We start from the raw sequence: 56253 nt of genomic DNA, 5'->3' as shown, positions 1-56253 counted from the left end.
TTCTCCGTCGCCGCCTCCGTCACGCGGCCGGCCGGGCCGGAGATCGAGATGGCCGCGGCGGTGGGGGAGTCGGGTACGGAGACGGCGAGGCAGCGGACGCCGATCTCCTGTTCGTTGTCGTCGACCGCGTAGCCGGTCCGGCGTACGTCCTCCAGGGCCGCGAGGAAGCCGTCCGGCGTGGTGATCGTCTTCTCGGTCGCGGCCGGCATGCCGGTCCGGGACAGCAGGGCGCGCACCTCCTGAGGCGGGAACCCGGCGAGCAGGGCCTTGCCGACGCCCGTGGAGTGCGGGAGGACGCGCCGGCCCACCTCGGTGAACATGCGCATCGAGTGCTTGGACGGCACCTGGGCGACGTAGACGATCTCGTCGCCGTCGAGCAGCGCCATGTTCGCGGTCTCGCCGGTCTCCTCGACCAGCCGGGCCAGGTAGGGCCGGGCCCAGGTGCCGAGCAGCCGGGACGCGGACTCGCCGAGGCGGATCAGGCGCGGGCCGAGGGCGTAGCGACGGTTGGGCTGCTGGCGGACGTATCCGCACGCCACGAGCGTCCGCATGAGGCGGTGGATGGTCGGCAGCGGCAGCCCGCTGCTCGCGGACAGCTCGCTCAGGCCGACCTCGCCGCCGGCGTCCGCCATCCGCTCGAGCAGGTCGAAGGCGCGCTCGAGGGACTGGACACCGCCACCGTTGTTGGCTTTGGCGGCGTCGGTGGTGCTGGCGTTGGACGTCGGCACGGCGCGTTCCTTTCGGGACCGGTGGGAAGGGCAGAAGCCTACCCGTCAGTCGGTTGACTCTCCGCTTGTGGATAGCTACGTTCTGCTTGCCGAAATTCTAATTCCACTTTGTGGAAACGTACAGAGAGTATGAGCTGGGTGCACTGTGGAGAAGTGTGCCCTTGACGGCGCGCGAACGGGAGTGAAGACTCCTTCAACAGAAAGTTGAATTCCGCTACACGGAAGTCAATGGCGGCAGAGAGGGGCCCGGGTGTCCGACGCTGAACTGATGCTGCGCTCGACGCGAGTCATCACCCCGGAGGGGACACGGGCCGCGTCGGTCCTGGTCGCCGCCGGCAAGATCACGGCCGTACTCGCGCACGACGCCGAGGTGCCGGCCGGAGCCCGGCTGGAGGACCTCGGCGACGACGTCCTGCTGCCCGGTCTGGTCGACACGCATGTGCACGTCAACGACCCCGGCCGCACCGAGTGGGAGGGCTTCTGGACCGCCACGCGCGCGGCGGCCGCCGGCGGCATCACCACCCTCGTCGACATGCCGCTCAACTCCCTGCCGCCCACCACGACGGTCGACAACCTCCGCACCAAGCAGGACGTGGCCGCCGACAAGGCGCACATCGACGTCGGCTTCTGGGGCGGCGCCCTGCCCGACAACGTCAAGGACCTGCGCCCGCTGCACGAGTCCGGCGTCTTCGGTTTCAAGGCCTTCCTCTCCCCGTCCGGCGTGGACGAGTTCCCGCACCTCGACCAGGACCGGCTCGCCCAGTCCCTGGCGGAGATCGCCTCCTTCGGCGGCCTGCTGATCGTGCACGCCGAGGACCCGCACCACCTCGACGCCGCCCCGCAGCAGGGCGGCCCCAGGTACGCCGACTTCCTCGCCTCCCGCCCGCGCGACGCCGAGGACACGGCCATCGCCCAGCTGATCGCCCAGGCGAAGCGCCTCCACGCGCGCGTGCACGTCCTCCACCTCTCCTCCAGCGACGCGCTGCCGCTGATCGCCGAGGCCAAGCGGGACGGCGTACGGATCACCGTCGAGACCTGCCCGCACTACCTCACCCTCACCGCCGAGGAAGTCCCGGACGGCGCCAGCGAGTTCAAGTGCTGCCCGCCGATCCGCGAGTCCGCCAACCAGGACCTGCTCTGGCAGGCGCTGGCCGACGGCACCATCGACTGCGTGGTGACCGACCACTCGCCCTCCACGGCCGACCTGAAGACCGACGACTTCGCCACCGCCTGGGGCGGTATCTCCGGACTCCAGCTGAGCCTGGCGGCCGTATGGACCGAGGCGCGCAAGCGCGGGCACGGCCTGGAGGACGTGGTCCGCTGGATGTCCGCGCGGACCGCGCAACTCGTCGGACTCGGTCAGAAGGGCGCCATCGAGGCCGGCCGCGACGCCGACTTCGCCGTCCTCGCGCCCGACGAGACCTTCACCGTGGACCCGGCCGCCCTCCAGCACCGCAACCGCGTGACGGCGTACGCCGGCAAGACCCTCCACGGCGTCGTGAAGTCCACCTGGCTGCGCGGCGAACGGATCGTCGCGGACGGCGAGTTCACCGAGCCGAAGGGGCGACTGCTCACCCGCGCCGCCCACTGACCCTCCCGCACCCGCACCGGCCGACTCCAGAAAGGCAGAACCACCACCGTGACGGCGATACCCAGCTTCACCGGCGACGCGAACCCCTACGGAGGCGGCGACCCGTACGCGGACTACCGCACCGCCGACTTCCCCTTCACCCAGTACGCCAACCTCGCCGACCGCAACCTCGGCGCCGGGGTCATCGCCGCGAACGACGAGTTCTTCGCCCAGCGCGAGAACCTGCTGGTGCCCGAGCGGGCCGAGTTCGACCCCGAGCACTTCGGGCACAAGGGCAAGATCATGGACGGCTGGGAGACCCGCCGCCGGCGCGGCGCGTCCGCCGGGCACCCGTGGCCGACGGCCGAGGACCACGACTGGGCGCTGGTGCGCCTGGGCGCGCCCGGCGTGATCCGCGGGATCGTCGTCGACACGGCCCACTTCCGCGGCAACTACCCGCAGGCCGTCTCCGTCGAGGGCACCTCCGTGCCGGGCTCGCCGTCGCCCGAGGAACTGCTGGCCGACGACGTGAAGTGGACCACCCTGGTGCCGCGCACGGCGGTGGGCGGACACGCGGCGAATGGTTTCTCCATCGACGTCGAGCAGCGCTTCACCCACCTGCGGGTCAACCAGCACCCCGACGGCGGCATCGCGCGACTGCGCGTGTACGGCGAGGTGGCGCCCGACCCGAAGTGGCTGGCGGTGCTCGGCACGTTCGACGTGGTCGCCCTGGAGAACGGCGGCCAGGTCGAGGACGCCTCCAACCTCTTCTACTCGCCCGCCACCAACACCATCCAGCCGGGCCGCTCCCGCAAGATGGACGACGGCTGGGAGACGCGCCGCCGCCGCGACCAGGGCAACGACTGGATCCGCTACCAGCTGGTGGCCCAGTCCCAGATCCGCGCGATCGAGATCGACACCGCGTATCTGAAGGGCAACAGCGCGGGCTGGGCGTCGGTCTCGGTGAGGGACGGCGAGGACGGCGAGTGGACCGAGATCCTCCCGCGCACCCGCCTCCAGCCCGACACCAACCACCGCTTCGTCCTGGCCGCCCCCGCGGTGGGCACGCACGCGCGCGTGGACATCTTCCCGGACGGCGGCATCTCCCGACTGCGGCTGCACGGCTCGCTGACCGAGCAGGGCGTGGCGGGGCTGGCGGCACGCCACCAGGAGCTGGGCGGCTGACCGCCGGGTCCGGTGGAGTCGTAGGTCCGCCGACGCGGCGGATCGGCTGAACCCGTGGGGCGCACCGGCCGGACAGCACCGGTGCGCCCCACGTCGTGTCACGCCGCGTGGCCGCCGTCCACCGCGAACTCCGCGCCCGTGACGTAGTCCGCCCCGGCCAGGTACGCCACCGTCGCCGCCACCTCGTCGGCCGTGCCGAAACGGCCCAGCGCGGTCATCGCCGCCTGGTCGGCCGCGTACGGGCCGTCCGCCGGGTTCATGTCGGTGTCGACGGGGCCGGGGTGGACGATGTTCGCCGTGATGCCGCGCGGTCCCAGCTCGCGCGCCAGGGCCTTCGTCAGGCCGATCAGGGCCGCCTTGCTGGTCGCGTACAGCGTCCCGCCGGGACCCGGCATCCGCTGGGCCATACAGCTGCCGATCGTGACGATCCGGCCCCCGTCGGCCATGCGGGCGGCCGCCGCCTGGGACGTCAGGAACACGCCCCGGACATTCACCGCGAGCACCCGGTCCACATCGGCGAGCGCGAGCCCGTCGAGCGGCCCCAGCACGCCGACGCCGGCGTTGTTCACCAGCACGTCGAGGCCGCCCAGCGCCTCCACGGTGCGCTCCACCGCGCCCGCCGCCTCGTCGGCGTCCCCGCAGTCCGCCCGCAGGGCCACGGCACGCCGTCCCAGCGCCTCCACCGCCCGGACGACATCCTCGGCCGCCTCCTTGCCGTTCACATAGGTCACGGCGACGTCCGCGCCCTCGCGCGCTAGCTGTTCTGTCCACGGAGGTTGGTGACAGCGATCACTGACGTGTGATCTTGAAATGGGTGAGGGCCTTCTGGCTCGGTGTGGATTGCCACATCTGCACCGGCGACCAGAAAGGCCCTCATGCCGCACCGTAATGCACCGCTGACCGAGACCGGACGCCTGCGCCTGGCCCGCTGCGTCGTGGACGACAACTGGCCTTTGCGGAGGGCCGCGGAACGCTTCCAGGTCTCCGTGAGCACCGCCAAGCGGTGGGCCGACCGCTACCGGCAGCACGGCGAGGCGGGCATGGCCGACCGCTCCAGCCGCCCGCATGCCAGTCCGCGGCGGACGCCGACGCGTGCCGAGCGGCGGATCATCAAGGTCCGCGTGCTACGCCACTGGGGACCGGCCCGCATCGCCGGCCTGCTGCGGCTCGTTCCCTCGACCGTGCACCGGGTGCTGACCCGCTACGGCCTGGCCCGCCTCACGCACCTGGACCGGGCCACCGGCCGCGTCATACGCCGCTACGAACGCGCCCGTCCCGGCGAGCTGGTGCACGTCGACGTCAAGAAGCTCGGCAACATCCCTGACGGCGGCGGCCACAAGGTCCTGGGCCGCAAGGCCGGCCGCAAGACGCGTTCCGGCGCCGGCTACAGCTACATCCACACCGCCGTCGACGACCACTCCCGCCTGGCCTACAGCGAGATCCACGCAGACGAGAAGAAGGAGACCGCCGTCTCCTACTGGGGCCGGGCGCAGGCGTTCTTCGCCTCCAGCGGGGTCACCGTCGAGCGGGTGCTGACCGACAACGGTTCCTGCTACAAGTCCCGTCTGTGGCGCGATGCCCTGGCCGCGGCCGGGATCACGCACAAGCGCACGCGCGCCTACCGGCCGCAGACGAACGGCAAGGTCGAACGGTTCAACCGCACCCTGCTCGACGAGTGGGCCTACACCCGCCCCTACCGGTCAGAGCAGGAACGACGCGAGGCCTTCCCCGACTGGTTGCACACCTACAATCACCACCGCGGACACACCGCGCTGAAAGGCCAGCCACCCGCCAGCCGCGTTCCTAACCTCACTGGGCAATACAGCTAGCCGCAGTGCCGTCGCCGCGCCGATGCCGCGGCTGCCGCCGGTGACCAGCGCCACTTTGCCGTGCAGGGTCGTCCGCGTGCTTGTCCTGGCTGCGTGAGTCGTTGTCATACGTCCATCCCAGCGCCGCGCCGGCCGAAGTGCTGGCGGCGAACGGACACCGAGATCCGGGACGGACCCGGTGGGCCCCGCGGCGATGAGTTGCGGGTGCCGGTGGGGTCTGAGGTGATGACAGCAGACCCCACCCCCGGAAAGAGGCACCCCCCATGGGCAAGCTCGTCTCCACCCTCTTCGTCACGCTCGACGGCGTCTACCAGGCCCCCGGCGGCCCGGAGGAGGACACCCGCGGCGGCTTCGAGCACGGCGGCTGGAGCTTTCCGTACGCCGACGACGACTTCGGCCGGTTCATCAACGACGTCTTCGGACGCCCGGGAGCCTTCCTCCTCGGACGCCGTACGTACGACATCTTCGCGGCGTACTGGCCCAAGGTGACCGATCCCGCCGACCCGGTCGCCGGCAAGCTGAACGCGCTGCCGAAGTACGTCCCCTCCGCCACGCTCACGGACCCCGGGTGGGCCGGCACCACCGTGCTCGGCGGCGACCTCGCCAAGGAGGTCACCGCGCTCAAGGAGCGCACCGACGGCGAGCTCCAGGTCCACGGCAGCGGCGCCCTCGTCAGGTCGCTGCTGGCCCTCGACCTCGTCGACACCCTCCATCTGCTGACGTTCCCGGTCGTGCTCGGCACGGGGCACCGCCTGTTCACGGAGGGAGCCGTACCCACCGCGTTCAAGCACTCCGGCGGCAGCGTCACGAGCACTGGAGTCGCCATCAACTCCTACGACCTGGCGGGCCGCCCCGAGTACGGCTCGTTCGCTCTCCCGGAAGATGCCTGACCAGCGACTTCGGCGTTCTCGCCCGGTCTCGTGGAGATCGCGTGAGGACGCCGGGAGGTACGTTAACTTCCCGAAAACTCATCGGACTTGCCGGGAAAATCTGCCTCGTTGTCATTGACATGCCACTGTCTACGCGCGTCATCATGAGCCATGAGATTCCCCCCACGGATCACTCGCATCGGCGCCGCGGCCGCCGTCCTCTCCGCCCTCCTCGTCGGCGGCACGGTCACGGCCACGCCGGCGGCCGCCGCGGTCGGCAGCATCTGCTACAGCGCCCTGCCCTCCCAGGCGCACGACACGCTCGACCTGATCGAGCAGGGCGGCCCCTTCCCCTACGACCAGGACGGCACCGTCTTCCAGAACCGGGAAGGCATCCTGCCGAGCCAGTCGTCCGGGTACTACCACGAGTACACGGTCATCACGCCTGGTTCCGACACGCGCGGAGCCCGCCGGATCGTCACCGGTCAGCGGAGCCAGGAGGACTACTACACGGCCGACCACTACGAGTCCTTCGACCTGGTCAACTACAGCTGCTGACCGCGTAGGTCCGCAGGTCCGTAGGCCCGCGGGCCGCGGTCGGCACCGAGGAACGGTGCGACAGCCGGAGGTCCGGTCCGCGTTCAGCCGGACTTCCGGCTCTCGGCGGCCGCGAACAGCGCGACCGCCAGCACGAGCAGGGCGACGCTCACATAGATCTCGTAGCCGTCGAGAAGGCCGACCCCCTGCACGAGACCCCAGTCCCAGCCGGTGAACTCGTTCAGCAGGCCCACGACACCCTGCGCCAGGACGATGACTCCGAGGAACTCCAGCAACTGCTTCATGCCATGACTCTCGCCCCGCGGACCCCCCACGCCCATCGGCCGCGGGGCGAGCCATGGCCGACGGAAGTTCTGGTTCCGGGTGACCCGCCGCGTCCAAAGTCTGCGAAGGCGCGACTTTGGTCGGTGGTCGTGCCGACGGAGACGCGCCCGGGGTCGGCACTGCGTAGATTTGTCGATCGTGAGTGGTGACAAACCGGAGCCCGTACCCCAGGCGTTCGAGGGGCGGCGCTGGTTGCTGCCCTCCGCCCTGATCAAGGAGTTCGACTCCGACGTCGAGCGCTCGGGGCGACCGAGGCGCACGGCACGCGACTGGGTGGTCGACTTCTCCGCCTTCCTGCTGGCCGTGTTCGTCGGACTGCTCGCCGCGGACACGATCCGGAAAGAGGACCTCCCGGCCGGCTACGCGGCCGCCGACCAACTCATCGGCGCGCTCTGCTGCGCCGCGGTGTGGCTGCGGCGTCGCTGGCCGTTCGGGCTCGCCGCCGCGATGGTGCCGGTCACCCTGGTGTCGAGCGCGGCGGGTGGCGCCAGCCTGGTCGCCCTGTTCACGCTCGCCGTGCACCGGCCCTTCCGGTACGTGGCCTGGGTGGCAGGGGCGTACGCGGCCATGACCGCGGTGTTCTACTGGTTTCGCCCCGACCCCGACCTGCCGTACGGCTGGACCCTCGTCCTGGCCGCGTTGCTGACCGTCGCGGTCGTCGGCTGGGGCATGCTCGCCCGCTCCAAACGGCAGCTCATGCTCAGCCTGCGCGACCGTGCCCGGCGCGCCGAGACGGAGGCGCGGCTGCGGGCCGAGCAGGCGCAGCGGCTCGCCCGTGAGGCCATCGCCCGGGAGATGCACGACGTCCTCGCCCACCGGCTGACGCTGCTCAGCGTGCACGCGGGCGCACTGGAGTTCCGGCCCGACGCGCCCCGCGAGGAGATCGTCCGGGCGGCGGGCGTCATCCGGGAGAGCGCCCACGAGGCCCTCCAGGACCTGCGGGAGATCATCGGTGTGCTGCGGGCGGGGGAGCCCGACGACACCGGCCGGCCGCAGCCGACCCTCGCGGCGCTCGAGACGCTGGTCACCGAGTCCCGCGAGGCCGGCATGAAGGTCACCCTCGACCAGCACGTCACCGACCCCGCCGCCGTCCCCGCCTCCGTGGGCCGCACCGCCTACCGCATCGCCCAGGAGGGCCTGACCAACGCCCGCAAGCACGCGCCCGGCACGGAGGTCACGGTCACGGTGACCGGCGCACCGGGCGAGGGCCTGGCCGTGGCGGTGCGCAATCCCGCGCCCGAGGGCGAGGTCCCCCACGTCCCCGGCTCCGGACAGGGACTGATCGGGCTGACGGAACGGGCGACGCTGACGGGCGGCCGACTGGAGCACGGGCCGGGCGCGGACGGGGGGTTCGAGGTGCGGGCGTGGTTGCCGTGGGGGTGACCTCCGCCGGCTCGGGAGCGGGGAGCTCAACGGGCGCCCCGGCGCACGCTGTTGCCGCTCGTGCCACGTTCCGCGTGCGAACTCCACGGCGTCCGGCCCCGGCGCCCCGTACAACCGTGATTACGTGAGCGACATGACTGCGATCAGACTCCTCCTCGTCGACGACGACCCGTTGGTCAGGGCCGGGCTGTCCTTCATGCTGGGTGGCGCCGACGACATCGAGATCGTCGGCGAGGCCGCCGACGGCGGGGAGGTCGAGACGCTGGTCGACCGCACCCGGCCCGACGTGGTCCTGATGGACATCCGGATGCCGTCGGTCGACGGACTGACCGCCACGGAGCGGCTGCGCGGCAGGAAGGACGCCCCGCAGGTCGTGCTGCTGACCACCTTCCACGCCGACGAACTGGTGCTGCGCGCCCTGCGGGCAGGCGCCGCCGGGTTCGTGCTCAAGGACACCCCGCCCGCCGAGATCGTCGACGCTGTGCGCCGGGTCGCGGCCGGGGACCCGGTCCTGTCGCCCACCGTGACCCGCCAGTTGATGGAGCACGCGGCCGGCACCGCCGCCGACACCCGCCGGGCACGCGCGCGTGAGCGGCTCGTCGCCCTCAACGACCGCGAGCGCGAGGTCGCCGTCGCGGTGGGGCGGGGGCTGGCCAACGCCGAGATCGCCGCGGCGCTCTTCATGAGCGTCGCCACCGTCAAGACCCATGTCTCGCGCGTCCTGGCCAAGCTCGACCTCAACAACCGTGTGCAGATCGCCCTGTTGGCGTACGACGCGGGGCTTCTGGAGGAGCTGGACGAGGACGGGCACTAGAGGGGTTCCGTACCGACCCGCATCCCGTGTACGCGCGGTTGCGCGAGAGCGGGCCGGTGCACCGGGTGCGGCTGCCGGTGCCGGACGAGCACCATCAGACATGGCTCATCGTGAGGTACGAGGAGGCGCGTGCGGCGCTCGCCGACCCACGGCTGGTCAAGGGCGGCAGGCCTGCGGGCGGCTTGCGTGGAGCCTGCGGCCTTCGGGAAGGCCGCGGTCTTCAGGGAGCCTGCGGCCTTCGCAGAGCCCGTGGCTCCGGGCAGCCCCCGGCCTTCACGGAGCCCCCGGCCTTCACGGAGCCCCCGGCCTTTAGCGCGCCCGATGCCTTCACAGCGCCGCCGCTGAAGCCCCGCCCGGGAGTTCCGCCAGCGCGACCGGTCTTCGTTCTCGCCGGGACAGCTCGCATGCCTCCGCGACCCGCAGGGCCTGGAGGGCCTCCCGACCGTCGCAGGGGTTGGCCCGTTCGCCGCGCACGACCTCCACGAAGGCGTTCAGCTCCGCCTCGTACGCCGGCCCGAACCGCTCCAGGAACCCGGACCACGGCTTGTCCGCCGCGGGCGGCCCGGTCGGTTCGGTGGACGCGATCGGCGTGCGGTCGTCCAGGCCCACCACGATCTGGTCCGACTCCCCGGCCAGCTCCATGCGCACGTCGTACCCGGCGCCGTTCAGCCGCGTCGCCGTGGCCGTGGCGAGCGTGCCGTCGTCCAGCGTGAGCACCGCCGCCGCCGTGTCGACGTCGCCCGCCTCACGGAACATCGCGGGCCCGGCGTCCGACCCGGCCGCGTACACGTCGACGATCTCGCGCCCGGTCACCCAGCGCAGCACGTCGAAGTCGTGGATCAGCGTGTCCCGGTACAGCCCGCCGGACAGCGGCAGCCACGCGGCCGACGGCGGCGACTGGTCGCTGGTCAGCGCCCGGACGGTGTGCAGCCGCCCGAGCCGCCCGGACCGTACCGCCTCACGCGCGCCGAGGTACCCCGCGTCGAAGCGGCGCTGGAAGCCCATCTGGAGGATCGTGCCGGCCGTCTCGACCTCCCCGATCGCGTGCAAGGTGCCCGGCAGATCGAGTGCGATCGGCTTCTCGCAGAAGACGGGGAGGCCCGACCTTGCTGCCCGACCGATCAGTTCGGCGTGGGCCGACGTCGCCGTCGTGATCACCACCGCGTCCACGCCCCACCGGAAGATCTCGTCCACCCCCGGCGCGGCCGTCTCCCCCAGCCGGTGTGCCAGCTCCTGGGCCCGCGCGACGTCCGCGTCCGTGAGGATCAGCGAACCCACGTCGCGGTGCCGGCTGAGCGTGTTGGCGTGAATCGTGCCGATGCGACCCGTACCGATGACCCCGATGCGCATGGAAACAAAGTGCGGGTTCAGTGCGCACGCTGTCAATGCAAATGTCCGGACAATCGAACTACACGACTTCCCGTCAACAACGCGTAGAGCTACAGTCAGGCCGTGCCGAAACCAGAAGTGGACCCGACCGTGGAACTCGAGCTCAGTGTGGACCGGAGCAGTCCGGTGCCTTTGTACTTCCAGCTGTCCCAGCAGCTCGAGGCCGCGATCGAGCACGGAGCGCTCACCCCCGGCAGCCTGCTGGGCAACGAGATCGAACTCGCCGCACGCCTCGGCCTGTCCCGTCCGACCGTCCGCCAGGCCATCCAGTCACTGGTCGACAAGGGCCTGCTGGTGCGCCGTCGAGGGGTCGGTACGCAGGTCGTGCACAGCCAGGTCAAGCGCCCGCTGGAGCTCAGCAGCCTCTACGACGACCTGGAGTCGGCCGGTCAGCGCCCGGCCACCAAGGTGATCGTCAACACCGTCGTCCCGGCGTCCGCCGAGGTCGCGGCCGCGCTCGGGGTCGCCGAGGACAGCGACGTACACCGCATCGAGCGGCTGCGCCTCGCGCACGGTGAGCCGATGGCGTACCTGTGCAACTTCCTGCCGCCCGCCCTGATCGACCTGGACACCGCGCAGCTGGAGGCCACCGGCCTCTACCGGCTGATGCGGTCCGCCGGGATCACCCTGCACAGCGCCCGGCAGACCATCGGCGCCCGCGCCGCCACCGCCGCCGAGGCCGAGCGGCTCGCCGAGGACGAGGGCGCCCCGCTCCTCACCATGCAGCGCGTGACCTTCGACGACACCGGCCGAGCGGTCGAGTACGGCACCCACACCTATCGCCCGACCCGGTACTCCTTCGAGTTCCAGCTCCTCGTGCGGTCATGAGCGTCGCCGCCGTGCGGACCTGAGCGGGAGAGGGGCCGGACGCGCGCTGGTCGTAATGTCCGGACAAATTGCTGTGACCCGTGCCGCCCTTTGCCGCCCGCGTTCGGCACCCGGTGTGAGCGTGCGGCAGAATCGGGCCTGATGAGCACCTACCGCGACTTCACCGCCCCCATCGGCTCCCGGCGAGCCCCCGTGCTCCGCACCGTGGGACCCCGGGAGCGCCGCTCACACCTGACCGCACCGCGGGTGCCGACCGTCGGGATCGACATCGGCGGCACCAAGGTCATGGCGGGCGTCGTAGACGCCGACGGCAACATCCTGGAGAGGCTCCGCACGGAGACCCCGGACAAGTCCAAGAGCCCGAAGGTCGTCGAGGACACGATCGTCGAGCTGGTGCTGGACCTGTCCGACCGGCACGACGTGCACGCCGTCGGCATCGGCGCGGCCGGCTGGGTCGACGCCGACCGCAACCGCGTCCTGTTCGCGCCCCACCTGTCCTGGCGCAACGAGCCCCTCAGGGACCGCCTCGCCGGACGGCTCGCCGTCCCCGTGCTGGTCGACAACGACGCCAACTCCGCCGCCTGGGCCGAGTGGCGCTTCGGCGCCGGCCGCGGCGAGGACCACCTCGTCATGATCACGCTGGGCACCGGCATCGGCGGCGCGATCCTGGAGGACGGGCAGGTCAAGCGCGGCAAGTACGGCGTCGCCGGCGAGTTCGGCCATATGCAGGTCGTGCCCGGCGGCCACCGCTGCCCGTGCGGCAACCGCGGCTGCTGGGAGCAGTACAGCTCCGGCAACGCACTCGTCAGAGAGGCCCGCGAACTGGCCGCCGCCGACTCGCCGGTGGCCTACGGGATCATCGAGCACGTCAAGGGCAACATCGGCGACATCACCGGCCCGATGATCACCGAGCTGGCCCGCGAGGGCGACGCCATGTGCATCGAGCTGCTCCAGGACATCGGCCAGTGGCTCGGCGTCGGCATCGCCAACCTCGCGGCCGCCCTCGACCCGTCCTGCTTCGTGATCGGCGGCGGTGTGTCGGCCGCCGACGACCTGCTGATCGGCCCCGCGCGGGACGCCTTCAAGCGCCACCTCACCGGCCGCGGCTACCGCCCGGAGGCCCGCATCACCCGCGCCCAGCTCGGCCCCGAGGCCGGCATGGTCGGCGCCGCCGACCTGGCCCGCCTGGTCGCCCGCCGCTTCCGGCGCGCCAACCGCCGCCGGGTCGAGCGCTACGAACGCTACGCGCGGTTCGCCGAGGCCCGCCGGTCGTCGTCGCAGGGATCGGCGTGACCGTGTCCGTACCCCGCCAGGCCGACTCCCCGGACGAGCCGCAGCAGCCGCCCGAGGACCGCCGCCACATGATCCGCCGCCGGGCGCTCACCCTGCTCATCATCGTGCTGCTCATCGGCGTCCCCGCCGGCTACCTGGTGATCTCCGCCAACCAGAGCCGCGACAGCGGCAAGGACAAGGAGGAGAAGTACTCGGCGACCGGGCTCGTTCCGCACTGGCCGTCGCGGATCCAGCGCCGCCTGTACCAGGTCCCGGTACCCGACTATTCGTACAACCTCGCCTACTACGAGACGAACAACTGGAAGACCAGCCGTCTCTACGTCCAGTTCCAGACGGCCGACAAGAACCTCGACTGGTTCTTCGACACCATGGGCGTCAGCCGGGACGACCTGAAGCGGGATGCCATCACCATCAGCGCCCGCGACCAGAAGATCACCGGCTGGGACTTCAGCGGCCCCGGCCCCTGGTACGGCTTCACCCACAAGCAGAAGAACCCCGCGCCCACCCAGGACGTCGTGATGAACATGTCCGACCCGGACAACCCGTTCGTGTACGTCGTCTCGCGCACGGTCCCCTGACCACCCCGTGAGATCTCCGGCCCGAGCCGGTCACCGGGGCCGATTGTCAGACCCCGCCCGTAGAGTCGAAGACGGTTGATCCGACTCATGGGCGGGAGGTGACAGGACGTATGAGCGACGGCATCGCGACGGCCGAGAGCGCGGGGGAGGCCGTCCCCGTGCGGCTCGCCGCCGTCTTCCTCCCCGCGTCCCTCCCGCGCGAGGGACGGATCGCCTTCTGGGACCCGGAGGGCGGCCCACTGCCCGCCGAGGACACCGAGCTCACCGTCGTACGACGCCATGGGGCCGGAGTCCGCCGCCGCACCGCCCCCGCGCTGTCGCTGCCGCTCGCCGAGGCACTGCCGCTGCTCGTGCGGGCCCGGCGCGATCCGGCCGCCCACCCCGCCACCGCCTGCTGGGGCGCGGCCGCCCTGCACGCGCTGCGGCTCACCGCGCGGGGCCGGCTGCTTCCCGGCCTGACACCGGGCGGGTACGACGCCTGGCGGGCCGGCCCGCTCGACCCGGACGACATCGCCCACCTGCGCGCGGTCGCCGCCGCCCTGCCCCACGAAGGACACGCGGTCCCCCTGCCCGGCCCCGGCCCCCTGCGGCTGCCCGAGCCCGAGGCCCTGATGCGGTCCTTCCTGGACGCGGTCGCGGACACCCTGCCCCGCACGCCCGCCGCCCCGCACGCCTCGGGAAAGCCCTTCGCCGCGCGCGAGGCCCAGCGGCTGCCCGACGCCCACGACTGGGCGGCCGAGGTCGCCGCCGGCATGGACGCGGGCGTACGGATCTCACTCCGCCTCGACCTGTCGGCCTACGACCTCTTCGACGACGCCGGTGCCGGCGCGCGCAGCGCCGGCGCGGCGATCGTCCAGGTGCACAGCCTCGCCGACCCCACCCTGGTGGCCGACGCGGCCGCCCTCTGGTCCGGCGAGGCCGACGCGGCCTTCGGGCCGCGCGCGCGGGTGGACGCGGCCCTCGCGGTGCGGCGCGCGGCCCGGGTGTGGGCGCCGCTCGACCGGCTCTCCGAGCAGGACGTGCCCGACGTACTGGCCCTGTCCGACGAGGAGTTGGGCGACCTGCTGGGCGTGGCCACGACCCGGCTCGCGGCGGCCGGGGTGGCGGTGCACTGGCCCCGGGACCTGGCGCAGGACCTCAGCGCGGCCGCGATCGTACGACCCGCGCCGGGCTCGGCGACCGACGGGACAGGGTTCTTCGAGAGCGAGGAACTGCTCCAGTTCCGCTGGCAGTTGGCGATCGGCGGCGACCCGCTCACCGAGTCCGAATTGGACGCGCTCGCCGAGGCGCATCGCCCGGTCGTCCGGCTTCGGGACAGCTGGGTGCTGGTCGACCCCGCCCTCGTCCGCAAGGCCCGCAAGCGCGAACTGGGCCTGCTCGACCCGGTCGACGCGCTCTCCGTCGCCCTCACCGGCAGCGCGGAGGTCGACGGCGAGACGGTCGAGGCGGTGCCGGTGGGCGCGCTGGCCGCCCTGCGCGACCGACTGACGGCGGGCGTGCGCCCCGCCGACCCACCGCCGGGACTGAAGGCCACGCTGCGCGACTACCAACTCCGGGGCCTGGCCTGGCTGGATCTCATGACGTCCCTCGGGCTCGGCGGCTGCCTCGCCGACGACATGGGCCTCGGCAAGACGATCACGCTCATCGCCCTGCACCTGAAGCGCGCCAGGACCGCCCCGACCCTGGTGGTCTGCCCGGCCTCGCTCCTCGGTAACTGGCAGCGGGAGATCACCCGTTTCGCACCCGGCGTCCCCGTCCGCCGTTTCCACGGCCCGGACCGCACCCTGGAGGACATGGACGGCGGCTTCGTCCTGACGACGTACGGCACGATGCGCTCGGCGGCCCCGACGCTGGCCCAGCACACCTGGGGCATGGTCGTCGCCGACGAGGCCCAGCACGTCAAGAACCCGTACTCGGCCACCGCGAAGGCCCTGCGCACCATCTCGACGCCCGCGCGCGTGGCCCTGACCGGCACACCGGTCGAGAACAACCTCTCCGAGCTCTGGGCCCTGCTCGACTGGACGACCCCGGGGCTGCTCGGCCCGCTCAAGTCCTTCCGCGCCCGGCACGCGCGCGCCGTGGAGAACGGCGAGGACGAGGAGGCGGTGGACCGGCTGGCCCGCCTGGTCCGGCCCTTCCTGCTGCGCCGCAAGAAGTCCGACCCCGGCATCGTCCCCGAACTGCCGCCCAAGACGGAGACGGACCACCCGGTCCCGCTCTCCCGTGAACAGGCCGCGCTCTACGAGGCGGTGGTGCGTGAGTCGATGTACGCCATCGAGACGGCGGAGGGCATCGCGCGCCGCGGCCTGGTCCTGAAGCTCCTCACCTCCCTGAAGCAGATCTGCGACCACCCCGCCCTGTACCTGAAGGAGGAGACCGCGGAGACGACCGAGCGACTGGCCGCCCGCTCCGGCAAGCTGACGCTGCTCGACGAACTGCTGGACACCCTGCTGGCGGAGGACGGCTCGGCGCTGGTCTTCACGCAGTACGTGGGGATGGCCCGCCTGATCACGGCCCACCTCGCGGGACGGGCGGTCCCGGTGGACCTGCTCCACGGCGGCACGCCGGTCCCGGAACGCGAGCGCATGGTGGACCGTTTCCAGAGCGGCGCGACCCCGGTCCTGGTCCTCTCCGTGAAGGCGGCGGGCACCGGGCTGAACCTGACCCGCGCGGGCCATGTCGTCCACTTCGACCGCTGGTGGAACCCGGCCGTCGAGGAACAGGCCACCGACCGCGCCTACCGCATCGGCCAGACCCAGCCCGTCCAGGTCCACCGGCTCATCACCGAGGGCACGGTCGAGGACCGCATCGCGGAAATGCTGGAAGCCAAGCGGGCCCTGGCCGACGCGATCCTGGGCTCCGGCGAATCGGCCCTCACGGAACTGACGAACCGTGAGCTGTCCGACCTCGTGTCGCTGCGGAGGGAGTCATGACGGGGGGCGTCGGGCGGGGTCGCGACGGCGGGTCGAGTGGGTCGAGTGGGTCGGAGGAGCCGGTGCCGCGGCCGGCCGACCTGGCGCGCCGGGCGTTGCGGGCCGCGCGGGAACAGCGGGACGCGGAGCAGGGGGCGTCTGCCGACGAGGAGTTGGCGGTGGACGAGCAGGGCCGCTCCGGCGTCCGGCCGGGTGACGCGGCTCGTGCGGCGCTGCGGCGTGCCATCGGTGCGCGGCGGAGCGGGGAAAGCGGTGAGGGCGAGGCCGGTGACTCGGTCCTGGGGCGGCCGGTGGCGGGCGGTACCTCCCGCGTGGACGCCAGCGCTGCCGACCAGGAGGTGTCCGACGCCTCCGCTCCAGACCAGGACGCGTTGGGCGCCCCTGCCGAGGATCGGGATGGGTCGGGTGCCTCTGTCGAGGGCCGGGATGGGTTGGGTGCCCCTGCCGAGGACTGGGATGTGTCGGGTGCCTCTGCCGAGGACCGGGACGTGTCCGGTGCCCCCGCCGAGGATCGGGACGTGCCGAGTGTCCCCGCCGACGGTCAGGACGAGTCGGCCGGAGACCGAGGCGAGGCGCAGCCAGCGGCGGCCCCGTCCTCCACACGTCCCGCGGACGCAGCCCGGGAGGCGCTGCGTGCTGCCCTGGGGGAGAAGCGGCGGGCCGAGGCGGAACAAGCAGCAGCCCGCGGAGGCGGGCGGCGGTCGCGGCGGGCGGCACGGTCTGGTCCCGCGACTGGCGGCGGCTCCGACAGCCCGCGGGCCCGGGACGTACGGGCGTTGCTCGCCGGGGCCTTCCAGATGCCGACCTCGGACTCGCCCCTCGGGGACGACCCGGCCCCGTTCCCCACGCCGGGCACCTCCGCCGGACCCACCGCCCCCACCGCCCCCGCCACGCCCCAGGTCCCCCGCTCCATGGCCGCCCCCGGCCGCGACAGCGAACTGCGCCGTACCTTCCCCGCCTTCCCGCCCCGCCCTTCGGACGACGACCGGTTCGCCGAGACCTGGTGGGGCAACGCCTGGGTGGCCGCCCTGGAGCAGGGCGCGCTCGATGCCAAGCGGCTTGCGCGGGGGCGGGGTTACGCGCAGGAAGGGCACGTCGACGCGATCACCGTGACGCCGGGGCTGGCGCTGGCGTATGTGCGGGGCAGCCGACCGCGGCCGTATCGGGTGCAGGTGCGGCTGCGGACGCTGGACGACGCCGACTGGACGCGGTTCCTGGACGCCGTGGCCGAGCGGCCCGGGCACATCGCGGCGCTGCTGGACAAGGAGATGCCGCGGACCCTCGCCGAGTGCGGGGTACCCCTGCTGCCCGGCCCCGGCGACCTCGAGCCCCACTGCAGCTGCCCCGACCGCGGCCACCCCTGCAAACACGCCGCCGCCCTCTGCTACCAGACCGCACGCCTGCTGGACGCCGACCCCTTCGTACTGCTCCTGCTGCGCGGGCGCGGCGAACGAGGGCTGCTCGACGCCCTGTCCCGGCTGAGCGCCGCCCGCGCTGCCCGCGCCGCACAGGAACAGGGACCGGCGCCCCTGGCCGGCGTCAGGGCCACCGAGGCCCTGGCACCAGGGCGTCGACTGCCCGCCCTCCCCGCCCCGTTGCCCATGCCGCCGCACCCCGAGCAGCCGCCCGTCTACCCGGCGGCACCGGGCGGCCCGGACCCCTTCGCGCTGGACCAGCTGGCGACCGACGCCGCCGCCCGCGCGCACGCGCTGCTCAGCGCCGGCCGCGACCCGGTGGGCGAACTGACGCTGTGGCAGGACGCGGTCCGGCTCGCCGCCGCCCGTCCCGGTTCCGGCCTCACCGCCGGCACCCGCGCCCTGTACTCCTCGCTCTCCGCCGCCGCCGACCGCACCCCGGCCGAACTGGCCCGCGCCGTCGCCGCATGGCGGCAGGGCGGACTCGAAGGGCTCGCCGTCCTCGAGGAGCCCTGGGATCCGCCGGCCGGCCGCTTCGACCGGGCCCGCCCGCTCCTGCTCGCCGCCGACCTGCCCGCCTTCCGCCCCTGGCGCAACCGGCTCACCCACCCCCGCGGCCATCTCCAACTCCGCCTCGGCCGCGACGGCTTGTGGTACCCGTACGAATCGGAACCGGGCCACGACGACTGGTGGCCCCGCGGCACCCCGGACCTCGACCCGATCGGCGCCCTCACCGGTCTCGGGGCCGCGCCGGAGGACTGACTGAGGGAGACAGCCGCGCGTTCCCCATGAGCCACTACACTGCCGCGATGTCGCCGTGCGACACGGCAACCGGCGCAGAACGAACGGGGAGAGACATGGCTACGGGGGGATGGGGGCCGGCACCCGGCCCCGGTCAGCCTGGCGGCAACGGACCGGGAAACCAGGGCTGGGGCGCACCGTACGGACCGCCGCCACCGAACCCAGGCCCGTACCCGAACCAGCCTCCTTACCCGACCCCGCCCCCGAGCCCGTATCCCTACGGCCCGCAGCCCACGCCGCGTCCCGCCGCCCGGCGTCCCCGGGGCTGCCTGTCGTTCGGCTCCCGCTTCGGGCTCGTCGGCGCGATCCTGCGCTCCGCGCACCGCGTCGCCACCAGGCTGTTCGTGCAGGAGGGCGACGGCCGGATCGAGGACCGCACCGTGGACCGCGTCCAGACGGCCCGCACGGTGCTCGGTGCCGTCGCCACCATCGCCCTGATCCTCGCCTACAACGTGGACCCGAACCGCTGGGAGGAAGCGGCGGCGGGCGGCGCCGCCCAACTCATCCTCGCCCCGTTCGTGCTGATGCTCGCCGCGCCTGTGGTCATCATCGGATTCATCTACTACGCGCCTCCGCACCTGCGGCCGCATCTGCGCTCCCGCCTGCGCGCACCTCTCAAGGCGGTGGGCTGGTACGTGCTGACGTTGGTCGTCATGGGCGGAGTCCTCCTTCCGACGGCCCTGACCGTCAACGCCGATGACGGGAAGAACTGGTGGGAATACGTACTGGCCGTCGCCTCGCTGATCGTGATCGTGTGGGGTTTTCCCTTCTTCTTCATGGCGTCGCTGTACTCGGCCCGTAGTGCCTTCAACAGCGCCCAGGTCCACCCGATGCTGCCGCCCGTCCTCACCATGGCGCTGGTGTGGGTGTTCGCGGCCTTCAGCCTGATCGGCGAAGGCATGCCGGCGGGTCCGCCCAGCGTCCAGCTCTGCTCGACGCTGGGCGGACCGCTGTCGGTGACCGCCGTCTCGCTGTGGGAACTGCGGCGGATGAAGACCCGGTTCGGGGTCACCCTCCGGCCCTGAGCCGTTTCCGGCCGACCTCTGGGGTGAAGCGGTGTGAGGGTTCACCGGAGGTCCGCGGGAGTGAGGTGTAAGGAGGTGGGGCCTGGCGTCTGGAAGGTAAGAAAAGGACGGTTGGCGTGGAGCGGTGAGTGAGACGAAGGCCCCTGCCCTCCAGTACCGCTTCGACAGCCCGGAAGACACCCCGATCCTCATCCTCGGCCCCTCCCTCGGCACGACGTGGCACATGTCGTAGAAACCGTCTTTAGGTGTCCACGTGGTCCGAAACGACATCGTTTGCGTAGGCGGAATCCCTGAGTTCCGGGAGACGTCTACGGGGTTGGTGACACGGGCGTGACACGTGAGGCGATGTTGGTCTGGGTGGGGGCAGTGTGCCGTGCGGCTCGTGGGAGTATCTGTGGCGTCGTTGAGCTTCCTCGGCCTCGGCGTTCCACCACCCGACGCGGAATGGGGGGCGATGCTCGTCGAGGCACGGCCTTTCCTGGACTCCGCGTGGTGGCTGGCCTATCCGCCCGGGATACCTCGCCGTCGCGCCCGGAACTCCCTTCGTGACCTTGCCCGGCGCGCCCGGCGCCGGACCGGACGACGTCGCGGGGTGCTCCTTCGGGCCGCGTTGCCGTCTCGTCCAACCTCGCTGTGCCGCCGAGGTGCCCGAACTGGACCCGGTGGGCGGGACCCATTGGTCTCGCTGTGTGCGCCACCCTTCGGCCGAGGTGGCCGTCCAACCCCGGCCCCGCGGAGGCGCCCGTGCTTGAGATCGACGCATTGACGGTCGGCTACCCCGGCCGGGGCGGACAGGGCGGACAGGGCGGACAGGGCGGGCCGGTGCTGACCGACGTGTCGCTGCGGGTCGACCGGGGCGAGATCCTCGCCCTGGTGGGGGAGTCCGGCTGCGGCAAGTCGACGCTGGCCCGGACCGCGGTCGGCCTGCTCACACCGGATCGCGGTGTCGTGCGGGTCGCCGGGGCGGACGTGCACAGGGCGCGGGGCCGGGCGGCGCGCGACGTGCGGCGCCGGTGTCAGATGGTCTTCCAGGACGCCGGGCTCTCGCTGAGCCCGCGCCTGAGCGTCCAGGAGGCGATCCGCGAACCGCTGCGGATCCACAAGGCCGGCAGCCGCGCCGAGCAGAAGGCCCGTGTCGAACACCTCCTGCACACCGTCGGGCTGGAGCGAGAACTCGCAGACCGACGCCCAGGGGAACTGTCCGGTGGACAACGCCAGCGCGTCGCCATCGCGCGCGCCCTCGCTCTGGAACCGGACGTGCTGATCTGCGACGAGCCGGTCACCGCGCTCGACGTCTCCATCCAGGCCGGGGTGCTCAACCTGCTGTCCGAACTGCGGGACCGGCTCGGCCTGGCGTGCCTGTTCATCGCCCACGACCTGGCCGTCGTGCAGCGGCTGGCCGACCGTATCGCGGTCATGTACGGCGGGCGGGTCGTGGAGCAGGCCGCCAGCGCGACGTTCGCCGTGGCACCGCTGCACCCGTACACCAGAACTCTGCTCGCAGCGGCACCAGCGCTGAACTCCCCTCATCGCCGGCGACCGATCGAGGAGTCGGGGACCCGACCCTCGCCCCCGCCGGCCGCCCAGGACGGGTGCGGCTTCCGCGCCCGGTGCCCGGACCGTGTCGCGGCCTGCGAGACCAGACCGCTCCTGATCCCGCTGGCAGCCCCGCAGCCCCGCCCGGCCGCCCACGCTGCCCACTACGTGGCCTGTCACCTGCCCGGCTCAGGCCGCCCCTCGTCCGATCACCAGCGGAAACCCGGAGAAATCCATGACCGACACCGCCGAACACAGCGGCACCTGGACCGATCTGCTCACCCGCTGGGACCGGCAGCAGGACCTCTACATCGAACAACGCGAGCGCCGCTTCGATGTCATGTTCGACTTCCTCGGCGAACTCGCCCCAGGGCCCGCCCCCACCGTGCTCGACCTCGCCTGTGGCCCCGGCGCGATCAGCGACCGGCTGCTGCGCCGGTATCCCGAGGGCCGCGCCGTCGCCGTCGACGTCGACCCGGTGCTCCTCACGATCGGGCAGGGCGCGTGCGGGGACCACGGAGGCCGACTGCGCTGGGTCCGGACCGACCTGCGCACCCGCGACTGGGTCACCACCCTCGACGAGGACGGCAAGCCGGGCACCTTCGACGCGGTCCTGTCCAGCACCGCGCTGCACTGGCTGAGCCCGCCGGAACTCGTCGCTGTATATCGAGCCGCCGCGACTCTGCTCAAGCCCGGTGGCGTGCTGATCAACGCCGACTACCTCCCGGCCGGCCCGCGGAACAAGCGGATCAGGGGAGCCTGCGCCGCCGTCAACGCCCGCCGACAGTCCGCCGCGCTCGCCGGCGGCGCCGAGGACTGGGAGACCTGGTGGAAGAACGTGGAGTCCGTGCCCGCCTTGGGCGAGGCCGTCGAGACCCGACGCCGGATCTGGCCGGAGGGCACCAAGGACGAGTGGGCCTCCCCAGGCGTCGACTATCACGAGGCCGCGCTCCGCGAGGCGGGCTTCGCCGAGGTCGACGTCGTGTGGCAGGACATCGAGGAGCGGGTGCTGATCGCGCTGATGCCGTGACGGCCGGTCGGGCTGCTCACGCCTGCTTCGTCGCAGAGTTGCATCGGAGCCGGACGCCGGTGGCGACACGCTCTCATGGTCAGCAGGTCGGCGGCGGCAGGCCGGTCGAAAACAACTCCTCTCGCGTCGCCTGCCACCGCGCGCCGGCCGATTTCGCGCGCAGCTCCTACCGCGCGATGCGCCGGACGGGCCGGTAATTACAGGGGTTGGGGGGCCAGGGAACGGGCGGGGTGGCGGGGGCCGAGGAAGACGACGATGCCCTTGCCACCGGGGGAGGGGTGGGTGGCCTGGGTCCAGCCCTGGTGGCGGTAGAAGGACATGGCCCGTGGCGACCGGACGGACGTCAGCAGCCAGGAGCGGCCCTCGGGGGCGTCCTCCGTGACCGCTTCCAGGAGGTCGCCCGCGAGGCCGGTGCCCCGGGCATCGGCGCGGACCGCGAGCTCGTCTATCTCGCGGGCGCCGACGAGCCAGTCGGCGGTGTGGTCGGCGCCCAGACCGGCCGCCGCCTGGGCGTAGCAGCGGTCGGTGGGGAAGGGAGCGAGGGTCGTCCAGGCGGTGGCGAACCCGAGGATCTCCCCCCTCTCTACGGCGGTTACGGCGGTGAAGCCCGGCCGACGTACGTTCGCCGGGAGTCGGTCCTCGAACTCCGTTGCCTTCTCCTCGTCCTCGTTCCAGGGCGGGGCGCAGAAGGCGTCGACGTACACGGAACGCAACTCGGCCGCGTGGGCGAGCAGTTCGGCGCCCTTGAAGACGCGGATGACGATGCTCATCAGGCCGCCACCGCCCTCGTCGGCGCAGCGATCGGGTGCAGGGCCGCGTACGCCAGCGGGGCCGACGGGTCGATCGACACGTCCAGCGGGGCGGGTTCGGCTCCGGCCCGCACGAGAAGGTCGCCGACGGCGGCGATCATCGCGCCGTTGTCCGTGCACAACCGCAGCGGCGGTACGCGCAGTCGGATGCCCGCGGCCCGGCAGCGCTCCTCGGCCAGCGACCGCACACGTGAGTTCGCGGCAACTCCTCCGACCACGACCAATGTGCCCACCCCGTACTCTTCACAGGCAGCGACCGCCTTGCGGGTGAGTACGTCCGCCACCGCCTCCTGGAGCGAGGCAGCCCCGTCGGCCACGGGCAGTTCCCGGCCGGCGTGACCTTCGGCCCAGCGGGCGGCGGCCGTCTTGAGTCCCGAGAAGGAGAAGGCGTACGGCTCGTCGCGCGGGCCGGTCAGCGGGCGCGGGAAGGGGACAGCGCGCGGATCCCCCGCGCGCGCTGCCCGGTCGATGGCCGGCCCGCCGGGATACGGCAGTCCGAAGACCCGCGCGACCTTGTCGAAGCACTCCCCGGCCGCGTCGTCGAGGGTGTCGCCGAGATGGAGGATCGGGTCGCGGGCCAGATCGCGGACCAACAGCAAGGACGTATGTCCACCGGAGACGATCAGCACCATGCAGGGGTTCGGCAGTGGCCCGTGCTCCAGGGTGTCGGCGGCGACGTGACCGGCGAGGTGGTGGACGCCGTACAGCGGGACGCCCAGCGCGTACGCCACTCCCTTCGCCCCCGCGAGGCCCACTTGCAGCGCGCCGGACAGGCCAGGCCCGGTGGTGACGGCGACGGCGCCGATGTCGGACAGTCTCAAGCCGGCCTCGTCCAACGCCTGCTGGATCACCGGACGGACGGAGTGGACGTGTGCCCGGGCGGCGATCTCGGGGACCACCCCGCCGTAACGGGCGTGCTCGTCCATGCTCGACGCCACCGCATGCCCCAGCAGCCGCCCGTCCCGGACCAGGCCGGCACCGGTCTCGTCGCAGGACGACTCGATGCCGAGAACGATCGGAGAGCCCATCGCCCACCTCCTATTGCAACTCGATCGCAATAACGAACCTCTTGCAAGAAGATACCGGGCTGCGCAAGACTGAAAGAGGGTGCGGGGCGCCGTCTTGCCTGACACGTCCAGTCCTCGGACGCAGCTCCGCACCCTCCCGGCTCTGCGTCACGTCCATTCGTTCAGACGGCGCATCGCGAGCACCGGCCGTAGACGAGCAGCGATCCCGATGCGTCGGGCCGCAGCCCGGTCAGCTCCTCGATCCGCCCCGCCGCTTCCGTCAGATGTTCGCGGGCCAGTGCCGCGACATGGCCGCACAGCCCGCACACGATGTGGTGATGCGGCTCGCCCGTGATGCCATAGCGCGTCGGGCCCGGACCGGGGACCGCGTGGACCAGGCCCACGGCCGCCAGGGTTTCCAGGGTGCGGTAGACCGTGGTGGTGTGGACGGCCTTCCCCCTCCGTGCCAGTCCGGTACGGGCCTCGGCGGTGGAGAGATGGAGCCCGGATGCATGCAGGAGCGCGAGGGTGCGCAGACGGCCCGGTGTGCAGCGCAGTCCGTGTCGCATCAATGAGGCGCGGTGCTCCGGCTGTACGGTCTCCGGCCGCTGGTCGCGAGTCTCTTGCAACAGTACGAACGCCCCCTGGCTGTGCGACGCGACCGCGGTCCTAGGACCAATGCCTGATCAGCGTGCGACCTTTTTGCTGTTAGCGTGCAGCTGCACATCGTTCGCAATTATGACGGAGGACGTTGGACATGCCGGTGTACAGCCTCCCGGAGCTTCCGTACGACTACTCGGCGCTCGCTCCGGTCATCAGCCCGGAGATCATCGAGCTGCACCACGACAAGCACCACGCGGCCTACGTCAAGGGCGCCAACGACACGCTGGAGCAGCTGGCGGAGGCCCGGGACAAGGAGTCGTGGGGGTCGATCAACGGCCTGGAGAAGAACCTGGCCTTCCACCTCTCCGGCCACATCCTGCACTCCATCTACTGGCACAACATGACCGGTGAGGGCGGCGGCGAGCCGCTGGAGAAGGACGGCGTGGGCGAGCTGGCGGACGCCATCGCCGAGTCCTTCGGGTCCTTCGCGGGCTTCAAGGCGCAGCTGTCCAAGGCGTCGGCCACCACGCAGGGGTCGGGCTGGGGTGTGCTCGCGTACGAGCCGCTGAGCGGGCGCCTCATCGTCGAGCAGGTCTACGACCACCAGGGCAATGTCGGCCAGGGCTCGACCCCGATCCTGGTCTTCGACGCCTGGGAGCACGCCTTCTATCTCCAGTACAGGAACCAGAAGGTCGACTTCATCGAGGCCATGTGGCAGGTCGTCAACTGGCAGGACGTCGCCAAGCGCTACGCCGCCGCCAAGGAGCGCGGTGACAGCCTGCTGCTCGCGCCGTGAGCGTGGTGATGCCGTAGCCGCGTCGGCGCAGATGTCCTGCTCGTGATCGTCTTCTCAACCTTCACTTGCAGGCGGTATGACGAAGGGCTTCCGCGAGGACGTGACTCGCGGGAGCCCTTCGGCTGTCCCGGTTCGCGGTCAAGGGAGGCAGCGCGCAGTGCTTTCGTGCGCGGGCGTGTGCTGCGCTTCACCACGGCTCATCGCGCCGCGGGCGTATGAGATGACGTGTCCTTCTGCCATGATGGCCCGCGACAAAGGCGACGGCGGAACGAGGAAGCCGGTGTGAATCCGGCGCGGTACCGCCACTGTGATCGGCGAGCGGATCCCGAACAGACCACTGCCCGGACGCGGGTGGGAAGGCCGGGACGAGCACTGACCCGAGAGCCAGGAGACTCACGCGGTCGCCTCCTCGATGTGACTGGGGCGGATTTCCCCGGGGAGGCGGGTGTGTCGGGATGCCCATGGCGGTGTCGCGGGACGGTGCGGTGCCGTGCCGGGTCGTGGTGTGCCGGGACTGCTGCTGTGGCAGTCCGAAGGTGACCGGTGTGGACCACGGTGAGCAGACCGCGCGTCTGGCCGAGGACGCCCCGGTCCGGGTCACCGAGTGTCTCGACGTGTGCGAGCAGGCGAATGTGATCGTCGTGCAGCCTTCGTCCGAGGGGCGTGCCGCCGGTGGCCGTCCCGTCTGGTTCGGCCTCGTCAACGATCCCGCCGCGACCGAGGACATCGCCGCCTGGGTACGGGCGGGCGGACCGGGCATCGCGGAACTGCCGGACATCCTGGACCTCTACCTCTTCACCCCGCCTCGGCGTGCCCGGGCCGGGAACTCCGTGTCATCGGCTGCCGCGGCGGCTCGACAGCTGCCGCGCCTGACTCGACGCGCCTGACTCGACGACTCCCGACCCGACCAGACCCGCCCTGAGCGCCTCGACGCGATCGATTTCAGCCACTCCGGCCGGCTGTCGTACCCGGCCGTCCTCCGGACCACCTTCCAGTCCGGACCGTTCCCGTTCCACCCCGCGGTGAGAGGACCCACCCCATGATGGGCAAGCGCCCGATGTCCCTGCTGTCGGCGATCGCTGCCGCGGCCCTGCTGATATCCGGCTGTGGTGGGAGCGCCACCCGGGACGACGCCGCGCGGTCGGGCTCCGCCGCCGACGGCTTCCCCGTCACCCTCTCCAACTGCGGTGTGAAGACGACCTATCAGCGTCCTCCGCAGCGCGCGGTGTCGCTGAACCAGCACGCGACCGAGGTCATGCTGGCGCTGGGCCTGGAGAAGTCGATGGTGGGCACGGCCTACCTCGACGACAAGATCCTCCCCGAGTACCAGGACGCGTACGACGGCATCAAGGTCATCGCGAAGGAGTACCCGTCCTTCGAAACGCTGCTCGCCGCCGAACCCGACTTCACCTACGGGGGTTTCGCCAGCACCTTCGACGAGAAGGAAGGCCGCAGCCGCGACGCCTTGTCCAAGGCCGGGATCAACTCCTACCTGAACATCGAGGAATGCCCCTCCGGGCCCGTGACCATGGACGCGATGGACCGGGAGATCCGGAACGTGGCCAAGATCTTCGGGGTGCCGGAACGAGCCGACAAGGAGCTGAAGAAGCTCCACGCCACCCTCGACACGGTCGAGAGCAGGCTCGCCGGAGTCACGCCGGTCAAGCTCTTCGTCTACGACAGCGGCGACAAGACCGCCTTCACCGCCGGCGGGGCGGGCATCGGCAACGAGATGATCAAGCAGGCGGGCGCGGTGAACCTCTTCGCCGACGTGGACAAGGCGTTCGGCGACGTGTCGTTCGAGCAGGTGGCCGAGCGTGCGCCCGAGGTCATCGTCATCTACGACTACGGCGACCAGTCGGTCGAGGACAAGAAGAAGTTCCTGCTGTCGAACCCGGCACTCAAGGACGTACCCGCCATCAAGAACAAGCGGTTCGCCGTGCTGCCCCTGTCGTCCACGGTGCTGGGCGTCCGGGTGCCGGCCGCCGTGGAGTCCCTGGCTCGCCAGATCCACCCGGATCGCTTCAAGTGAGCGGCGCGACCGACGCGGCGGGCGTGACCGAGGAGAAGGACGCGGGCGCCGGATCGGAGGCGAGCTTCCGGAGAGCGGTCGGCGGTGACGTCACAGTCCCGGGCCACAAACGGATTCCCTACCCGCTCGTGCTCCTGGTGCTCGGCGCGCTCGTCCTGGTCTCGGCCACGTTCGGGATCGCCGTCGGATCCATCAGCGTCCCGGCTGACCAGGTATGGGGCATCCTGCTGCACCGCGTGCATCCGGCGCTGGCCGACCCGACCTGGACCCCCGTCCGCGAGACGATCGTCATCGACGTACGGCTGCCACGGGTCCTGTTGGCCGGCGTCGTCGGCGCGGGCCTCGCCGTGTGCGGGATGGCCCTGCAGGCCCTGGTGCGCAACCCCCTCGCGGACCCGATGCTGCTCGGAGTGTCGTCCGGCGCCTCGGTCGGCGCGGTGCTTGTCGTCGTCTTCAACGTCACGCTGTTCGGGGTGTTCTCGCTGCCGGTGGCGGCGTTCCTCGGTGCTCTCGCCGCGCTTGTCGCCGTCTACTTCCTGGCCCGGTCCGGCGGACGGATGACCACCGTGCGGCTGGTGCTGGCGGGCGTGGCGATGGCCGAGGTGTTGTCGGCGCTCGCCAGCTTCCTGATCGTCACCTCCGACGACCCGCACAAGACGCAGTCGGCGCTGCGCTGGATGCTCGGCGGGCTGGGCGGCACGACCTGGACGGTGGTGTGGATCCCCGTCGGTGCCGTCCTGCTCGGCACGGCCGTCCTGCTCGGTGTCTGCCGGTCCCTCAACCTGCTACTGGCGGGGGAGGAGGCCGCGGTCGCGCTCGGTCTGGACGTGCACCGTTTCCGTGCCGCGATGTTCACGCTGGTCGCGTTGATGATCGGCACGATCGTCGCGGTCAGCGGCCAGATCGGCTTCGTCGGCCTGATCATGCCGCATGTCGTACGGCTGCTCGTCGGCGCCGACCACCGCCGCGCGCTGCCCGCCGCCGCGCTGCTCGGCGCGGCCTTCCTCATCGCCGCCGACCTGGCCGCGCGCACCGTGATGAGCCCGGAGGAGATCCCCGTGGGCATCCTCACCGCCCTGGTAGGCGGCCCCTTCTTCCTGTGGCTGATGCGACGGAGGACAGCATGACGCAAGACAGCGTGACGCAAGACAGCGTGACGAGGAAGACAGACGCAGCGACCGGCGCGATGACGGCCACGGCGGCACCCGGCACCCTGGCCGTGGAGGACGTCTCGGTGGTCGTCGAAGGGCGGGCGCTGGTGGACCGGGCGTCCCTGCGCGTGGCTCCCGGCGAGGTGGTGGGGCTCGTCGGCCCCAACGGCGCGGGCAAGTCCACCCTGTTGCGCACGGTCTACCGAGCCCTGCGCCCGACCGCGGGCCGTGTGCTGCTCGACGGGCAGGATGTCCGGCGGATGTCCGGCAAGAGCCTGGCGCGCCGACTCGCCGCCGTTCTGCAGGAGTCGGCCGCCGACTTCGAGCTCTCGGTCCACGACGTGGTGGCCATGGGCCGCACCCCGCACAAGCGGCCCTTCGACGGGGACGACGCCGACGACCGCGCCATCATCATGGCCGCGCTGGACGAACTCGACGCGGCCGGCCTCGCGCAGGCCCCCTTCACCCGGCTGTCGGGCGGTGAGAAACAGCGCGTGCTCATCGCCCGGGCCCTCGCCCAGCGGGCGGGCACGATGGTGCTGGACGAGCCGACCAACCACCTCGACCTGCGCCACCAGCTCGACACCCTGCGCCTCGTCCGCCGGCTCGGCGTGACGGCCCTCGTCGCCCTCCACGACCTCAACCTGGCCGCCGCGTTCTGCGATCGGATCTGCGTGATGGACGGCGGCCGCGTCGTGACCACCGGGCCTCCCGCGGAGGTCCTCACCACCGAACTACTGGCCGATGTCTACCGCGTCGACGCGGAGGTGACCAAGCACCCCCGCACCGGCGTACCGCACATCACGCTGCTTTCCGGTGCCGATCGCTGCGGAAAGGGGTGATGATTCCTTGACGGCGGCCTGATGCGCCGCGTGTTCCATGAAATGCCGAGGATATTTCCTCGCCATGCTCGTCATGCTCGGAGCCTGAATTCGGCACACCCGAATTCGAATAGGAACGACCCGAATTCGGCCCATGACCATACATACGGGAGTCGATGTGAATGCTCTGCGGCAGGCACCCGCGCCCGCAGTCGCCGAAGCCCTCAAGGACATCGCGTCCCTCGGTTCCTTCTTCGCGATCGAGCTCGGCGGCCCGGACGCCGGATGGCACCCCGTCGAGGAGACCTACGCCCGCGGCATCGCCGACCTGATCACCGCGACCGCCGACCGCTACGACACCCGCGAACTGCGCATCGGCGCCTCCATCGTGCAGCTCGGACACGCCGCGCGCCTGTGGTCACCGGCGCTTGCCTGCACCGTCGTGCACGGCATCGTCCCCGACCTGACCAGCCTGTTCCGTGCGGACGACGGCCCCGCACTGCGCCTGCCCGCAGCCCCCATCGGCTGGTACGCGGCCGGGACTCCGCAGCTCACGGACGTGCTGTACGAGATGGTCATGACCCGGCATCTGGACGCACTGGCCGCCGGACTGCGCGTCAAGGTGGCCCCCGGACTGCTCGCAGGCAACGCGGCCTCTGCGCTCGTCGAGGCGGCCCGAGCCGTCCTGGCGGCGAGAGCGGATCTACGTGAACCCCTCGCCGATCTCGTCGCCGGCCTGCTCAACACCGGCCGGCTGGCCGGTACCGGAAAAGTCGTCGGACCCGATCTCGGCTTCCTCAGGCGTAGTTGTTGTCTGTATTACCGGGTGCCTTCGGGAGTGAAGTGCGAGGACTGCTCGCTGGCCGGATGAATTCCTCGGCACCCGACCGGAAACGGGTATTGCGAATTCGATTCGGCCGCCCTACCCTCTTAATGCAACCAGCTCGCAACTGCATGGGATGTGCATGAGAGTTGGCAGGTCCTGTGCTCCGGTCTGAGGAGGACCCATATGGCACACCACGGCTGGGCCGAACCCGAGGAACCCCAGAACGGCCTGAAGTCCCACACCCCGGCGATCGACGCACCGTTCGAGTGGCGTGAGGACGTCGAGGACGAGCAGACCGAAAGCTGAGCACCGCGGCGGGGAGTGACGCGCCGTCACTCCCCGCCGCCTGCCCCCGCACGCGCCGTACCGCCGAACCGGAGAGGAACGCGAAACGCCGTGCTGCCAGGTCTGATCGAACGGGTCACCCGCGACCGCCCCCGTGTCGAGACCGTGCCGAGCTGCGTCTCGTACAGCGCCCATCTGTCGGCACGCTCGGCGTCGGCCCCTTATGTCGTCGACACCGTCACCGGTGGCGCCGCGCTCGGGGACCACGACCGGGCGCGCGACGCAGCCATGGGCGAGGCGGTCGAACGCTACTGCGGCAACGCCGTTCCGCCCGCACTGCCCCTCGCGTCCTACGGGCAACTGGCCCGAGCGGGGACGCCCGCGGTCGACCCTCGTGAGTTCGCTCTCTACTCGCCTTCCCAGTACGCCCAGCGCGGCTTCCCCTTCGTTCCGATGACGCCGGATCTGGAGATCGCCTGGGTGCCGGGCACGGACCTCACCGACGGCGACGAGGTCCTCGTCCCCGCGTCACTGGCGTACGTCAACTACTTCCGTGGCCCGCACGCCACCGAGCCACCCACCAACTACCCCCTTCTGGCGGGCACGGCAGCAGGTCGCAGCCCCGAACAGGCGCGGCGCGCCGCTCTGGAGGAAGTGCTGGAACGCGACGCCGTCACCGTGTGGTGGCTGAGCGGCGCGCAGGCAACGGCACTCGTCCCGGAGCCGGGCGGTCCAGTCGCCGCCGCGATCGGCGAGGCTCAGGCGGCCGGCCTCCAGGTGACCCTCCTGCTCATCCCCTCCACCTGCGACGTCACGGTCGTCGGGGCGTTCATCGAGGACGCGGCCCGCCGACTGGTCGCGTTCGGCAGCGCCTGCCGCTCCACCGTCGAGGCCGCGGCGGCCAAGGCGCTCACCGAGGCCGTCGGCATGCACGAGACCGGCCTGGAACTGCTGGAACACGACGGCGACTTCTGGACCGGAGTCCGCGCGGGCCGTTACAGCCACCGCCCCTACCGTCCGTACCGGAGCGACCGGGCCTACCGGGACGACTTCCGGGCCGATCTGCGCGACATCAACGACGTACGCCTTCACGTGCAGTACCACCTGGACCCGCGCACGCAGGGCTCCCGGCTCGACCGGCTGCGCGCGCCCGGCTCGCCCCGTCCCGCGCCGCCCGGCGCCAGCGGCGGCACCAGGACCACGTCAGACCCGCGCGCCATAGCCGTGGATCTGACGACACCGGAGGTTCGGGCCGCGGGCCTCCACGTCGCCCGCGTGCTCGTGCCCGGACTCAGCTGCAACGCCCCGGCCGCCTTCCCCTTCCTGGGCGGGCGCCGGCTGTACGAGGAACCGGTCGCCCGAGGCTGGGTGCCCCGCCCCCTCACGGAGGCGGACCTCCAACTCGAACCCCTCCCGTTCTCCTGACAGTTCCACACCGCACGCGACCCCCGTCACCACACACGAAAGGAGCCCGCATGCGCCTCGGGCTGGCCCTCGGCTACGGCGGAGAACCGATCGAACAGGTCCTGCCGATCGTCGAGCACGCCGAGCAGATCGGTGTCGACTCGGTGTGGAGCGTGGAGGAGTACGGCCCCGACGCCGTCAGCGTCCTCGGCTACCTCGCCGCCAGGACCGAGCGGATCGAACTCGGTACCGCCATCATGCAGATCCCGGCGCGCACCCCGGCCGCCACCGCCATGACCGCGATGACCCTCGACATGCTGTCCGGCGGCCGTTTCCGGCTCGGACTCGGCCTGTCCGTCCCGTGGATCGTCGAGGGCTGGCACGGGCAGCCGTACGACCGACCGCTGCGGCGGACCCGCGAGTACGTCGACATCGTCCGCCGGGCGATCGCCCGCACCGAGCGCGTCGCACACGACGGTGAGATCTACCAACTCCCGTACCGGGGCCCGGGATCCAGCGGGCAGGCCCGGCCGGTGAAGTCGGAGATGACGCCGCTGCGCCCCGACATCCCGCTCTACCTCGGCGCGATCGGCCCCCGCAGCGTGGCGCTGACCGGCGAGATCGCCGACGGCTGGCTCTCGGGCATGTACGCGCCCGAGCACGAGAAGGCCCTGACCGGTCCCCTGGACGAAGGTCTCGCGCGGGCCGGCCGCGCCCGCGACGACATCCGGATCTGCCCGATCCCGTACGTGGCCCGCGCCGACACGGTGGAGGAGGGTCGCGACGAACTGCGGCCGCTGTTCGCCCACCTGATCGGCGCGGTCGGTCCCGGCGTACGCAACACGTACTTCGACGTGGCCTGCCAGATGGGGTACGAGGGTCCGGCCCGCGACCTGCGGACGCTGCTCGCCGACGGCCGCAAGGGCGAGGCGATCGCGGCGGTCCCCGACACGCTGATCGACCAGGTCGCCCTCGTCGGCCCCCTCCCCGCCATCATCGACCGGATCATCGCCTGGAAGGACTCACGCGTGGACACCCTGATCCTGCTCGACCGGGACATCGAGCTGCTGGAAGCCGCCCAGGCCGCGCTGTGACCGACGGTTTTGCGACCGAGGCATCGCCGAAGGGCCCTGCTGGTGGAGAGCAGGCCCCGCCGGCCGTCCGGGGCGTGTGGAGGCTGGCGTACCCGCTGCTGGTCGCCGGGCTCACGCAGATCGTCCTGAACATCGTCGACACGGTCATGCTGGCCCGTCTGTCCACCGACGCCCTGAGCGCGTTCGCGCTCGCCGCGCCGGTGTACCTGGTCGCGCTCATCGTCGTACGGGGCTGGGCGACCGCCGTTCAGGTGCAGGTCGCCCAGCGGCACGGCGCGGGACGCCCCGACGAGGTCGCCCGGGTCGTGCGGGTCGGCCTGGTCACCGCGCTCGCCGCCGGTTGCGTCGTCGGGGCGCTGCTGTACACGCTGGCCACGCCCATGCTCACCCTGCTCGGGGCCCCGGAGGACCTGGTGGGCCCCGGCACCGCTTATCTGCGCGTCCTCGCGTGGGCCGTGCCCGTCGCCGCGGTCTCCTTCACCTTGCTGGGCGCCTGCGCCGGGATCGGCGCCACCCGGGTCTCCATGTACACCGCGCTGCTGGTCAACGCGGTCAACCTGCCGCTCGGCCTGCTGTTCATCTTCCGGGCCGGCCTCGGCGTCACCGGCGCCGCGATCGCCACCCTGGTCGCGACCGCCGCCGGAAGTGGCTACCTGCTGCTGTACTGCCGCACCCGCCTGCCCCGGGCGACCGGCGACGCCGCCGACAGCAGCCGGGACATCACACGCGGCCTGTGGCGCATCGGCTGGCCGGAGATGAGCACGATGGGCATCGGCTACATCAACGAGGCCCTGCTGGCGGGCTTCGCCGCACGGATGGGCACACACGAACTGGCGGCCTACCGCATCGTGGACAACCTGCTCCTCGTGGTCTTCACCGTCCTCGCCTCCGGAGCCTCCGCCGTGATGGTCCTGGCAGGGCAGGACCTCGGCCGGGGCGACACCGGCCGCGCCGATGCCTGGCACCGCGCGGGCACGCGGCTGCTGCTGCTCATGCTCGCCTTGCCGTCGGCGGTGGCCCTCGCCCTCGGCCCGCCGCTGATCTCCCTGGTCACCGAGGACAAGGCGGTGGCCGAACTGGCCTGGGAGGCCACGCCCCTGGCCCTGCTGAGCATGGCGCCGATGGTGCTCGCGATGTCCCAGGGTTCGCTGCTGCGGGCAGCGGGCGACAGCCGGTCGGTCATGACCGCGTCCGTCACCGCCGACTACACGACCCTCATCCCCCTCGGCTGGCTCCTCGGCGTCCACCTGGGCCTCGGACTCCCCGGCCTGTACATGGCCTGGACGGCGTTCGCCGCGCTGTACGCCGTGTTGATCCATCTGCGGTACAGGCGCCGCTTCCGGCGCCGGTCGTGATCCGCTTCAGCGGCCGGTGCCGTCCTCGAACGGGCGTGCCTCCGCCGCCGTAACCGCCTCCCCGGACCGCACACCGTGCAGGACATGCGCCACAACCTCCGCGCCACGGACCACGCGCGGGCCGGGGCGGTTGAAGTACGCCGGGCCGTCGAGCACCCACACCCGGCCGGCACGGACGGCGGGCAGGTCCGCCCAGCCGGGCAGTGCGGTCAGCAACTCCCTTTCTCTCAGCGTCCGTTCGGGAGCGAAGCCGCAGGGCAGCACCAGGACGACGTCCGGTCGGGCCGCGCGTACGGCCTCCCAGGTCATCGGCTTGGTGTGTTCGCCGGGTGTGGCGAGCAGCGGTTCGCCCCCGGCGCTGGTGATCTGCTCCGGCACCCAGTGTCCGGCGGGCCACAGCGGGTCGAGCCACTCGATGGCGACGACGCGCGGCCGGTCCCGCCCCGCCACGGCACCGCGCACCTGGTCGAGTCGAGCCCACAGCTCCGCCCGACGCCGCTCGGCCCGTTCCCGCACACCTAGCAGGTCGCCGACCGTGACCAGACAGTCCAGTACGTCGTCGAGGGTGCGCGGCTCCAGGCTGAGGACGCGGGTGTCGGCGTCCAGGACACGTACGGCCCGGCTCACCTTCTCGTACGACACGGCGCACACGTCGCACAGGTCCTGGGTGAGGACGACGTCCGGACGGAGCGCGGCCAGGGCCTCGGTGTCGAGGATGTAGAGGGACGAGCCGGAGTGCGCCGAGCCGCCCACGGCGTCGGAGATCTCGCGGCTGGTGAGGTCGTCCGGGGTGAACTCGGCACCTGTCACGACCGGTACGCCGGTCACCGCCGCGGGTGGCCAGTCGCACTCGTGGGTCCGGCCCACAAGCCGATCGACGAGGCCGAGCTCGGCCACGATGTCGGTCGCGGCGGGCAGCAGGGAGACGATGCGCATACCGCGACCCTAGGCGCCCGACGTCATCGGCTGCACTGTCGACTGTCTGCGCGGCGCGATCGAGGACCTGCCGCGCCGCCACCGGGACCTGACTTCTGAACCGCTCAGAACCGCGGATGACACGTGAGGACGAACACATGACGACGTAGCTGAATGCCTCCCCGGCCCGTGGGAGATCCGCTGTCTGCCTGGCGGGCAAGCCCGACGGTGATGAGGAGCCGCGGGAGGCGTTGGCCCGGGACCTGGAATTCGAGAGGACGGGGATTTCTGGCGCCGGTTCGCAGGGTGCGTCGTTGAGAGGGAAGCATCACTGGAACATGACCCAGGGCGTTGGGCCCTCTTCATGCCTTGGTCGTGGCGGCGCCGCGCGTCCGGGGCCGGGACGCTCGTGGCGTCCCGGCCCACTAAGACCTACGGTCAGGAGGCGGGCAGCTCGCCTCGGACCGTGCGGGCGGCGGTGACGAGGTTTTCCAGCGAGGCGCGGGTCTCGGGCCAGCCGCGGGTCTTCAGGCCGCAGTCGGGGTTGACCCACAGCCGCTCGGCCGGGATCGCCTTCAGGCCCGTGCGGAGCAGCCCGGCGGCTTCCTCGGCGCTGGGGACGCGCGGGGAGTGGATGTCGTAGACACCCGGCCCGGCCTCGCGCGGATAGCCGTGTGCGGCCAGCTCCCGGGCCACCTGCATGTGCGAGCGGGCTGCCTCCAGACTGATGACGTCGGCGTCGAGGTCGTCGATGGCCTGGACGATGTCGCCGAACTCGGCGTAGCACATGTGGGTGTGGATCTGGGTGTCCGGACGGACGCCGGCGGTGGTGAGCCGGAAGGCTTCCGTCGCCCATGCCAGGTAGCGGGCGTGATCCGCAGCGCGCAGCGGCAGCGTCTCGCGCAGTGCGGGCTCGTCGACCTGGATCACCGAGGTGCCCGCAGTTTCCAGGTCGTTCACCTCGTCGCGGAGGGCGAGGGCGACCTGACGGGCGGTCTCGCCGAGGGGCTGGTCGTCCCGGACGAAGGACCAGGCGAGCATGGTGACCGGCCCGGTGAGCATGCCCTTGACCGGCTTGTCGGTGAGGGACTGGGCGTACGACGTCCAGCGCACCGTCATCGGCTCGGGGCGGGAAATGTCCCCGGCCAGGATCGGCGGGCGGACGTAGCGGGTGCCGTACGACTGGACCCAGCCGTGCTGCGTGGCCAGGTACCCCGTCAGCTGTTCGGCGAAGTACTGGACCATGTCGTTGCGTTCGGGCTCGCCGTGTACCAGGACGTCGATGCCGGTCTTCTCCTGGAAGGAGATGACTTCCTGGATCTCGGTCTTGATGCGTTCCTCGTAGCCGGCGGTGTCGATCCGGCCTGCGCGCAGGTCCGCCCGCGCGACGCGCAGTTCGCCGGTCTGCGGGAACGAGCCGATGGTCGTGGTCGGCAGCAGCGGCAGCCCGAGGTGGGCGCGCTGCGCCGTGGCGCGTTCGGCGTACGGCTGGGAGCGGCGGGCGTCGGCGTCCGTGACGGCCTCGGCACGGTTGCGTACGGCTGGGTCGCGGGTGATCGGCGAGCTCGCGCGGGAGGCCAGGTCGGCGCGGTTGGCGGCGAGTTCGGCGCTGATGGTGTCGGTGCCCTGGGCGAGGCCGCGCGCGAGGGTGACGATCTCGGCGGTCTTCTGCCGGGCGAAGGCGAGCCAGCGCAGAATCTGCGGTTCGATGTCCCGTTCCAGGCCCGTGTCGAGGGGCACGTGGAGGAGGGAGCAGGAGGCGGCGACGTCGACCCGGTCGGCGAGGCCCAACAGGGTGCCGAGGGTGGAGAGGGACTTCGACAGGTCGTTGATCCAGATGTTGCGGCCGTTGACGACACCGGCGACCAGGCGCTTGCCCGGCAGCCCGCCGACGGCGGCGAGCGCGTCGAGGTTGGCCGCGGCCGCCTCGGTGAAGTCCAGGGCGAGTCCCTCGACGGGGGCCTTCGCCAGGACGGGAAGCGCCTCGCCGAGCCGGTCGAAGTACGACGCGACCAGCAGCTTCGGCCGGTCGGGCAGTGCCCCGAGGTCGCGGTAGGCGCGCTCGAGGGCGTTCAGCTCGGCCGGGGTGCGGTCCTGTACGAAGGCGGGCTCGTCCAGCTGCACCCACTCGGCGCCGGCCGCGCGAAGGTCGGCGAGCACCTCGGCGTACACCGGCAGCAGGCGGTCGAGCAGGGTCAGCGGTTCGAAGTCCGCGGAAGCGCCCGGCGCGGGCTTGGCGAGGAGCAGGTAGGTGACGGGGCCGACCAGGACCGGGCGGGCGGTCAGGCCCAGCGCCAGGGCCTCCCTCAGCTCGGCGACCTGCTTCGTCGAGTCGGCCGTGAACACCGTGTCCGGGCCCAACTCGGGTACGAGGTAGTGGTAGTTGGTGTCGAACCACTTGGTCATTTCCAGCGGCGCGACATCCTGGGTGCCACGGGCCATGGCGAAGTAGCCGTCAAGGGCGTCGGCTTCGACAGCGGCGCGGTGGCGCTCGGGGATCGCGCCGACCATGACGGTGGTGTCGAGGACGTGGTCGTAGTACGAGAAGTCACCGGTCGGCACCTCGTGGACGCCGGCGTCGGCGAGCAGCCGCCAGTTGGCGGCGCGCAGATCGGCGGCGGTGGAGTGGAGGGCGTCGGCGGTGACGCGGTCCTTCCAGTAGCCCTCGATCGCCTTCTTCAGTTCCCGGTTCGGGCCCTGGCGGGGGTAGCCGTACACGGTGGCCCGTGCTGCCGCGGCTGCGGACTTGCTGGTCACGGAGATCTCCTTCGCGAGACGATTCCCTGAGATCCCGGAGACGGGACGAGAACGCGAAGGGGTGACGAACCGGACGGAACCGACCTCGCGCGGCACAGCGCGGTCGTCCGCCTGGTATGTACGCCGACCCGCCCTCGAGGTCACCGAGATCTCCGCGCGCGGAACGGTCCGCGCACGGGCAGGTGGCAGGTCTTCGGACTCGTGGGCACGCCCTCGTCGTTCACCGAGGAGGACACCTACTGGCCGTCGCTTCCCAGGCCCGGTACGTCGGACCCAGTGCGTATGACGGCGGTCGTTCCCGCTCACCGCTGCGGGGCAGTCCCGGATTCCCACCGGGTTCCCTCTTGCGACACCCCGCCTGGCGGGCGGGGCGAACCAGCTGCTCCGGCCACCCTACGGGGTGTCGCCCGTCGGGCAAGGGGGCGGTCCAGGATCTGGAAGGTGACACAGAGCACGGTGGAGGAGGAGCGCCGAAGGCGGGAAGCGCCGCACTCGCGCTTCCCGCCCTTCCCAGTCGCGCCGCGCGGGACCCTCACCCCTGCGGCGGTGCGGGCCCCTCAGCCCGCGTCGTACCAGGCCCTCAGCCCTGGTCGTAGGTGTGGAAGCCCCGGCCGGTCTTGCGGCCCAGCAGTCCCGCCTCGACCATGCGCTGGAGGAGCGGGGGAGGGGCGTAGAGGGGTTCCTTGAACTCGTCGTAGAGCGACTCGGCGATGGAGGCGACGGTGTCCAGGCCGATCAGGTCCGCCAGCTTCAGTGGGCCCATGGGATGGGCGCAGCCGAGCTCCATGCCGGCGTCGATGTCGGTGGCGGTGGCGAAGCCGGACTCGGCCATCCGGATCGCCGACAGGAGATACGGGATGAGGAGCGCGTTGACGACGAAGCCCGCCCGGTCCTGGGAACGGATCACCGTCTTGCCGAGGGTCCGGGTCGCGAAGTCCTCCACCGCGGTCGTCGTCGCGGCCGACGTGTGCAGCGAGGTCACGACCTCTACCAGGGGCAGTACGGGCACAGGGTTGAAGAAGTGCAGCCCGATCACGTGGTCGGCGCGGCTGGTGGCCATGCCGAGCCGCATGACCGGCAGGGAGGAGGTGTTGGTGGCTAGCACCGCCTCCGGATCCTCGACGATCTTGTCGAGCGCGGCGAAGATCTCGGTCTTGGCGTCGGCGTTCTCGATGACCGCCTCGACGACGAGCTGCCGGTCGGCGAGGTCGTCCAGGCTGCTGGTGAAGACGAGCCGGGCGAGGGCGTCGCCGGCGGCTTCCCGCGTCAGCTTGCCCCGTAGCACGGCACGGTCCAGGGAGCCCGCGATCCGGTCGCGGGCGGCGCGGGCGGCGATGGCGTCCGCCTCGCAGACCACGGTGTCGAGCCCCGCCCGTGCGCACACCTCGGCGATGCCCGCGCCCATCTGCCCGCCGCCGACGACGCCGACGCGTCCGATCGCCGCGCTCATGCCCGGGCCTCCGTCCCTCGCACGAGGTGCCGGGTGTAGGCGTCCGGGGTGAAGAACAGCGGCAACTCGCCGACGAGAGCGGTCCGTTCGAAGAGGGCGCGGATGTCGTCCACCGGTGCCCACGGGTACTCGGCGCCGAGCGCTGCCACCTCGTCGTAGAGGATCTCCTCCACTGTCGCCCGGTCGATGACCCGGTGCCGTAGCCACTGCCAGATCTGGACGCGGGCGATCTCGGCGGTGGCCGCGTCCTCCATCAGGCCGTTGATGGCGACCGCGCCCTGCCCGCGCACCCAGGCGGCGAAGTAGCGCAACGCGACGCAGACGTTGGTGCGGACGCCCTCCGGGGTGGGCGGCCCGCTGATCCGGCGCACCGACAGCAGGTCGGCCGGCGTCACCTCGACGTCGTCACGGGTTCGGTCCAGTTGGTGGGGGCGGTCACCGAGGACACCGTCGAAGACCTCGCGGCAGACGGGGACGAGTCCCGGATGGGCGACCCAGGAGCCGTCGAAGCCGTCCTCGGCCTCGCGCTCCTTGTCCAGCCGGACCTTGGCGAGCGCGGCCTCGTTCGCGGCGGGGTCCTTGCCGGGCACGTGGGCGGCCATGCCGCCGATGGCGTGGGCGCCGCGCCGGTGGCAGGTGCGGACGAGGAGTTCGGTGTAGGCCCGCATGAAGGGGGCCGTCATCGTCACCTTCGCCCGGTCGGGGAGGAGGAAATCGGTGCGGTGGCCGAACGTCTTGATCAGGCTGAACAGGTAGTCCCAGCGGCCCGCGTTGAGTCCGGAGCTGTGTTCGCGCAGTTGGTAGAGGATCTCCTCCATCTCGAACGCGGCGGTGATCGTCTCGATGAGAACGGTGGCCCGGATCGTGCCGCGCGGAATACCGAGCAACTCCTGGGCGAGCACGAAGACGTCGTTCCAGAGGCGGGCCTCGTAGCGGTTCTCCAGCTTGGGGAGGTAGAAGTACGGGCCGTACCCGGCGTCGATCTGACGCTGGGCGCAGTGGAAGAAGTACAGGCCGAAGTCGACGAGGGCGGCGGGCACGGGCCGGCCGTCGTACGTCAGGTGCTCCTCGTCGAGGTGCCAGCCGCGCGGCCGGACCACGATGGTGGCGAGTTCCTCGCCGAGCCGGTACTCCTTGCCCTCCGGTGTGGTGAAGTCGATGCGGCGCTCGACAGCGTCGAGCAGGGTGAGCTGGCCGCCGATGACGTTGTCCCAGAGGGGCGCGGTGGCGTCCTCGAAGTCGGCCATCCACACCTTGGCACCGGAGTTGAGGGCGTTGACGGCCATGCGCCGGTCGGGCGGCCCGGTGATCTCCACGCGCCGGTCGGTCAGACCGGGCGCGGGCGGTGCCACCCGCCAGGTCGGGTCGTTGCGCACAGCGGCCGTGACCATGGGGAAGTCGAGAGGCGAGCCCGACGCCAGCCGTAGTACCTGCCGACGGCGTTCCTTCATCAGGTCCCGCCGACGCGGCTCGAACGCCTCGGCCAGGCGGCCGATGAAGTCCAGGGCGGCGGGGGTGAGGATCTCGTCGTGCCGGTGTCCCGGAGCGGCGAGGACGCGGACGTGGTGGGTGAGTGCGGTGGTGGACATCGGGCTCTCCTGAGGGATGGGAGCGGAGGGGGAGGAGACGGTTCGTCCCCCTCCGCTCGGCCGAGGGCCGGCCGGATGGCGGGTGTCCGGCCTGGTGGCCTAGTGGAACTGCTCTTCCTCCGTGGACCCGGCCAGCGCGGTCGTGGAAGAGGCAGGATTGACGGCCGTCGACACCAGGTCGAAGTAACCGGTGCCGACCTCACGCTGGTGCTTGACGGCGGTGAAGCCGTGGGCCTGGGCGGCGAACTCCCGCTCCTGGAGGTCGACGTAGGCGGTCATGCCGTGCTCGGCGTAGCCGCGGGCGAGGTCGAACATGCCGTGGTTGAGGGAGTGGAAGCCGGCGAGGGTGATGAACTGGAACTTGTAGCCCATCGCGCCGAGTTCGCGCTGGAACTTGGCGATCTGTTCGTCGTCGAGCGCGGCCTTCCAGTTGAAGGACGGCGAGCAGTTGTAGGCCAGCATCTGGTCCGGGTACCGGGCGTGGATGGCCTCGGCGAACTCGCGGGCCTGGGCGAGGTCCGGGGTGCCGGTCTCGACCCAGATGAGGTCCGCGTACGGGGCGTAGGCCAGGCCACGGGCGATGACCGGCGCCATGCCGTTGCGGACCCGGTAGAAGCCCTCCGCCGTGCGCTCACCGGTGACGAACTCGGCGTCGCGCTCGTCGACGTCGCTGGTCAGCAGGTTGGCGGCCAGCGCGTCCGTGCGGGCGATGATCACCGTCGGCGTGTCGGCGATGTCGGCGGCGAGACGGGCCGCGTTGAGGGTACGGATGTGCTGCGAGGTCGGCACCAGGACCTTGCCGCCGAGGTGGCCGCACTTCTTCTCGGAGGCGAGTTGGTCCTCGTAGTGGATGCCGGCCGCGCCCGCGGCGATCATGCCCTTGGTCAGCTCGAAGGCGTTCAGCGGGCCGCCGAACCCGGCCTCGGCGTCGGCGACGATCGGCGCCAGCCAGTCGGTCGAGCTGTCACCCTCGCTGGTGGCGATCTGGTCGGCGCGCAGGAGGGCGTTGTTGATCCTACGGACCACCTGGGGCACGGAGTTGGCCGGGTACAGGCTCTGGTCGGGGTAGGTGTGCCCGGCCTGGTTGGCGTCGGCGGCGACCTGCCAGCCGGACAGGTAGATGGCCTGGAGGCCCGCCTTGACCTGCTGCACCGCCTGGCCGCCGGTCAGCGCGCCCAGCGCGTGGACGTAGTCCAGCTCGTGCAGCTGACGCCACAAGCGCTCGGCGCCGCGCCGGGCCAGAGTGTGCTCCTCACGGACGCTGCCGGAGAGCCGTACGACGTCCTCGGCGCTGTAGGTGCGCTCGATGCCCTGCCACCTCGCGTCGGTGGCCCAGCGCCTGGCCAGTTCCTCGGCCGCCTGCGTCGTCGCTTCTGCCATGACTGTCACCGTTTCCTCGGTCTGTACTGGCTGCCAATCCCGCCGTCCGGATGAACAGAGGTGGCACTGCGTGTCGTCTTGCTGGGATGCGGCCCGCCGTCACCCCGGAGGGCGAAGGTGAGCAATGCTGTCGGCGTGATGCGCTGCGGATGCCGGGATCTCCGACGTCAGGGCAGTGAATCGTGCCCCGGTTCCGGGCGGTTTCGGCCGGGTCCGGCGGGCCGCAGTGAAACTCTGGCACTGGCACTGAGTGCCATCAACCTTGGATCAATGCCAACTCTTGCGAATCTTCTCGCCGCGGATTGCCAACTTTGCGAAGGTCTGAGTGGCGGGTTCGTCCCGTACGCTGACCGGGTCGGGACGCCAGGTCCAAAGGGGTGCGGATGAGCAAGACGTACGCGGGTGCGCGGCTGCGGCGGCTGCGTGAGGAGCGCCGTATGAGCCAGGCGGAGCTGGCCCGCGTCCTGGGTATCTCGCCGAGTTATTTGAACCAGATGGAGCACGACTCCCGCCCGCTCACCGTGCCCGTCCTGCTGCGGCTCACGGAGACCTTCGGCGTCGATGCCGCCTTCTTCTCAGAGCGCGACACCGCTCGCCTGGTGGCCGACCTGCGCGAGGCGCTGACCGGGGAGATCGCCGCTTCCAGGGTCTCCCCGTCCGACCTCGCCGAACTGGCCTCGCGGATGCCCGCGGTCGCGCAGGTCCTGCTCGACCTGGGGCGCCACAACCAGCGGCTGGCCGAGCGCCTGGCCGGGGCGGCGGACGGCCGAGGCGGTGAGGGAGAAGCCTCGCCCTCACCCCACGAGGAGATCCGCGACTTCTTCTACCGCCGCCAGAACTACCTCCACGACACCGACCTGGCCGCCGAGCACCTGGCCGAGGAGATCGGTATCCGGCCAGGTGAGGTGATCGGCGCCCTCACCAGGAGACTTGCGGGGACGCACGGCATCCATCTCGCCGCGGAGTCCGGCGAACGGCTGCACCGCTACGACCAGCGAAGCCGCACCCTCCATCTGTCGTCGAGACTGCGGCCCGGTCAGCGCGCCTTCCGCATGGCGACCCAGCTAGCGCTGCTGGAACACGGCGAGGAGCTGGGCCAGCTGGCTGCGGAGGACTTCGAACCCGGCTCGCAGGCTCACGCGCTGGCCCGGATCGGGATCGCCAACTACTTCGCCGCCGCGCTGATCCTGCCGTACACCGCCTTCCACACGGCCGCCGAGGAGGTGCGCTACGACATCGAGCGGCTCACCGACCGCTACGGACTCGGCTACGAGACCGTCTGCCACCGCCTGAGCACCCTCCAGCGCCCCCGGCTGCGCGGTGTCCCCTTCTCCTTCGTCCGGGTCGACCGGGCCGGCAACATGTCCAAGCGGCAGTCCGCGACCGGCTTCCACTTCTCCCGGGCCGGCGGCACCTGCCCCCTGTGGAACGTCTACGAGGCGTTCACCTCACCAGGCCACATCCACGTCCAGACCGCCGAAATGCCGGACGGGCAACGGTACTTGTGGACCGCCCGCGCCGTCACCCGGCACCGCGGCGGCTGGGGCGAGCCCGGCAAGACGTACGCCATCGGGCTCGGCTGCGAAATCCGCCACGCCCACCGCCTCGTCTACTCCGACGGGCTCGACCTCGCCAACGCCTCCGCCGCGACTCCGATCGGCATGGGCTGCCGGGTCTGTGAGCGCGTGGGCTGCTCCCAGCGGGCCGCGCCACCGCTGGGGCGTCCGCTGCTGATCGACCAGAACAGCAGCACCTTCGTGCCCTATCCGGTCGGGAACGACGGGGCCCGGGGGTAGGCCGAGATCTCGGCCCACCCCACGGACGTACCGGCCCGACGGAAGGTCAGGCCCCCGCGGCCTAACGAGTGGCGCGCTGCCGCTGGATCAGGCCGAGCACACCGTCCAGGACGAGGAAGCCCAGCAGGGACCAGCCCAGCAGCGGAACCGCCCAGCCGACGGCGATGGTCAGCGGCACGACCACGGCAAGGGCGGGCCAGGGCAGCTTCCGCCAGGTACCGCGCGCGGGCGGACGGCCCACCCAGGCGCGGCGGTCGGCCCGGGTGGGCCTGCGCTGCCACCACATGCGGTAGCCGAGCACGATGCCCACGGTCAGGCCGAGCGCGATGACCGCGAGGACGATCTGGTTCGCCAGGCCGAAGAGGGTGCCCATGTGGGCGGCTACACCGAGCGTACTGAGCTTGGCGAGCACCGGATGGTCCGCCCAGTCGACACGCGAGGTGACCTCGCCGCTGTGCGGGTCGATGGCCGCCTGGTCCTTGTGGACCGGCCACAGGCCGTCGGTCTGGGCGACGGTCCAGGTGCTCTTGTCGTCGGCGGGGGTGCTGATCTCCACAGGACCGTCGAGGCCCGCGTCACGGGCCTTGTCGAGGATCCGGTCGATGCTCAGCCCTTCCGGCAGGCCGCCCTCCGTGGCGTCTTCGCCGGTGCTCTCGCCGCCCGAGTGGTCGTGTCCCGAGGTGCCGGTCCCGGCGGACGCGGTGGTGGTGTCCAGTTCGGGCGGGTAGGCGCTCAGCGAGGTCCGCAGGTCGGTGATGCGTTCCCCGGCGTGCGTCGACCAGGTCAGGCCGGTGACGCTGAGGGCGAGCAGGCCGACGGAGATCCACACCCCGGTGACCGCGTGGAAGCTGCGGCTGCGGCGCACCCCTCGCGCCCCGCGTTCCGGGAGTACGGTGTTCCGCTTCGAGCCGCCCGCGTAGGTGCGGCGGCGTCCGAACCACAACACGAGACCGCCCAGGACGAGCACCCACAGCCAACTCGCGGCAAGTTCGGAGTAGAGCCGGCCCGTCTCACCGAGGTGGAGATGGCGGTGCAGGTCGTCCAGCCAGGTGGCCAGCGGTGTCGAACCGAACCACGTCGTCAGGGCGCCGCGTACCTCGGCGGTGTAGGGGTCGACGTAGACGGTGCGCTGCTTGTCCTGCTCGGCGAGTTCGGGGACGGAGAGCACGACCTTGGTGGTGTGGTCCGGCTCGTCGGGCGGAACGACCGAGGCGATGGTGCCCTCGGGGTGGGCTTTGCGGGCGGCCGCTATCTGCTCGGTCAGCGGTCTGGGCTCGTCACCGACCCGCTCCACCCGCAACTGGTCGCCGTAGACGAGCTGGTCGAGCTGCGGCACGGCGGTGTACGCCAGCCCGGTCAGCGCCGCGACCAGCAGAAAGGGGGCGACCAGGATGCCGGCGTAGAAGTGCAGCCGGGTCAAAAGCGGCCACCAGCCGGAACGGGTACGACCGTCGGCGCCGCCGTTCTTCGCCGGTGCCGCGGAGGTCGGCAGCGCATCGGTAGCGGTCTGTGCGGCTGGTGGGCTCGCGTCGGAGGAGTCGGCGGGTGGGTTTTCGTCGGGGGAGGCTTCGGACGTGGTGCTCATGAAAGGGCTCAGCTCCTGGAGTCAGCCCGTCCCACTGCGGGGAACCGGGTTGCTGTTCACTGCTGGACGGGCGCGCGCGGTCCACCGGCCCCGTCACCATGGGCGGGGCTGCGGGAGTACACGGCATGCCCGTGAGAGCCGACGCGTGCGGCCGGGCGAACCCGGGGCATGCGCGGCGAGAACACCGGCCGGGCGAGCAGTGCGCGGGGCACCCTCGGTCCGGCCGGATCAGCGGGTGAACAGCAGGGGCGGCCCGCGCCGGGCGAGTGCGTGTTCCAGTACTCGGGTGCCGAAGGGCACATGGTGGTCCGCGGCGCCGCACTGACGCGCCACACGACGCCGGGACAGCACCGCCCGGTGCCGTGCCCACCGCCGCAGCAGGTTCAAGGCGCGGAGCGTGGCCGAAACGGGCGCGCCGAGCAGACGGCACAGCCGCCACACCACGGCCTCCCCCAGGCGCAGCCACCAGGCGGCACCGAGCCCGGCGACCAGGTGCGCGAGCAGCATGAAGGGGCTTGGATGGGCGGCGTCCAGGGCCATGCCGACCGTCTCGGCACCTGCCCCGGTGGCTCCTGTCGCGGCTGCCGGGGCGTGGTGCTCCGCATGCGACATGTGTCCGGCATGCCCATCGTGGTGTGCGGAGGGCGCAGTGCCGGTACGGGCGGGACCGGCCAGGGCGAACAGCAGGTGAAGCGCGCCCTGCGTGACCGTGACCGCGCCGCCGATCTGGACCAGGGAGCGCTCGCGCCCGGCGAGGCGGCCGGCCGTGACCGCGACAGCGATGCCGCCGATGGCCAGCAGTGCGAGCGGCGGATGATGCCCGGCAGCCATGCCGTGCCCGGTGGCGGCCAGCAGCACGCACACCAGGCTGAACACCGCCACCCGCGAGGCGCGGAGCAGGCCACGGTCAGCCATCGCTCCTCCTCGCGTGTTCGCCGGGCTGCCCCCGCTTCTTGTCGCACCCATACGTGTGCGACTCCGTGACTGTTCATTTCCGGCCACGGTGATCGTCGACTGCGGTCGGGACGATGCGCGTGTCCGAGCCCGTGCGCCCGCCCACAGTCGGGTGAGGGAGCGGCGCGTGTGGCAAGGGCTGGCAGAGCCTACCGTGACCGAAATCCGCCGCACCAGTCCGCCGACCGCCGTTCAGCGCGCTGGGACGGTGAACGGGGCGCACTCGCCCCGCGCACACCACGGCACGCGATTCCCGCGGTCACCGAGAAGCGGCGAGGACAGGAGCATCCGCATGGCTGAGAAGACCTACACCGTGTCCGGCATGAGCTGCGGCCACTGTGCGGAGAGCATCACCGAGGAGGTCGTCGAGGTCGCAGGGCGCACCGGGGTCGATGTCGACGTCCCGGCCGGCCGTGTCACCGTGACGGGCGAGGCCCTGGGCGACGCTGCCGTACGCGCCGCGATCGTGGAGGAGGGCTTCGAGGTGACCGGTGCTGCGTCGGCCATGCCTGCCTGACCGATCGGGTGGGACGCACATCAAGTTCGGCATCTGCCTCCTCGACACCCCCGACGCCTGGACGACGCTCTGGCACTCTGCCGCCCTGCGCCGCACGGTCGGCATGTGGACCCTGATGCCCCGCGCCCGCGTCGAGCAGTTGGGCCGGCTGGTCCACCACGAAGGAAGGCCCAGCCTCTCCGAGCAGGACTGAGCACCCTGGAACCCCGGCGTCAGCGTGTGGCCGGTCGCCCGGGCGGCAGCAGCGCCACCGCCAGTGCCGGTACGGCGGCGAGGACCAGCCACGGCACGGCGGGCGGGAGGCCGAGGTCGAGGAGTGAGCCGGTGGCCGAGCTGCCGATGAGGACGATCAGGCCGGAGACGGAGGACAGCGCGCCGGTGTAGAGGCCGAGGCGGCCCTCGGCGGCCAGGTCGGGCACCCAGGCGCGGGCCGCGGGCACGACCAGCATCTGGCCGAGGGTCAGCAGGACGACGTATGCCGCCGCGGGCAGCAGCCCGGCGAGGCCCGTCCACCCGGCGGGGCGCGCGGCGGCCACGACCGCGAAGCCGGCGGCGATGAGCAACAGCCCGGCAGCCATGGAGCGGCGCAGGTCGAGCCGGTCGCCCGCCCAGCGTGTGACCGGAAGTTGTGCGAAGACGACCAGCAGGGAGGAGAGGGCGAACAGCCAGGACAGGGGCGCCTGGGAGCCCGCCGCGCGCTGTACCTCGTCCGGGAGGGCGAGGTACAGCTGGTTGTAGGCCAGCAGGTAGCTGCCGTAGGCGCAGCACAGGGCGAGGAAGCGGCGGTTGCGCAGCAGTACGCGCGCCCCGCCGCGCTCCCGGGTGCGGATGCGGCCGGGGATGTGCTGGGGCATCAGCCAGGCGTGCCCGGCGAGGACGAGGACGAAGACTCCGGCTCCGGCGAGGCAGGCGGTGCGGAAGTCCACGGCGAGCAGCAGCGCGCCGAGCAGCGGCCCGACGAAGGCGCCTGCCTGGCCCGCCACGCTGAACAGGGCCAGGACCCGGGTCCGGGAGCCGTGGCCCTCCTCTTCCCAGACGACGGCCTGGCGGGCCGCCTCGGACTCCACGGCCGGGGAGAACAGCGCGGCGGCGAAACCGATCACCAGCACCGCGCCGATCACCGCCCACGTCGCCTCCGCGTACCCCAGCCACGCGAACCCGGCGATCCGCAGCACGCAGCCGGCCAGGACGACGGGGCGCACGCCGTACCGGTCGACGAGCCAGCCCCCGACCACGAACAGCCCTTGCTGGCTGAAGGTGCGCAGGCCGAGGACGAAGCCGACCAGCCAGCCCGCCATGCCGATCGCCGTGCCGAGGTGCTCGGCGAGGAACGGCAGTACGGCGTAGAAGCCGATGTTGAAGGCGAGTTGGGTCAGGATCAGCAGCCGCAGCAGCGGTGACAGGTCCTTCCAGAGCTTCCGGGTCCGCTCGCGCGGGGCTCTGGGCGTCCCGTCCCGCAAGGCGCGGGCTGCTCGGCGGGTCAGGGCACGGGAGATGAGGTCCGTCATGGGGTTTCCGCCGGTGAGGTGGGCACGGGGGTCAGGGGGGCCACCGGGCGGCTCGGCTGCCGCTCCGGCTCGGGCACGGCCCTCCCGGCTTCGCCGGGTGCTCCGGACGGGCTTGCCGGCCGCTTCCGTCGCCGGGGCAGGCGTATGCCGCCCGCGGCGGTCACGGCGAGCGCCCCCAGCAGGGCGAGGACGGCGGCGGGGAAGAGGACGGCCCAGGGGGCACGTTCGGCGTACGGCTGGTTCTCGGCGAGCAGCAGGCCCCACTCGGGGGAAGGCGGCTGGGCGCCGAGGCCGAGGAAGCCGAGGGCGGCCAGGGCGAGGGCGATGCCGGGCAGCCGGAGCAGGGCGTGCCGGGTGACCGGGGGCAGGACGGCGGGCAGCAGCTCGTGCCAGAGGAGGTACCAGCGTCCGGCGCCGAGGGCCCGGGTGGCGGTGAGATGGGTGGTGGCGCGCTCCTGTTGGAGGAGGGCGGAGGTGTGGGTGGCCAGCGGGGACCAGGCGACGACGGCCACCGCGAGTGCCGGGGTCCACGGGCCGCTGCCCGCGATGCCGGTGACGAGGAGACCGGCCAGGACGGCGGGTACGGCGTTGACCGTGTCGACGAGCGGGGCGGACAGTCGGGGCAGCAGTCCCAGCAGCACGCCGGCCACCAGTGCGGCCGCACTCACCGCGAGGGCGATGGCGAGGGTGTTCAGCGCCCCGTGCGCGATGCGGGCCAGCAGATCGCGGCCGAGGGCGTCGGTGCCGAACGGGTGCGCGACGGACGGGGCCTGGAGCTTGGCGCCGGTGTCGAGGGCGAGCGGGTCGCGGGGCAGGCCGAGGGCGATGACGCCGACGAGCAGTGCCCCGTACAACAGGGGCAGGACGCGGGGCGCGGGTGGGGTGGGCCGGTGCAGGGAGTGCAGGGCCCCGTCGCGCAGCGCGGGCCCGATCAGCCACCGGGTCGCGAGCCGGGCGAGGATGCCGGCGAGAGCCGCGAGAAGTACCAGGGCGAGCGTGCCGGTCTGCAGCGCGGGCAGGTCCTGGGCGAGAGCGGCCCGCAGGGTGAGCCGGCCGAGGCCGGGGATGTCGAAGATCTGCTCGATGGCGACCGATCCGCCGGTGAGGCCGACGACGAACAGGCCCAGGTTGGGCAGGAGTCCGGGCACGCACCGCCGTAGCGCCTGTCGGGCCACGGACTTCGGGGGTACGCCGCGTGCGGCGGCGGCCAGCGCCCAAGGTTCGGCGAACGCGCCGGGCAGCATGTCGTCCAGCATCCGCCCCAGCACGGCCCCGGCGGGCAGGCCGAGGGCGAGTGAGGGCAGCACCATCCACTGCGGCCCGTACCAGCCGAGCGCCGGCAGCCAGCCCAGCTGTACGCCGATCACGGAGGCCAGCACGGACGCGAGGAGGAACTCGGGCAGCGCGGCCAGCACGGCCGTGGCGGTGCCACCGGGCGTGCGGTCACCGAGGCGTCGCCGCGAGCCGAGCCACAGCGTGCGGGCGCACACCGCGGCGGCCGTGGCCACAGCGACGGCGAGGGCCCCGGACATCAGCAGCAGGGACGCCGCGAGGGCCTGCGCGGCGGCGGGCAGCACCTCGGTGCCGGAGACCCAGGAGGTGCCCGCGTCCCCGCGCAGCAGTCCGCCCAGCCAGCGCCCGAGCAGCGGCAACGGGCCGTCACCAAGGCCGAGTTGGTCCCGGATGGCCCGCAGCGTCTCGGGCGTCGGGTCACGCTCGGCCGACCGGGCTCTGAGCACGGTCAGCGCGGGGTCCGTGCGGGACAGCCAGGGCAGCAGGCCGATCCCGCACACCAGGGCGGCCGTGAGCGCGGCCCGCCACAGCAGCGCGGGGCCGCCGCCGCGCGCGAGGGCGCGCAGGGCGGCCGAGCGGTGAGAAACGGTCTTCAGCGCCGGGTCCCCGTCCCGATGAGGGCGCGCTCGTACGGGTCGAGCAGCGCGCCCTGCACGGACTTGGCGATGCCCGTGACCAGCTTCAGATGCACCAGCGGGACCACCGCGTCGGTGCCGAGGATGGCGGCCTCCGCCTTCAGCGCGGCGTCCTGCCGCTTGGCGGTGTCGGACTCGGCCTCGGCGGCGGCGACCAGCTTGTCGACGTTCTTGTCGCACAGGAACGACAGGTTGTTGGAGCCGTCGCAGGTGTAGTCGCTGCCCAGGACGGTGACCGGGTCGCCGGTGTCCAGCATCATGTTGCGGCCGTAGACGACGGCGTCGAACTTCCCGGCCATCATGTCGCCTTCGAGGCGTGTGTAGGTACGCACCTCCAGCTTCACCTTGAAACCGGCCTTCTGCAGCTGCTGTTGCAGCACCTGGGCCACCTCCGGCATCTCGGGCCGGTCGGTGTAGGTGGCGATGGTGATGCTCTTGCCCTCGGGGTCGGTCGCCTTCACCCGCCCGGTCGGCTCGGTCCGCTTGCCGGCCGCCCAGGGCAGGGCCGGCCCGTAGAGGCCCTGGGCGGGCACGGCGTACCCCTCGTAGGCGCCCTTGGCGATGACCGAGGTGTCGATCGCCTCGCGTGCGGCGGCCCGCAGTCCCGCGTCCGTGAAGGCGCCGGACTTGGTGTTGAGGTACAGGCTGGTGTTGCGGGCGGTGTTGATCTCGTGGACGGTGTCCTTGTCCAAGGAGGCGACCTGGGCGACGGGGAGGGACTCGGCGATGTCGACATCACCGGTGCGCAGGGCGTTGGCGCGAGCGGTGCCGTCCGAGACGAACTTCGCGTCGATGCCGGACGCCTGGGCGCGTCCGCCCCAGTAGTCGTCGTACCGGTCCAGGGTGGCCGTCGTGTCACCCGTGGTCTTGGTGAGTTCGAAGGGGCCGGTGGCGGTGCCGACCACGTTCACCGTGCCGTTCTTCTCGTACGCCTTGGGTGCGAACACCGCGAGGGACGGGTTGGACAGCCGCAGCGGCAGTACGGGGTCGGCCTCGGCGGTGTCGACACGGACCTGCTTCTCGCCGACGGCCTTGGCGGTGAGCTTCACATCGGAGAGGGCGGAGGGGGCCGGGTCGGCCTTGCCGACGGCGGTGAGGGCGGCGGTGACGGCCTTCGCGGTGACGGCCTCACCGTCCTGGAACTTCGCCTCCCGCAGGGTGAACACCCAGCTCTTGCCGCCGTTCTCGCTGCTCCACGACTCGGCGAGCGCGGGGACCGCGGTGCCGTTGGCGTCCAGCTTGGTCAGCCCCTCGGTGACGCCCAGCCGGGCAAGGAGCATGGCGTCCTGCCCGAACGGCGAGTAGTTCTCGGTGGGAGCGAAGGCGAGGGCGACGCGCAGGCGTGCGCCGTCGGCCGAGCCCGAGGACGACGAGTCGTCGCCGGAGGAGGCGAAACAGCCGGAGAGCATTGGCGTGAGCAGCAGGCCGGCTATCAGCCGACGGCGGCAGAGTCTCATGGTCCTCGTCGTTCTGTGTGCTGGGTCGTTCTCTGTGCTGGTCCTGTGCGGTCTTTCCAGGTTCGGCACCGAACGTGGAGTATATGAATATCGTTTTCTTTTGAACAAGGTCAATCTCGAAGTGCGGGACGCCGCTCCCGCCGGGCGAGTGCGGGTGCGCGTGGGCCAGAACCGTCACTTCCCGGCGGCCGTCCCCAGGAAGCGGATGTGCGGCCGGTCGCCGGACCCGGGACGGGTCACCGTCGCCCGTACCCCGTAGACGTCGGCGATCAGGGACTCGGTGAGGGTCGCGGCCGGGGTGCCGGCGGCCACCACCCGTCCGTCCCGCAGGACGACGACCTGGTCGCAGTACATGGCGGCCAGGTTGAGGTCGTGCAGGGCGACGACGCTGGTGACGGGCAGTTCGGCGACGAGGTGCAGCAGGTCGAGCTGGTGGTGGATGTCGAGGTGGTTGGTCGGTTCGTCCAGCAGCAGTTCCCGGGGTTCCTGGGCGAGGGCGCGGGCGATCTGCACGCGCTGGCGTTCGCCGCCGGAGAGCGTGTGCCAGGGCTGGTCGGCGCGGTCGGTCAGGCCGGTGCGCTCCAGGGCGGTGCGTACGGCGTTCTCGTCCGCCTCCGTCGCGGGTGTCCAGGCGCGGCGGTGCGGGATGCGGCCGAGGCGCACGACGTCGAGGACGGTCAACTCGACGAGGGTGTCGGCCTGCTGTTCGACGACGGCGACGCGCCGGGCTACGGGACGGCGGCCCCAGTCGGGCATGGGGCGTCCGTCGAGGGTGACGACCCCGGAGGTGGGGGCGAGGACGCCGGACAGCAGCCGCAGCAATGTGGACTTCCCGGAGCCGTTGGGGCCGAGCAGCCCGGTCACGGAGCCGGGGCGGGGGGCGACGCTGACACCGTCGAGGATCAGCCGCCCGTCGATGGAGCGGCTGACGCGGTCGGCGGCGAGGGTGGACAACCGCGCCGCGACCGCCTTCTCATCCGTACCGGAGGTCATCGCGTCCTCCTCCTGCTCGTGCGGTACAGGACCAGAACGAACGCCGGGACGCCGACGAGCGAGGTCACCACGCCCACCGGTACCTCCTGAGGGTCGAGGACGGTACGGGCCAGGGTGTCGGCCCACACCAGGAACACCGCCCCGGCCAGCGCGGTGACAGGCAGCAGGCGGCCGTGCCCGGGGCCCACGAGGGCGCGTGCGGCGTGCGGCAGGACGAGCCCGACGAAGCCGATCGCGCCCGCCGCGCCGACCAGAGCGGCCGTCAGCAGCGCGGTCACGCACAGCAGCGCCAGCCGGGTTCGGGCGACCGCGACGCCGAGGGTTGCCGCCGCGTCCTGGCCGAAGGCGAAGGCGTCCAGTGTGCGCGCGTACCCGAGACACACCACCAGCCCGAGTCCCAGGACGGCCAGGCAGAGCCACACCTCGCTCCAGCCGGCCCCGCTGAGCGACCCGAGCAGCCAGAACAGCACGCCCCGGGTGGTCTCCGCGTCGGCAGCCGTCATCACCACGAACGAGGTCAGCGCGGAGAACAGCTGCATGGCGGCCACCCCGGACAGCACCACCCGGTCCGTGGTCCCGCCGAGGGTGTGACTGAGCAGCAGCACGAGCGCGAACGAGCCGAGCGCGCCCACGAACGCGCCCCCGGAGATGGACAGGACACCGCCTCCGGCACCGAGGACGACCACGACGACGGCGCCGGTCGACGCTCCGGAGGAGACCCCGAGGACGAACGGGTCGGCGAGCGGGTTGCGCAGCAGCGACTGCATCACAGCCCCGCACACGGCGAGGCCGGCTCCGCACACCGCGGCGAGCAGGGTGCGCGGCAGCCGCAGGTTCCACACGATGCCGTCCCGGATCGGGGACAACTCCGCCGTGCCCCATCCCAGATGGGAGGCGACCGCGGACCAGACGTCGCCGACGCCGATGTCCGCCGGGCCGATGGTGACGGCCACGGCGACGGACGCCGCGAGCACCGCCAGCCCGGCGCCCAGGCCGGCCGCGGTCCGCAGGGTGCCCGCGGCAGCCCGCGGCGGCCGGGCCGCGGGCTTGCGCAGAGCGGTGGTCATCCGCCGAGTCCGTACGCGCGCAGCGCGGCGGCGACCTTCTCGACTCCCTCGACGGTGCGGATCGTGGGGTTCATGGCCTGTCCGCTGAGCAGCACGTACCGCTTCTTCTTCACCGCGTCCATGTTCCGGGTCGCCGGGTTGGACTCCAGGAACGCGATCTTCTTCGCGGCGGTCTCCGCGGTCTGCGACTTACGGGTGAGGTCGCCGATGACCAGCACGCCGGGGTTGCGGTCGGCGACGGTCTCCCAGTTGATCTGGGGCCACTCCTGCTCACTGTCGTCGAAGACGTTCTTCGCGCCGAGCGTGTTCGTGATGATGCCGGGCGCGCCGCAGCAGCCCGCCATGTAGGGGGACTCCTGGTTGGCGAACCAGTACAGGATCGTGGTGTCCTCGGCGTCGATCCCGGAGGTGGCCTTGGTGACCCGGCCCTTCAGCTCCGTGACCAGCTTCTCGCCGCGCTCCTGCACCCCGAAGATCCGGGCCAGTTCACGCACCTCGCGATAGACGGTGTCCATGGCCAGCGGCTTCGTCCGTGAGCCGTCACCGTCGCCGCTGTTGTCCTTGCCCTCGCAGTCGGCCGGCGAGAGATACGTCGGCACCCCGAGCTCCCCGAACTTCTCGCGCGGGGCAACCCCGCCCTTACTCAGGGTGGAGGCGAAGGAGGACGCGACGAAGTCCGGCTCGGCGTCCAGGACCTTCTCGAACGACGGGGCGTTGTCGGCGAGCCGGGGCACCTTCGCGTTGGCCTTCTCCAGCCCCTTCATGACCGGGTCGGTCCAGGTGGCGGTGCCCACCATCCGGTCGGCAAGCCCGAGGGAGAGCATGATCTCGGAGGTGCCCTGGTTCAGGGACACCGCCCGCTTCGGTGGGGCCTTGACCGTCACCTTCTCCCCGCAGTTGTCGAGCGTGAGGGCCCGGGCACCGGCTTCGGCGGACTTCCCGGACCCGTCGGACGACGAGCCCGAGCCGCAGGCGGACAGCAACAGCGCCCCGGTCAGGAGCAGAAGGGAACAGCGGGCGGGACGTGACAACTGCACAGTGACTTCCTGGGCGTCGGGGCCCATGCGCGGGGCCCGTTCGGACGGTCGGCTGCCAGCAGGTCTTCGGACTCGGGATCATTCCGACGGGGCACCTTCCCAGAGCCGGCCATGCCCGGTTCCAGTGGCTGTCGCCCCGCCCGTCACCCTCACCGCTGCGCGTCAGTTCCGGACTCCCACCGGATTCCCTGGCCCGTGCACGCGGACGTCCGTGTGCACAAGTGCGACTGGCGCCCGGAAGTTACCATGACCTTACCCACTCCGCCGAGAAGTGCCCGCGGTACTCCCGGTCGCCGGGCATCGGACTGGGCAGGTCACACGCGGTTTCCGAGGAACCGTGGCGCGGGGGCGCAATCCATGGCGGGCCTGACCTCCGGAGGCCGGTCGCCCAGCGCCCCGACGCAAGGGCCGTGGCCCGGGTGATCCGCCGGCGTAAGAGACTCAGTCGAGCGGGGGGCGGCATGTGCGTGTGTGTCGGCGGGTACGTCGAAGAACTCAGCGCCCCTTCTTGCCCAGGTGCCGAGGGCCGCCCGGCGGGAAGCCGGGCGGCCCTCGAGATGTTGCCGCGTCTGGACGTTGCTACTCCTGTGCGTGCCGAATGGCGTCCAGCACGATGTGTGCCACATGGTCGTCGGTCAGGCGGTAGCGCGTCTCGCGGGCCTCGCGCCGGGCGGTGACGATCCGGGAGGTGCGCAGCACCCTCAGGTGCTGGGAGACCAGGGGCTGGCTGACGCCGAGGGCGGTCACCAGCTCGTGGACGTACTTCCCGCCGTCGGCCAACTCGCGCACGATGCCCAGCCGGACGGGCGACGCCAGTGCGCGCAGCAGGTCGCTTGCGGCCTGCAGGGTCTGTAGCGGCTCGTCCGCCGGGGGAGGGGAACTCGTTGCCATATGCAGACATTAGCATATGGCAATGATTTCCAGTGCGGCGGTTGGCCGCTTCGGTGTGCGAGGTGTCAGTGGTCGTCCCAGTGTCCCTCGTGGGCCGCGTGACGGTGACCGTCGTGCACGTAGTCGGTGTGGTCGTCGTGCGGGACGGCGACGTGGCC

General features: G+C 71.8%; 49 protein-coding genes, 3 pseudogenes and 3 riboswitches (2 of these 55 cut by a window edge). Of the genes and pseudogenes, 29 read left to right on the top strand and 23 right to left on the bottom strand.

Annotated elements, in window-relative coordinates; genetic code table 11:
- Positions 1-728, bottom strand: the 5' portion of a protein-coding gene (locus tag ACFZBP_RS03170; protein ID WP_383446867.1) for an IclR family transcriptional regulator. It extends 70 nt beyond the left edge of the window; only the first 728 of its 798 coding nucleotides appear in the window; it begins with the start codon at positions 726-728; the stop codon falls past the left edge of the window.
- 250 nt (positions 729-978) lie between these two features.
- Between ACFZBP_RS03170 and allB the strand changes: the two genes are divergently transcribed.
- Together allB and alc are read left to right on the top strand one after the other, a co-directional pair.
- Positions 979-2319 (top strand): allantoinase AllB, encoded by a 1341-nt coding sequence (gene allB / locus ACFZBP_RS03165; protein WP_391409548.1) that lies wholly within the window; start codon positions 979-981, stop codon positions 2317-2319.
- A 48-nt stretch (positions 2320-2367) separates the two neighbouring features.
- Entirely contained in the window at positions 2368-3483 is a 1116-nt protein-coding gene (gene alc / locus ACFZBP_RS03160) for an allantoicase (protein ID WP_391409547.1), read from the top strand.
- Between the two features lie 98 nt (positions 3484-3581).
- On the opposite strand, the gene ACFZBP_RS03155 is transcribed toward alc, so the two are convergent.
- Positions 3582-4295, bottom strand: coding sequence for an SDR family oxidoreductase (locus ACFZBP_RS03155; RefSeq protein ID WP_391410334.1), 714 nt, complete (start codon positions 4293-4295; stop codon positions 3582-3584).
- 63 nt (positions 4296-4358) lie between these two features.
- On the opposite strand from ACFZBP_RS03155, the gene ACFZBP_RS03150 reads away from it, so the two are divergent.
- Positions 4359-5312: an IS481 family transposase gene (locus ACFZBP_RS03150; RefSeq protein ID WP_391409546.1), complete on the top strand. Its 954-nt coding sequence runs from the start codon at positions 4359-4361 to the stop codon at positions 5310-5312.
- Here ACFZBP_RS03150 and ACFZBP_RS03145 read toward each other — a convergent pair.
- Positions 5307-5420, bottom strand: a pseudogene (locus ACFZBP_RS03145) (oxidoreductase); the annotation flags it as partial. The gene ACFZBP_RS03150 and the pseudogene ACFZBP_RS03145 overlap by 6 nt on opposite strands.
- Positions 5421-5575: 155 nt before the next feature.
- Between ACFZBP_RS03145 and ACFZBP_RS03140 the strand changes: the two are divergent.
- The gene (locus tag ACFZBP_RS03140; RefSeq protein ID WP_383446880.1) at positions 5576-6202 is read left to right on the top strand and encodes a dihydrofolate reductase family protein; all 627 of its coding nucleotides are present in this window, start codon (positions 5576-5578) and stop codon (positions 6200-6202) included.
- Between the two features lie 150 nt (positions 6203-6352).
- Positions 6353-6739: a ribonuclease domain-containing protein gene (locus ACFZBP_RS03135; protein WP_383446883.1), complete on the top strand. Its 387-nt coding sequence runs from the start codon at positions 6353-6355 to the stop codon at positions 6737-6739.
- Positions 6740-6822: 83 nt separating this feature from the next.
- Here ACFZBP_RS03135 and ACFZBP_RS03130 read toward each other — a convergent pair whose 3' ends face one another.
- On the bottom strand, positions 6823-7023 hold the full coding sequence (locus ACFZBP_RS03130) for a hypothetical protein (RefSeq protein ID WP_383446886.1): 201 nt from the start codon (positions 7021-7023) through the stop codon (positions 6823-6825).
- A gap of 178 nt (positions 7024-7201) precedes the next feature.
- On the opposite strand from ACFZBP_RS03130, the gene ACFZBP_RS03125 reads away from it, so the two are divergent.
- From ACFZBP_RS03125 to ACFZBP_RS03115, 3 genes and pseudogenes are all read left to right on the top strand, one after another.
- Positions 7202-8446 carry a histidine kinase gene (locus ACFZBP_RS03125; RefSeq protein ID WP_391409545.1) on the top strand — a complete coding sequence of 415 codons (1245 nt, stop codon included), beginning with the start codon at positions 7202-7204 and terminating at the stop codon, positions 8444-8446.
- Between the two features lie 133 nt (positions 8447-8579).
- On the top strand, positions 8580-9260 hold the full coding sequence (locus ACFZBP_RS03120; RefSeq protein WP_391410332.1) for a response regulator: 681 nt from the start codon (positions 8580-8582) through the stop codon (positions 9258-9260).
- 26 nt (positions 9261-9286) lie between these two features.
- A pseudogene (locus tag ACFZBP_RS03115) lies at positions 9287-9439 on the top strand (cytochrome P450); the annotation flags it as partial.
- Between the two features lie 148 nt (positions 9440-9587).
- Here the strand turns inward: ACFZBP_RS03115 and ACFZBP_RS03110 are convergent.
- Positions 9588-10610, bottom strand: a complete 1023-nt coding sequence (locus ACFZBP_RS03110; RefSeq protein ID WP_391409544.1) for a Gfo/Idh/MocA family oxidoreductase — start codon at positions 10608-10610, stop codon at positions 9588-9590.
- Positions 10611-10739: 129 nt separating this feature from the next.
- Here ACFZBP_RS03110 and ACFZBP_RS03105 point away from each other — a divergent pair, with 129 nt between their 5' ends.
- The 8 genes and pseudogenes from ACFZBP_RS03105 to ACFZBP_RS03070 all read left to right on the top strand — a co-directional run bounded on the left by ACFZBP_RS03105 (position 10740) and on the right by ACFZBP_RS03070 (position 22088).
- Positions 10740-11477, top strand: a complete 738-nt coding sequence (locus tag ACFZBP_RS03105; RefSeq protein ID WP_383447126.1) for a GntR family transcriptional regulator — start codon at positions 10740-10742, stop codon at positions 11475-11477.
- Between the two features lie 141 nt (positions 11478-11618).
- A complete protein-coding gene (locus ACFZBP_RS03100; RefSeq protein ID WP_234761826.1) occupies positions 11619-12770 on the top strand; it encodes an ROK family glucokinase in 1152 nt (383 codons plus the stop codon).
- A complete protein-coding gene (locus ACFZBP_RS03095) occupies positions 12767-13348 on the top strand; it encodes a hypothetical protein (RefSeq protein WP_062716641.1) in 582 nt (193 codons plus the stop codon). The genes ACFZBP_RS03100 and ACFZBP_RS03095 overlap by 4 nt, the downstream gene beginning before the upstream one ends.
- Before the next feature lie 110 nt (positions 13349-13458).
- Positions 13459-16281, top strand: a complete 2823-nt coding sequence (locus ACFZBP_RS03090) for an SNF2-related protein (RefSeq protein ID WP_391409543.1) — start codon at positions 13459-13461, stop codon at positions 16279-16281.
- 62 nt (positions 16282-16343) lie between these two features.
- Positions 16344-18458, top strand: coding sequence for an SWIM zinc finger family protein (locus ACFZBP_RS03085; RefSeq protein ID WP_391409542.1), 2115 nt, complete (start codon positions 16344-16346; stop codon positions 18456-18458).
- Between the two features lie 95 nt (positions 18459-18553).
- A complete protein-coding gene (locus tag ACFZBP_RS03080) occupies positions 18554-19522 on the top strand; it encodes a hypothetical protein (RefSeq protein WP_391409541.1) in 969 nt (322 codons plus the stop codon).
- Positions 19523-20155: 633 nt separating this feature from the next.
- Positions 20156-21157: pseudogene (locus ACFZBP_RS03075) on the top strand (oligopeptide/dipeptide ABC transporter ATP-binding protein); the annotation flags it as partial.
- Positions 21158-21293: 136 nt separating this feature from the next.
- Positions 21294-22088 (top strand): methyltransferase domain-containing protein, encoded by a 795-nt coding sequence (locus ACFZBP_RS03070; RefSeq protein WP_391409540.1) that lies wholly within the window; start codon positions 21294-21296, stop codon positions 22086-22088.
- A 197-nt stretch (positions 22089-22285) separates the two neighbouring features.
- Here ACFZBP_RS03070 and ACFZBP_RS03065 read toward each other — a convergent pair whose 3' ends face one another.
- The 3 genes from ACFZBP_RS03065 to ACFZBP_RS03055 form a co-directional block, all read right to left on the bottom strand.
- On the bottom strand, positions 22286-22858 hold the full coding sequence (locus ACFZBP_RS03065; protein WP_391409539.1) for a GNAT family N-acetyltransferase: 573 nt from the start codon (positions 22856-22858) through the stop codon (positions 22286-22288).
- Entirely contained in the window at positions 22858-23925 is a 1068-nt protein-coding gene (gene tsaD, locus ACFZBP_RS03060; protein ID WP_391409538.1) for a tRNA (adenosine(37)-N6)-threonylcarbamoyltransferase complex transferase subunit TsaD, read from the bottom strand. The genes ACFZBP_RS03065 and tsaD overlap by 1 nt, the downstream gene beginning before the upstream one ends.
- 161 nt (positions 23926-24086) lie before the next feature.
- Complete coding sequence (locus ACFZBP_RS03055) at positions 24087-24533, bottom strand: transcriptional repressor (protein ID WP_391409537.1); 447 nt, start codon at positions 24531-24533, stop codon at positions 24087-24089.
- 128 nt (positions 24534-24661) lie between these two features.
- On the opposite strand from ACFZBP_RS03055, the gene ACFZBP_RS03050 reads away from it, so the two are divergent.
- The 10 genes from ACFZBP_RS03050 to ACFZBP_RS03005 all read left to right on the top strand — a co-directional run bounded on the left by ACFZBP_RS03050 (position 24662) and on the right by ACFZBP_RS03005 (position 34271).
- Positions 24662-25303 (top strand): Fe-Mn family superoxide dismutase, encoded by a 642-nt coding sequence (locus ACFZBP_RS03050; protein ID WP_391409536.1) that lies wholly within the window; start codon positions 24662-24664, stop codon positions 25301-25303.
- Positions 25304-25524: 221 nt separating this feature from the next.
- Positions 25525-25719, top strand: a riboswitch (cobalamin riboswitch).
- Positions 25720-25758: 39 nt separating this feature from the next.
- Complete coding sequence (locus tag ACFZBP_RS03045) at positions 25759-26190, top strand: (2Fe-2S) ferredoxin domain-containing protein (protein ID WP_391409535.1); 432 nt, start codon at positions 25759-25761, stop codon at positions 26188-26190.
- 152 nt (positions 26191-26342) lie between these two features.
- The gene (locus ACFZBP_RS03040) at positions 26343-27335 is read left to right on the top strand and encodes an ABC transporter substrate-binding protein (RefSeq protein ID WP_391409534.1); all 993 of its coding nucleotides are present in this window, start codon (positions 26343-26345) and stop codon (positions 27333-27335) included.
- Positions 27332-28462, top strand: a complete 1131-nt coding sequence (locus tag ACFZBP_RS03035; RefSeq protein ID WP_391409533.1) for an iron chelate uptake ABC transporter family permease subunit — start codon at positions 27332-27334, stop codon at positions 28460-28462. The genes ACFZBP_RS03040 and ACFZBP_RS03035 overlap by 4 nt, the downstream gene beginning before the upstream one ends.
- Before the next feature lie 59 nt (positions 28463-28521).
- Positions 28522-29328, top strand: a complete 807-nt coding sequence (locus ACFZBP_RS03030; protein WP_391410330.1) for an ATP-binding cassette domain-containing protein — start codon at positions 28522-28524, stop codon at positions 29326-29328.
- Positions 29329-29461: 133 nt separating this feature from the next.
- Entirely contained in the window at positions 29462-30178 is a 717-nt protein-coding gene (locus ACFZBP_RS03025; RefSeq protein WP_391409532.1) for a (2Fe-2S)-binding protein, read from the top strand.
- 138 nt (positions 30179-30316) lie between these two features.
- The gene (locus ACFZBP_RS03020; protein WP_391409531.1) at positions 30317-30439 is read left to right on the top strand and encodes a hypothetical protein; all 123 of its coding nucleotides are present in this window, start codon (positions 30317-30319) and stop codon (positions 30437-30439) included.
- A 90-nt stretch (positions 30440-30529) separates the two neighbouring features.
- Complete coding sequence (locus ACFZBP_RS03015; RefSeq protein ID WP_391409530.1) at positions 30530-31843, top strand: YcaO-like family protein; 1314 nt, start codon at positions 30530-30532, stop codon at positions 31841-31843.
- A 50-nt stretch (positions 31844-31893) separates the two neighbouring features.
- Positions 31894-32916 (top strand): LLM class F420-dependent oxidoreductase, encoded by a 1023-nt coding sequence (locus ACFZBP_RS03010; protein WP_391409529.1) that lies wholly within the window; start codon positions 31894-31896, stop codon positions 32914-32916.
- Between the two features lie 74 nt (positions 32917-32990).
- On the top strand, positions 32991-34271 hold the full coding sequence (locus ACFZBP_RS03005) for an MATE family efflux transporter (RefSeq protein WP_391409528.1): 1281 nt from the start codon (positions 32991-32993) through the stop codon (positions 34269-34271).
- A 6-nt stretch (positions 34272-34277) separates the two neighbouring features.
- On the opposite strand, the gene ACFZBP_RS03000 is transcribed toward ACFZBP_RS03005, so the two are convergent.
- From ACFZBP_RS03000 to aceA, 5 genes are all read right to left on the bottom strand, one after another.
- The gene (locus ACFZBP_RS03000) at positions 34278-35207 is read right to left on the bottom strand and encodes an ABC transporter substrate-binding protein (RefSeq protein WP_391409527.1); all 930 of its coding nucleotides are present in this window, start codon (positions 35205-35207) and stop codon (positions 34278-34280) included.
- 417 nt (positions 35208-35624) lie between these two features.
- Positions 35625-37943: a 5-methyltetrahydropteroyltriglutamate--homocysteine S-methyltransferase gene (gene metE / locus ACFZBP_RS02995; RefSeq protein ID WP_391409526.1), complete on the bottom strand. Its 2319-nt coding sequence runs from the start codon at positions 37941-37943 to the stop codon at positions 35625-35627.
- Between the two features lie 187 nt (positions 37944-38130).
- Positions 38131-38289: riboswitch (cobalamin riboswitch) on the bottom strand.
- 234 nt (positions 38290-38523) lie between these two features.
- Positions 38524-39393, bottom strand: a complete 870-nt coding sequence (locus ACFZBP_RS02990) for a 3-hydroxybutyryl-CoA dehydrogenase (RefSeq protein ID WP_391409525.1) — start codon at positions 39391-39393, stop codon at positions 38524-38526.
- Positions 39390-40982: a malate synthase A gene (aceB, locus tag ACFZBP_RS02985; protein ID WP_391409524.1), complete on the bottom strand. Its 1593-nt coding sequence runs from the start codon at positions 40980-40982 to the stop codon at positions 39390-39392. The genes ACFZBP_RS02990 and aceB overlap by 4 nt, the downstream gene beginning before the upstream one ends.
- 99 nt (positions 40983-41081) lie before the next feature.
- On the bottom strand, positions 41082-42362 hold the full coding sequence (gene aceA / locus ACFZBP_RS02980) for an isocitrate lyase (protein ID WP_391409523.1): 1281 nt from the start codon (positions 42360-42362) through the stop codon (positions 41082-41084).
- Positions 42363-42745: 383 nt separating this feature from the next.
- Here aceA and ACFZBP_RS02975 point away from each other — a divergent pair, with 383 nt between their 5' ends.
- A complete protein-coding gene (locus ACFZBP_RS02975; protein ID WP_391409522.1) occupies positions 42746-44158 on the top strand; it encodes a short-chain fatty acyl-CoA regulator family protein in 1413 nt (470 codons plus the stop codon).
- 61 nt (positions 44159-44219) lie between these two features.
- Here ACFZBP_RS02975 and ACFZBP_RS02970 read toward each other — a convergent pair whose 3' ends face one another.
- Together ACFZBP_RS02970 and ACFZBP_RS02965 are read right to left on the bottom strand one after the other, a co-directional pair.
- On the bottom strand, positions 44220-45743 hold the full coding sequence (locus ACFZBP_RS02970; RefSeq protein WP_391409521.1) for a PepSY domain-containing protein: 1524 nt from the start codon (positions 45741-45743) through the stop codon (positions 44220-44222).
- A 228-nt stretch (positions 45744-45971) separates the two neighbouring features.
- Positions 45972-46658, bottom strand: a complete 687-nt coding sequence (locus tag ACFZBP_RS02965; RefSeq protein ID WP_391409520.1) for a hypothetical protein — start codon at positions 46656-46658, stop codon at positions 45972-45974.
- Positions 46659-46989: 331 nt separating this feature from the next.
- On the opposite strand from ACFZBP_RS02965, the gene ACFZBP_RS02960 reads away from it, so the two are divergent.
- Positions 46990-47214, top strand: coding sequence for a cation transporter (locus ACFZBP_RS02960; protein ID WP_391409519.1), 225 nt, complete (start codon positions 46990-46992; stop codon positions 47212-47214).
- The gene (locus ACFZBP_RS02955; protein WP_391409518.1) at positions 47189-47407 is read left to right on the top strand and encodes a hypothetical protein; all 219 of its coding nucleotides are present in this window, start codon (positions 47189-47191) and stop codon (positions 47405-47407) included. The genes ACFZBP_RS02960 and ACFZBP_RS02955 overlap by 26 nt, the downstream gene beginning before the upstream one ends.
- A gap of 19 nt (positions 47408-47426) precedes the next feature.
- Here the strand turns inward: ACFZBP_RS02955 and ACFZBP_RS02950 are convergent, their stop codons facing one another.
- The 8 genes from ACFZBP_RS02950 to ACFZBP_RS02915 all read right to left on the bottom strand — a co-directional run.
- On the bottom strand, positions 47427-48722 hold the full coding sequence (locus tag ACFZBP_RS02950) for an MFS transporter (RefSeq protein WP_391409517.1): 1296 nt from the start codon (positions 48720-48722) through the stop codon (positions 47427-47429).
- Positions 48719-50515, bottom strand: a complete 1797-nt coding sequence (locus ACFZBP_RS02945) for an ABC transporter permease subunit (RefSeq protein WP_391409516.1) — start codon at positions 50513-50515, stop codon at positions 48719-48721. The genes ACFZBP_RS02950 and ACFZBP_RS02945 overlap by 4 nt, the downstream gene beginning before the upstream one ends.
- 92 nt (positions 50516-50607) lie before the next feature.
- The gene (locus ACFZBP_RS02940) at positions 50608-52107 is read right to left on the bottom strand and encodes an ABC transporter substrate-binding protein (RefSeq protein WP_391409515.1); all 1500 of its coding nucleotides are present in this window, start codon (positions 52105-52107) and stop codon (positions 50608-50610) included.
- Between the two features lie 174 nt (positions 52108-52281).
- Entirely contained in the window at positions 52282-53100 is an 819-nt protein-coding gene (locus ACFZBP_RS02935; protein WP_391409514.1) for an ATP-binding cassette domain-containing protein, read from the bottom strand.
- Entirely contained in the window at positions 53097-54167 is a 1071-nt protein-coding gene (locus ACFZBP_RS02930; RefSeq protein WP_391409513.1) for an iron chelate uptake ABC transporter family permease subunit, read from the bottom strand. The genes ACFZBP_RS02935 and ACFZBP_RS02930 overlap by 4 nt, the downstream gene beginning before the upstream one ends.
- Positions 54164-55231, bottom strand: coding sequence for an ABC transporter substrate-binding protein (locus ACFZBP_RS02925; protein ID WP_391409512.1), 1068 nt, complete (start codon positions 55229-55231; stop codon positions 54164-54166). The genes ACFZBP_RS02930 and ACFZBP_RS02925 overlap by 4 nt, the downstream gene beginning before the upstream one ends.
- 12 nt (positions 55232-55243) lie before the next feature.
- A riboswitch (cobalamin riboswitch) is annotated at positions 55244-55451 on the bottom strand.
- 332 nt (positions 55452-55783) lie between these two features.
- Complete coding sequence (locus ACFZBP_RS02920; protein ID WP_391409511.1) at positions 55784-56095, bottom strand: metalloregulator ArsR/SmtB family transcription factor; 312 nt, start codon at positions 56093-56095, stop codon at positions 55784-55786.
- Between the two features lie 65 nt (positions 56096-56160).
- Positions 56161-56253, bottom strand: partial view of a hypothetical protein gene (locus ACFZBP_RS02915; protein WP_391409510.1) — the 3' end only. 210 nt of this gene lie beyond the right edge of the window; the window shows 93 of its 303 coding nt (coding positions 211-303); its start codon lies beyond the right edge, outside the window; its stop codon occupies positions 56161-56163.

This window comes from Streptomyces sp. NPDC008086 (genome assembly GCF_042957325.1).
Taxonomy (GTDB): Bacteria; Actinomycetota; Actinomycetes; order Streptomycetales; family Streptomycetaceae; genus Streptomyces.
Note: the sequence above shows the minus strand (reverse complement) of the source record. Positions and strands in the feature narration are given on the sequence as shown.

Excerpts from the sequence above, each read along its gene's own strand:
- ACFZBP_RS03150 (WP_391409546.1), top strand. The coding sequence starts at position 4,359 with ATGCCGCACCGTAATGCACCGCTGACCGAGACCGGACGCCTGCGCCTG.
- ACFZBP_RS03140 (WP_383446880.1), top strand. The coding sequence starts at position 5,576 with ATGGGCAAGCTCGTCTCCACCCTCTTCGTCACGCTCGACGGCGTCTAC.
- ACFZBP_RS03135 (WP_383446883.1), top strand. The coding sequence starts at position 6,353 with ATGAGATTCCCCCCACGGATCACTCGCATCGGCGCCGCGGCCGCCGTC.
- ACFZBP_RS03130 (WP_383446886.1), bottom strand. The coding sequence starts at position 7,023 with ATGAAGCAGTTGCTGGAGTTCCTCGGAGTCATCGTCCTGGCGCAGGGT.
- ACFZBP_RS03120 (WP_391410332.1), top strand. The coding sequence starts at position 8,580 with ATGACTGCGATCAGACTCCTCCTCGTCGACGACGACCCGTTGGTCAGG.
- ACFZBP_RS03110 (WP_391409544.1), bottom strand. The coding sequence starts at position 10,610 with ATGCGCATCGGGGTCATCGGTACGGGTCGCATCGGCACGATTCACGCC.
- ACFZBP_RS03100 (WP_234761826.1), top strand. The coding sequence starts at position 11,619 with ATGAGCACCTACCGCGACTTCACCGCCCCCATCGGCTCCCGGCGAGCC.
- ACFZBP_RS03090 (WP_391409543.1), top strand. The coding sequence starts at position 13,459 with ATGAGCGACGGCATCGCGACGGCCGAGAGCGCGGGGGAGGCCGTCCCC.
- ACFZBP_RS03080 (WP_391409541.1), top strand. The coding sequence starts at position 18,554 with ATGGCTACGGGGGGATGGGGGCCGGCACCCGGCCCCGGTCAGCCTGGC.
- ACFZBP_RS03070 (WP_391409540.1), top strand. The coding sequence starts at position 21,294 with ATGACCGACACCGCCGAACACAGCGGCACCTGGACCGATCTGCTCACC.
- ACFZBP_RS03065 (WP_391409539.1), bottom strand. The coding sequence starts at position 22,858 with ATGAGCATCGTCATCCGCGTCTTCAAGGGCGCCGAACTGCTCGCCCAC.
- tsaD (WP_391409538.1), bottom strand. The coding sequence starts at position 23,925 with ATGGGCTCTCCGATCGTTCTCGGCATCGAGTCGTCCTGCGACGAGACC.
- ACFZBP_RS03050 (WP_391409536.1), top strand. The coding sequence starts at position 24,662 with ATGCCGGTGTACAGCCTCCCGGAGCTTCCGTACGACTACTCGGCGCTC.
- ACFZBP_RS03045 (WP_391409535.1), top strand. The coding sequence starts at position 25,759 with ATGCCCATGGCGGTGTCGCGGGACGGTGCGGTGCCGTGCCGGGTCGTG.
- ACFZBP_RS03040 (WP_391409534.1), top strand. The coding sequence starts at position 26,343 with ATGATGGGCAAGCGCCCGATGTCCCTGCTGTCGGCGATCGCTGCCGCG.
- ACFZBP_RS03030 (WP_391410330.1), top strand. The coding sequence starts at position 28,522 with ATGACGGCCACGGCGGCACCCGGCACCCTGGCCGTGGAGGACGTCTCG.
- ACFZBP_RS03025 (WP_391409532.1), top strand. The coding sequence starts at position 29,462 with ATGACCATACATACGGGAGTCGATGTGAATGCTCTGCGGCAGGCACCC.
- ACFZBP_RS03020 (WP_391409531.1), top strand. The coding sequence starts at position 30,317 with ATGGCACACCACGGCTGGGCCGAACCCGAGGAACCCCAGAACGGCCTG.
- ACFZBP_RS03010 (WP_391409529.1), top strand. The coding sequence starts at position 31,894 with ATGCGCCTCGGGCTGGCCCTCGGCTACGGCGGAGAACCGATCGAACAG.
- ACFZBP_RS03000 (WP_391409527.1), bottom strand. The coding sequence starts at position 35,207 with ATGCGCATCGTCTCCCTGCTGCCCGCCGCGACCGACATCGTGGCCGAG.
- ACFZBP_RS02990 (WP_391409525.1), bottom strand. The coding sequence starts at position 39,393 with ATGAGCGCGGCGATCGGACGCGTCGGCGTCGTCGGCGGCGGGCAGATG.
- aceB (WP_391409524.1), bottom strand. The coding sequence starts at position 40,982 with ATGTCCACCACCGCACTCACCCACCACGTCCGCGTCCTCGCCGCTCCG.
- aceA (WP_391409523.1), bottom strand. The coding sequence starts at position 42,362 with ATGGCAGAAGCGACGACGCAGGCGGCCGAGGAACTGGCCAGGCGCTGG.
- ACFZBP_RS02975 (WP_391409522.1), top strand. The coding sequence starts at position 42,746 with ATGAGCAAGACGTACGCGGGTGCGCGGCTGCGGCGGCTGCGTGAGGAG.
- ACFZBP_RS02970 (WP_391409521.1), bottom strand. The coding sequence starts at position 45,743 with ATGAGCACCACGTCCGAAGCCTCCCCCGACGAAAACCCACCCGCCGAC.
- ACFZBP_RS02965 (WP_391409520.1), bottom strand. The coding sequence starts at position 46,658 with ATGGCTGACCGTGGCCTGCTCCGCGCCTCGCGGGTGGCGGTGTTCAGC.
- ACFZBP_RS02960 (WP_391409519.1), top strand. The coding sequence starts at position 46,990 with ATGGCTGAGAAGACCTACACCGTGTCCGGCATGAGCTGCGGCCACTGT.
- ACFZBP_RS02950 (WP_391409517.1), bottom strand. The coding sequence starts at position 48,722 with ATGACGGACCTCATCTCCCGTGCCCTGACCCGCCGAGCAGCCCGCGCC.
- ACFZBP_RS02940 (WP_391409515.1), bottom strand. The coding sequence starts at position 52,107 with ATGAGACTCTGCCGCCGTCGGCTGATAGCCGGCCTGCTGCTCACGCCA.
- ACFZBP_RS02935 (WP_391409514.1), bottom strand. The coding sequence starts at position 53,100 with ATGACCTCCGGTACGGATGAGAAGGCGGTCGCGGCGCGGTTGTCCACC.
- ACFZBP_RS02930 (WP_391409513.1), bottom strand. The coding sequence starts at position 54,167 with ATGACCACCGCTCTGCGCAAGCCCGCGGCCCGGCCGCCGCGGGCTGCC.
- ACFZBP_RS02925 (WP_391409512.1), bottom strand. The coding sequence starts at position 55,231 with ATGGGCCCCGACGCCCAGGAAGTCACTGTGCAGTTGTCACGTCCCGCC.
- ACFZBP_RS02920 (WP_391409511.1), bottom strand. The coding sequence starts at position 56,095 with ATGGCAACGAGTTCCCCTCCCCCGGCGGACGAGCCGCTACAGACCCTG.